This window comes from Brevundimonas sp. (genome assembly GCF_046299535.1).
GTDB lineage: Bacteria > Pseudomonadota > Alphaproteobacteria > Caulobacterales > Caulobacteraceae > Brevundimonas.
Genome location: NZ_JBKBIB010000010.1, coordinates 115,079 through 168,035 on the forward strand (window position 1 = coordinate 115,079; position 52,957 = coordinate 168,035).

The following is a 52,957-nucleotide window of genomic DNA, read 5'->3' on the forward strand; positions in this document are numbered from 1 at the left end:
GGGATCGGGAAGTCGGCGGCCGCAAACGCCCCGCCGGGCGGCGTCTGCTGGAACATCAGCTCATAGACCCCGTCGGCCGGGCGACCGTCCGCAAGGGCCGAGATGTCCTCGCCGACCAGCCGCCGCACCGCCAGATCCAGATAATCCAGATCCCGCGCGTGCTTCATCAGCCGCCAGATGTGGCAGCCGTCCAGACGCGGGGCGATCTCGATGATCTTCGGTCCCTCCGGCGTGGCCTTCATCTGGAAATAGAGCGTGCCGTCGCGCACGCCGAGGGATGCGACCACCGCCTCAACCAGTTCGGCGCCCTGATCCACCACCGCCTGATCCACCGCCACCGGCGGGATCAGATGCCCGCGGGGCACCCCCACCAGATGCTCGCCGTGCACCAGTCGTTCCGAGCATTCGTTGACCACCACCCGGCCGTCGGCGACCAGCACATTGTAGGAAATCTCCACCCCCTCCAGCCACGCCTCGACGATGGCCGTGCCCGTGGGCGACAGGTCCAGGGCGCGGCGCACGGCCGCCTCGAAAGCCTCCGGGCCGTCGACCTTGGCCACCCCGCGCTGACCTTGGGAGTCCGCCGGCTTGACCATACAGGGAAAGGCCGACCAGTCGGCGCAGTCCGCAAACGCCTTGACCCGCCGATAGGGCACCACCGACAGATGGCGGGCGTTCAGATGCGCCCGCAACGCCGCCTTGTCGTCCAGCAGGGCGACCAGCGTGTGATCGAAATAGTGCGGCAGGCCCAGCCGCCCGGACGCTTCCACCACCGCCGGGACCGCCAGATCGGACGAGACCGAGTAGACCAGATCGGCGCCGATCGAACGGGCCAATTCGGTCACCCCGTCGCGGTCGTTGATGTCCACCAAAGCAAAGTCGTGCGCCAGCTTCGCCCCCGCTCCGCCCGGCCGATGGGCGCAGGCGGTGACGCGCCAGCCCTGCCCGGCCAGATAGCGGATCAGGTCCGCCTGACCGGCGTTGGCGCCCAGCACCACAGCCGTCCTGCCGCGCATGGCGTCGTCCATCAGTTGAGCGCTCCGATCAGCCGGTCCACGAGGCGCGCACAGCCCAGTCCGTCCACATTGGCCTGTCCCGCCCGCGACATGGCGGTGCGGCGCCCGTCGTCGGCGGCAAGGGCGGCCACATGGGCGGCGATGTCGAGGGGATTCACCTCCGGCGCGCGCCCCAGATAGATCGCCGCGCCCCGGTCCTGCCAGCCCAGACCCTGCCGGATCTGGTTGTCGGCCATGGCGGTGATCAGCATGGGAACGCCCGCCGCCGCCGCCTCGAAGGTGCTGGTGCCGCCGGCGATCACGGCCAGATCTGCGTTCAGATACTCGCCCGCCACGTCCTCGGGGTTGACCGCCAGCACCGCGCGATGCGGCGCGTGTTCCGCAATCCAGTCCGCGATAGCGGCGTTGCCGGGATTGCCCGCGCCCGACATGACCCGGAGCGAAACGTCGCCCGGACCCTTGTCCGTCAGGGCTTCCAGCGCGCGCACCACCATGCCCCGGTCATCGCCGCCGCCGAACGAGATCAGCAGCCGCTTCAACGGGCGATCCGCCTCGCGCGGCGGCAGATTGGCGAAGGCGGGTCTCAGGACGGCGAACTCCGGCCCCAGCAAAAATTCCAATGCGGGGTTTCGCGCCAACGCGCGATAGTGCTCCGGGGTTTCACGCGGACCGCCGTTCGCCACGAAATCGGCCCAGAAGGGCGGCGGATTGGACGCATCGAACTGCTGCAGCCACTTGAGCCCCGCCGCGCGCAGCCGCAGCTGATAGGGCTCGTCCATGCGGTAGTCGTCCATCACAGCCACCCGCGCGCCGATCCGCTCCGCCAGGGCGATGAACGCCGCCGCATCCGCCTCCCCCGTGGTCCAGATCAGGGGCGTCCAGCTCTGGAACAGGGCGTCGTCGCCGGGCAGCCGCCAGCTCTCTTCCGGACCCGCCATGGCGCATGGCACGCCCCGCGCCGTCAGCATGGCGGCCAGGGTCCGGCACCGCGTCAGGTGCCCGGCGCCCACCGACGGCGAGACATTGCAGCGAAACAGGATCATGCGCCGGGCGCCCCGCCCTCTTTCAGCGCACGGAACACCAGCTCGGCCCGGACCCAGTCCTCGGGCGTATCGATGTCGTGGACGCGCCAGCGCGGCAGGATCACCGGCGCCGAGTGGGGCGCGAACACCGGCTGATCGGTCAGGAAGGCCTGGGCCGTCCCCCAGTAGAACTGGCCCGCGTCATGATACGCCTCCTCCAGATCCTGGGACCGGGCGTGGCGGTGCTCGGGCTGCAGCATGTCCACCCCGCCGTCCGGCAGGCGCTTCAGGGCGCGCTGGACCGGATAGGCGAAGGTGGTGACCGAAAAGGCATAGCGGAACCGGTCGTCGGCCAGCAGATCCAGACCCGCCTTCAGATCGGCCGCATCCAGAAACGGCGCCGTGGGATAGATGCAGCAGGCATGCTCGACCGCCGCCCCTGTGATCTCCTGCATCGCGCGGATCGCGTGCGCGATGACCGGCCGCGTCGGGGTGTGATCGTCCGCCAGATCGGCGGGACGGCGAAAGGGCGCGGTCGCCCCGGCCGCCTCGGCCACGCCCGCGATCTCCTCGTCATCGGTGGAGACCACCACATGGTCGAACAGCCCGCTCTCCAGCGCCACGCCGACCGGCCAGGCGATCATGGGCCGTCCGGCGAATTCGCGGATGTTCTTGCGCGGGATGCGTTTGGATCCGCCCCGGGCCGGAATGACCGCGATGCGCATCTCAGGCCCCCAGCGCGCGGACGGCCGCGATCACCTGCGCCACATCCGCATCGGTCATGGCCGGATACAGGGGAATGCTGAGGGTGCGGTCGTAATAGCGCTCCGCATGCGGGAAGTCGCCGGGCCCCGTGCCGTACTGCTCCCGATACCAGGGCTGCAGATGCACCGGAATGTAGTGGACCTGCGTCCCCACCCCGGCCGCCTTCAGCCGGGCCATAACCTCGGCGCGGGTCTGGCGGATGGCGCCGAAATCGATCTGCAGCACAAACAGGTGGTGGCACACCGTCTGGGTCGGCTGCACCGGCAGACCCAGCCAGTTCAGGTCCGACAACCCGGCGTGATAGGCGGCGATGATCTCGCGGCGGCGGCTCGCGAACCGGTCCAGCTTGGCCAGCTGGGTCATGCCCAGCGCCGCCTGCATTTCGGTCATGCGGTAGTTGAAGCCCAGCTGCTGCTGCTCATAGAACCAGGGGCCGGGGTTCCCGGCCATGCGCCCGGGCGCCCGTTCGATGCCGTGGGACCGCAGCAGCGCCATGCGTTCGTAGAGCGCGTCGTCATTGGTGGTGATCGCCCCGCCCTCGCCCGTGGTCATGGTCTTGACCGGGTGGAAGGAGAACACCGTGGCGTCGGAATAGCGGCAGTCGCCCACCCGGCCCCCGTCGGGATACTCCGACCCGATGGCGTGGGAGGCGTCCTCCACCACCTTCAGCCCACGCGCCTTCGCCAGCGCCGCGAACCAGCCCATGTCGGCGGGCAGTCCAGCGAAATGCACCGGCGCGATCAGGGCCGTGTTCTCGGTCAGCGCCGCCTCCACGGCTTCCGGATCGAGGTTGAAGGTGGTCGGGTCCATGTCGGCGAAGCGCGGCTTGATGCCCGCATAGGCCATGGCGTTGGCCGTCGCCACGAAGGTGTTGGGCGTCGTGATCCCCTCGCGGCCTTCCAGCTCCATGGCCGCATACACCACATGCAACGCCGCCGTGGCGCTGGACAGGACCAGACAGTGGCGCGCGCCCACATGGTCCGCCAGTTGCCGCTCGAAGGCCGGCACGCGCGGGCCCTGGGTCAGGAAGTCCGAACGCAGGGTCTCCAGAACAGCGGCTTCGTCGTCCGCCTCGATTGTTTGCCGGCCATAGGGAATCACGGTGCGTTCCTGTTCATTCCGCCAAAGCCAACGCGTAAACACGAAGCCGTGATCGCGAGGTCGCCGATCGCTAACCCGTCGATGGATTGGCGGCAACCCCGCAAACCGGCCAAGGTTGCGTCATGCCGACGACGAAACCTTCCATCAGCCCTGAATGGACCATGAGCCTGCCGCCGCCGCTTCTCATCCTTACAGAAGGCGATCGCCGCCGCGGACTGGGACACCTGGGCCGTTGCCTTGGCTACGCAGCCCACTGGCGCGGGGCGGGTCGGCCGGTTCGCTGGATCGTCGACGGCGATGAGGCTGCGCGCATCGTTCTGGGGACAGAAGCCGTGCAATGGCGGAGATGGCAGGACCAGCCCTTGACCGTCGCAGCTCAAGGTCACGTGGTGATCGTCGATTCCTACGACGCATCGCCGGAGGCTCTGACGCCGCTCGCGGCGTCGGCCGCCCTCGTCATCTGCCTGGATGATCTGGCGCGCGACCACTATCCGCCGGGTCTGGTGGTGCATACCGCCCCGGGCCGCCTGGACCGGTCCGGGCGCGACGCCCGTTGGCTGATCGGCCCTCGCTGGCAGCCCATGCCGCCTGCGTTCTGGGACGTTCCCGATCGCTCCCCTGTTCGACCCCGGATAGGCCGCTCTCTGGTGCTGACCGGGGGTACAGACCTTCGTGGTCTGGGGACGACCCTGGCCGGCGTGATCCGTGGCACCCTGCCGGACTGTCGGGTGGATCTGGTCCTCGGCGCCGGGGCCATGACTGCGCCGGAGACGGATCTGGACGGAGTGACCCTGCACAGGACCCTCGCAGCGGACGCCCTGCGCGATCTGATGCTGGCGTGCGATGTGGCGGTCAGCGCCGCCGGGCAGACCCTGTTCCAGCTGGCCCGCTGCGGAACTCCCGCGATCATGGTCGGCGTGGCCGACAATCAGGCCCGACATCTGCGGGAATGGCCGCGAACCGGCGCCATGACATCCGCCGGCGAATGGAACGCACCGGATCTGGAGGACTGCGTCGCAGCCCATCTGCACGCCCTGGCCTCGCCTCAACTGCGAGAGGCCATGAGCCAGGCCGGGCGCGCTGCGGTCGACGGTCAGGGCGTGGCGCGGCTTGCACGGGAGATCGAGGCGTCGCTCGTCTGAGGGTTACATTTCCATCCGGTTCGTCTTATTGACCCCGCCCACGGCGCCCGGGATGTTTTGGGCATTCCGCCGGTTGGAACAAGGTCCCCCATGCGCATCGCTGTGATCTTTGGAACGCGACCGGAAGCCATCAAGATGGCCCCGGTGGTCCAGGCCCTGCGCGACACCCCCGGGCTGCAGTGCCGGGTATGGTCCACCGGCCAGCACCGCCAGATGCTGGATCAGGTCCTGGGCCTGTTCGACCTGTCCGTGGATGTCGACCTGGCGCTGATGACCCCGGGCCAGAGCCTCAATGGCCTGTTCGCCGCCGCCGTTGCCGGCGTGGATGCGATGCTGCAGGCGGAGCGGCCCGACCTGGTCCTGGTGCACGGCGACACATCCACGGCGGCGGCGGCGGCCACGGCCGCCTTTCATGCCCGGGTCCCTGTCGCGCATGTGGAGGCGGGCCTGCGCAGCGGGCGCATGGACCAGCCCTGGCCCGAAGAGTTCAACCGGCGGTTGGTGGACATGGTCAGCCGACTGATGTTCGCGCCGACGGCCCGCGCGCGGGATAATCTGCTGGCGGAGGGCGTCCCCGCCGGGCGGGTGCTGGTGACCGGCAACACGGTGGTGGACGCCCTGCTGGTGATGGCGGATCGTATCCGCACTCGTCCGGAGGTCCGGGCCCGACTCGATCAGATGTTTTCCTTCCTGGACAGAAGCAAGCGCCTTGTCCTTGTGACCGGTCACCGCCGGGAGAGCTTCGGGGACGGGTTTCGCAACATCTGCGAGGCTCTTGAACGCCTTGGCCGCGACGAAACGATAGAAATCATTTACCCCCTGCACTTGAATCCGAATGTGCGCGGGCCTGTTCGTCAGCTATTGAGCGACTCGTCCAGGGTTCATCTTGTCGAACCCGTCGACTATGAGAGCTTTGTCTATCTCATGGACCGTTGCGACGTCATACTGACCGACTCGGGCGGGGTGCAGGAGGAGGCCCCGTCTCTGGGCAAGACCGTTCTGGTCATGCGAGAGGTGACGGAGCGGCCCGAGGCGGTCGAAGCGGGCGTGTCATATTTAGTTGGCACGGACCCGAACCGGATCGTCTCCGGCGTGTTAGAGGCCGTGGCCCGGCCCCCGCGGGCCGGGAACAACAACCCATACGGCGACGGCCAGGCCAGCCGGCGCATTGTTCAGGGACTGCTGGATGCCGCTGACGATCTACGCTGACTTTCAGGCCGAGTCCCAGGAACGCATCACTGTCGCCGTCGTCGGCCTCGGCTACATCGGCCTGCCCACCGCCGCGGTGATGGCGCGGGCGGGACATCGGGTCATCGGCTACGACATCCAGCCGGACGTGGTCGCCTCTGTGAACGCGGGACGGAGCCATCTGGTCGAGCCCGGTCTTGATCTGCTGCTGGCGGCCGTGACGGCCGGAAAGGCCCTGACGGCGGTGCATGAAGCGCCGCAGGCCGACGCCTATCTGATCACCGTGCCAACCCCCACCAAGACCGGCGACTTCAACCACCCGGATCTGAGCTCGGTGTTCAGCGCCGTGGAGGCGATCGCCCCCCGCCTGGTCAAGGGCTCCATGGTGGTTCTGGAATCCACCTCCCCCGTGGGCACGACCCGGCAGGTGGCCCAGCGGATCGCCGCCCTGCGCCCCGACCTCAAGGTCGCCCTCGGCAGCGGGGACAAGGAAGACGGCGACATCGACGTGGCCTATTCGCCGGAACGGGTCATTCCGGGCCGCACCCTGCGCGAACTGGAAAGCAACGCCCGGGTGGTCGGCGGGGTCACCCCCCGGGCCGCCCGCCGCGCCGCCGCCCTGTACCGGTCCATGACCTCGGGCGAGATTCTGCTGACCGACGATCGCTCGGCCGAATTCGTCAAGCTGGCCGAGAACGCGTTCCGGGACGTGAATATCGCTTACGCCAACGAGCTGTCGCTGGTCTGTGACGAACTGGACCTGAACGTGTGGGAGGTCATCCAGCTGGCCAACCACCACCCCCGGGTGAACATCCTTACGCCCGGGCCGGGCGTTGGAGGCCACTGCATCGCCGTGGACCCCTGGTTCATCGTGGCCCAGGCGCCCGAGGCCGCCCGGCTGATCCGGACGGCGCGTCTGGTCAACGACGGGAAGCCGCGCTTCGTCATCGAGAAAGTCTGTGAAATCATGGATCTGGACCCCAGCCTGCGCCTGGGTTGTCTGGGCATGACGTTCAAGGCGGACGTGGATGATTTCCGTGAGAGCCCCTCCCTGAACATCGCCAAGGCCCTGTCGGCTTTGTATCCGGGCCGGGTCGTCTGTGCGGATCCGTATGCGGACGCCCTGCCGTCCGATCACGGCCTGGCGATCGTGCCCCACGCGGCCGCCCTGGGCGAGCCGGTCGTGCTGGCGCTGGTTCCGCATGCGGAATTCAAGGCGCTGAACCGCCCCGACGCCCATGTGGTGGACGCCTGCGGCTTGTGGGCCTGATCAGACCTTTTCGCTGATCTTGATGGCGGCGCGGCAGCCCGCCTTGATCACCGCGCTCAGCACCGGATAGGCGGGCGCCTCGTGAGCGCCTTCCGCGATGGCGTGGTCGTGGTGGGCCAGCTCCTCGTCGCGGAACTGACGGAACTGGGCCGCCATCTCCGGATCGCGCTCGCCGACCTCGTCCGCCTGATCTGCATAGTGCTCGCCGATCACGCTCTCCACCGCCTCGGTGCAGGCATGGGCGGCCTTCTCCCCCATCAGGGCCGTGCCGACGCCCAGACCATAGGCCGCCAGCCGCCAGACCGGCGTCATCAGGGTCGGCCGCACCTGTTTCTCGGTCAGCAGCGCCTCGAAACGCTTGAGGTGCACATCCTCCTCGCCCTCCATGCGCGCCATGTCGGCGGCGATGCCCGAGCGGCCCGCCGCCTCGAACACCCGCTTCTGGCCGCGATAGATCTGAACCGCGGCCATCTCGCCCGCGTGATCCACCCGCAGCATCTCGGCCAGACGGGCGGCGGTGGCGCCGCGGCCCGGGCGCGGCAGGGGAATGCGTCGGGTCATCAGCGTTTCTCCGGCGTTATCCTGGGCGCCCGCGCGTCCTTGGGACGTTTGGCCGCCATCAGGCTGAACCCGGCCAACCCCGCCGAGAACAGGACGTTCCATCCTGCCATGGACAGGCCCAGGAAGCGCCACGCCACCGCGTCGCACATGACCGGCCGGGTCTCCGGCGCCGTGCCCATGGCGAGGGCGGTCAGCGCGTCCAGATCCACCATGCCGCCCCCCGCGCACAGGGCGGGCAGCGACCACCAGCCCAGTTCCCCGCCGGCGTGGAAGCCGGCCGTGACGGCGCCGGTGGCGAACACGGCGGCCAGCAGGAAGGCGGCGATGCGCGGCGTGCCCCGGCTGGCCCGGCTGAACACGGCCCACAATGTAGCCGGCAGGGCGATGGCCACGGCGGCCCAGAACACCTCGCGCTGCTTGAGGCAGAGGTTGCACGGCGCCAGGCCCCCGTACCGCTCAAAGGCGTGGGCGGCGCCCAGCAAGGCCAGCGACGCCACGAGGGCGAAGGCGGTCCACCAGCGGGTGATCAGGCGATAGGCGCTCAGCATGGCGATGTTCTTAGCCCGGCCCCGCGCCCCCGTCGATGCGCCAGATCAGAGCAGGGCCGCCGCCGCGAACCCCGCCGCCATGAGAGCGGCTCCGATGACCGTGAACGTCAGCAACCGCCGCTCCACCACCGCCAGCATGGCCGGGCCGAACGTCCGGACCACGAAGGCCACCATGAAGAAGCGCGCGCCCCGCGTCAGCACGGACAGCAGGATGAACAGGGGAAAGCTGAACCCGAAGATGCCTGAGGCGATGGTGACCACCTTGTAGGGCAGCGGCGTGAATCCGCCGATGGCCACGGCCCAGACGCCGTGTTCGTTGAACGTCGCCTGGCTGGCCGCGAAGACATCGGCCTTGCCCATGGCGCCCAGCAGCCACAGGCCCACAGGTTCGAGAAAATAGCCGATCATGTAGCCGGCGACCCCCCCCAGCACCGAGCCGAGGGTGCAGATCGCCGCATAGACATAGGCCCGGTCGGGACGGGCCAGCACCATGGGGGCCAGCATCACGTCGGGCGGCACGGGAAAGAAGGCGCTTTCCGCGAAGGACACGGCGGCCAGCGCCGGAACCGCTCGCCGGTGAGCGGCCAGGCGCAGGGTCCAGTGATACAGTTTGCGCAGCATCGACTGGCCCTACCACGCCTTGATTGAGGGCGTCTTACCCGGATCCGGACCCTGATCGGGGCCGCAGCGCTTGGCGACGGGGGCGCGGATGATTAGGTTCCGGGCCAAATCCCTGCGGCGCGCATGCCGACAGGATATCCGCACTTCAGGGAGAAGACCCATGCACGACGCCCCCCAAACCGACGCCGCCAAGGCTCTGGACGCCGAAAATCCGCTGGGCGTGGACGGCTTCGAATTCGTCGAGTTCACCGGCCCGGACCCCAGCGCCATGATCGCGCGGCTGGAACTGATGGGCTTCACCCAGTCCCATGTGCACCCCCGGACTGACGCGGTGCGCCTGAAGCAGGGCGACATCAACATGATCGTCCACCGCTCGCCCAGGGGTCAGGCCAGGGCGTTCGCCGATGACCACGGCCCCTCGGCCAACGGCATGGCCTTCCGCGTGGCCGATGCGAAAGCCGCCTTCGACGGCGCCGTTTCGCGCGGCGCCAAGCCTGCTGAAGGCCACGACGGCGGCGCTCTGGGCGACGGCTACCCTTATGTGCTGCAGGGCATCGGCGGCTCCCTGCTCTATCTCGTCGACAAATACGGCGACGCCGGTTCGCTGTACGACGGCTGGACCGAGATCGAGGGCTGGCAGGATGCCGAGCGCAAGAACAGTGTCGGCCTGTTCAGCCTCGACCACCTGACCCACAATGTGCGTCGCGGCCAGATGCGCACCTGGTCGGGCTTCTACGGCGACGTCTTCGCCTTCGAGGAGCAGAAATATTTCAACATCAAGGGCAAGGCCACCGGTCTGCTGTCCCAGGCCATGATCGCGCCCGACCGCGCCATCCGCATCCCCCTGAACGAGAGCCAGGACGACAACTCCCAGATCGAGGAATTCCTGCGCCGCTACAACGGCGAGGGCATCCAGCACATCGCCCTGCACACCGACAACATTTTCGAGACCGTCGAGGAGATGAAGCGTCGCGGCATCCCCTTCCAGGACACCATCGAGACCTATTTCGACCTGATCGACAAGCGCCTGCCCGGCCACGGCGAGGACGTGGCCCGCATGCGCGAGAACCGCATCCTGATCGACGGCTCGGACGAGGACGGCATCCTGCTGCAGATCTTCACCCAGGACACCTTCGGTCCGATCTTCTTCGAGATCATCCAGCGCAAGGGCAACCAGGCCTTCGGCGAGGGCAATTTCCAGGCCCTGTTCGACTCCATTGAACTGGACCAGATCCGGCGCGGCGTCATCAAGGTGGACGCCTGATCGAGGGCGCGCGGTGATCGAACCGCCCCGCTGGCTCCCATGGCTGGGCCCGCCGCTGGCGGGTCTGGCCGTGCTGGCCGCCTACGCCCTGATGCCCCGCGCCGATCTCTGGCAACTGGTTCTGATCGGGCTTCTGGTCGGCTTCCTGCCGTATCTTGTGGTGCGCATCTGGCGCTGGCGCGCAGGCCGCCACTGACCTCAAATCGTCATGGCCGGGCTCGGAGTGTGGGGATCACCGGACAAGCCCGGTGATGACGGGCAGAGCAATGAAGGACGTCTTCGCATGAAAACCATCGCCTCGGTCGCAACAGCCGCGACCCTCAGCTTCTCCCTCCTGACAGGCGCCGCCCACGCCCAGGAACGCGCGGCATGGTCCCTGGCCATTCACGGCGGCGCGGGGGTGATCGAGCGGGCCGACCTCAGCCCCGAACAGGACGCCGCCTATCGCGCGGCCCTGTCCACGGCACTGGAGGCGGGGGCGGCGGTGCTGCGCAGCGGCGGCTCGGCCCTCGATGCGGTCCAGGCGGCCATCGCGCTGATGGAGGACGATCCCCTGTTCAACGCCGGGCGCGGCGCGGTCTTCACCGCCGCCGGGGCCAATGAGCTGGACGCGGCCGTCATGGACGGGACAGACCTGAACCTGGGCGCCGTGGCGGGCGTCACACGCACCCGCCATCCCGTGGCCCTGGCCCGCGCCGTCATGGAGCAATCCCCCCATGTCATGCTGATCGGTCAGGGCGCGGACGCCTTCGCCGCCGAACAGGGGCTGGAGCAGGTGGACCCGTCCTGGTTCTTCACCGAGCGCCGCTGGCGCGGTCTGGTCAGCGCGCTCGAGGCGCAGGGTCTGCCGGTCCCCGAACGCCCCGCCGGCGCCCCCTCCGCCGGCGCACAGGCCGACCTGCCCGCCCCGCCCCTGAACGAGCGCAAATTCGGCACCGTGGGCGCCGTGGCGCTGGATTCCGAAGGACGGCTGGCGGCGGCCACCTCCACCGGCGGCATGACCGCCAAGCGCTGGGGCCGGGTCGGGGACGTGCCGGTGATCGGCGCGGGCACCTACGCTTCCAACATCGACGGCTGCGCGGTCTCCGCCACCGGCTCTGGCGAGTACTTCATCCGCGCCACGGTCGCGCGGGATATCTGCGCCCGCACGGCGGGCGCCGCCGGCCTCCAGTCCGCTGCGGACGCGGAAATCGCACAGGTGGGTGAACTGGGCGGTGACGGCGGCGTCATCGCTCTGGATATTCAGGGAAATGTGGTCTTCAGCCTCAACACCTCGGGCATGTACCGGGGCGCCGTATCCTCGGCTTCCGAGGCCCGCGTGGCCATCTACGGCGACGAGGATTGACCATGACCCACGCCTCCAGCATCGACATCGCCGAAAAATTCGCCGCCATCCATGAACACTGGCGACCGAAAGTCGCCGCCCGGTTGAACGGTCAGGACATGCGGCTGGTCAAGATCAAGGGCGAGTTCCCCTGGCACAGCCACCCCGAAGCCGACGAGATGTTTCTGGTCTGGCGGGGCGGCTTCCGGATGGAGTTCCGGGACCGGGCTGTCGATCTGGCCGCCGGACAATTCATCGTCGTGCCGCGCGGGGTTGAGCACCGCCCCGTCGCCGATGAGGAGGCGGAGATCATGCTGTTCGAACCGTCCGAAGTCATCAACACGGGCAATGCGCCGGCGTCGGAATTTACGGCCCCTCAAGGCGTCACCATCTGACCCTGAGCCAGCGCGCGACATCCCCCGGCGTCATCGCCCTGAATATCGAAGGGCACGTGGTGAGGAGCAAGCGCCGGATTTATTTCATCCCGCTCCTTCCCGGCGCCTTACAATGGCCGAGGCGCATCAGGGACAAGACTGGCGATTTCGGACAATTCGTACAATTCGGACTCTGTTTTTTCGGCGCTGAATCCGAAATCAGGGTCTGGTTTCGGACAATTCGGACAATTCGGACCCTGTTTTTCGCGCCCGAGTCTGAACCTTCCTCAAGCGCGAGCCGAGCGATATCCTGACGCCATGACCTCCGAACCCCGCGACATCCCCGGCGTCATCGCCCCGCCGCCCATAATCTTCCTGATCTTTCTGGCGGGGGGCTGGACCCTGGGCAACCTGATCGGCGAGCCCTCCCTGGGCCTGCCGGACCCGTGGCGACGCGGCGTCGCCCTTGTACTGATCGCCACAGGCCTGATCGTCGAGGGCGCGGCGGCGGGCCTGTTCCGGCGCGCGGGCACGGCGGTGGAGCCGTGGAAACCGTCCACCGCCCTGGTCACGGGGGGTGTCTACGCCCTGTCCCGCAACCCGATCTATGTGGGCTTCACCATCATCTACGCCGGCCTGGCCATAGGCCTCGACAGCCCGCTGGCGGCGGCCATGATCCTGCCCTGCCTGATCGTCGTCGACCGCTTCGTCATCATCCGTGAGGAGACCTATCTGCAACGCAAGTTCGGCGCCGCCTACAGCGCCTACACGGACAAGGTGCGCCGATGGCTGTGAACGACGACGAGCTCTCGGCCATGGCCATCGAGGAGCTGGACGCCGCCTGCGGCCTGTCCTGGCCCGAGCTGACCCGCATCACCCCCTGGGGGGACAGCTTCACCGGCTTCGCCCCCTCGGGCCGCGAGGTGGAGATCGAACGCCGCTACATCTGGGCCCACGACCCGCCCGGCGCCGTGCGTGTCGAGGTGGAAGTGCGCGATCCCGGCGCCGGCGAGGGCGCCGAGGCCGGCGCGACCCTGACCAGGGACGCCTCGGAGCCCTGAAATCCCCGTTCGACGACCCTTGTTAACCTTTTCGATTGCCACGCCGCGCTGCTTGGCCAAGATGGCGGTCATCAGGGCATCGGGGGAGTCGCGCCATGTATCCGTCGCAGTTCGACACCCCGGCCGCCGCCTATCCGGCGAGCTCCGACCTGTTGCTCAGCGTGCCGCCTGTAATCCTGTTGCTGTTCCTGCTCCTGCTTCTGCTCGCCCTGCTGTGCGGCTGGTACGCCCGTGAGCAGATGGGACCGAAGCAGAAGGATTCCTGCGAGGCCATCTATGACGACGTCCGCAAGGCGGCCGAAGCGGCCCTGAAGGCCTCTCGCGACGAGGTCCACGCCCGGGCGCGCGGCCTGCTCGCCGTCATGGACCGGCGCCTGGGCGGCGTCCTGGCCCTGGCCGACGGCGCGTCAGGCCCGTGCGCAAGCATCCGCGAGGTGCTGGACGGCAAACCGGAGAAGCCGGAGCCGTGTCACGGCCCGGAGCACGACGAGACAGGAGGCGCGCACGCCGCCGAACTGGTCGTGGTCAATACCGGCAAGCTGGTGGTCCACGCGGGCGGCGGCGGCGAAGCGGGCAAGGGCTGTGAGGCCGGTCACGGCGACAGACCCGACGCCGGCGCTCCGGCGAAGGCGCAGCCCGCGAGGCCTGCCCCCGACCGCCGCGCCGAGATCGAGCGCCTGCGCGCGGCTGTTCACGCCTTCGCCGATCACTGGCGCGACAGGGAGACGCGGCTCCGTGAGCTGCGCCGGGCCCGGGCGAACCTGTGCTGATCGGCTTCCCAAGCCCGCCCATGACCGGTAAGCCTGAGTCATGAAACTCGCATCGCTCAAGCACGGCCGTGACGGCCGCCTCGTGGTCGTCTCCAACGACCTGAACTGGTTCACCGACGCCTTCCTGATCGCCCCGACGCTACAGGCGGCGCTGGATGACTGGGACCGCTGTGAACCGCTCCTGCGCGCCCTGGCCGAAAGCCTGGAGCACGAAGCCGTGCCGCGCGGCCGGTTCCACGAGCGCGACGCCGCCGCCCCCCTGCCCCGCGCCTATCAGTGGGCCGACGGCTCGGCCTATGTGAACCACGTGGCGCTGGTGCGTCAGGCGCGCGGCGCCGAGATGCCCGAGAGCTTCTGGACCGACCCTCTGATGTACCAGGGCGGCTCGGACTCCATGCTGGGCGCCCGCGACCCCATTCCGCTGAAGGACGAAGCCTGGGGCTGCGACCTGGAGGCCGAGATCGTGGTGGTCACCGGCGATGTGCCCCAGGGCGTGACGCGCGAAGAGGCCCTGTCCCACATCCGGCTGATCGGTCTGGTCAACGACGTCTCCCTGCGCAACCTGATCCCCGGCGAACTGGCCAAGGGCTTCGGCTTCGTCCAGTCCAAGCCCGCCAGCGCCCTGTCCCCCGTCTTCGTCACCCCCGACGCGCTGGGAGATCGCTGGAAGGACGGCAAGCTGCACGGCGAGGTGACCGTCACCCTGAACGGCCAGCCCTTCGGCAAGGCCGACGCCGGGGTCGACATGACCTTCGACTTCGGAACCCTGATCGCCCATCTGGCCAGGACCCGCACCCTGGTCGCCGGCTCCATCATCGGCTCGGGCACCGTCTCCAACCGGGACGCCGACGGCGGCCCCGGCAAGCCGGTCAGCGACGGCGGCCTGGGCTACTCCTGCATCGCCGAGGTCCGCACCGTCGAGACCATCCTGCGCGGCAAGGCCGAAACGCCCTTCCTCAAGCATGGCGACACCGTCCGCATCGAGATGCTGGACGACGACCGCCGCACCCTCTTCGGCGCCATCGAGCAGGTGGTGGAGACGGTGTGATGCGGAACCGGGCTCTGTCGGCGGCGGCGATTGCGGCGAGCGCTTTCACTACCTGCGCGGCCGTCGCCCAGACCTGGACGCCTGTCGCCGAAGCTCCGCGGAACGTCGTCGCGGTGTCGGCCGAGTGGGCTTCGGGCGTGCAGATGATCGCCCGCTGCACCGGCCGGCGCGATCTGGAGGTTATGATGACGCTGGGCCAGCCTGTGGTTCAGCCCCACGTCGCCATCAACATCGCGATGGGCGACGCTGAGCCCAAAGAACAGCGCTGGCGGCTATCCGAGGACGGCACGATCCTCTTCGCCCGCCAACCGAGCCACCTGTCTCGCAGCCTCCTTCACCACCAAGACGTGGTGATTGAACTGATGCCCGAAGCAGGCCCCCGCCACCGATATGATATCGACGCGCCCTCCGGGACGGAGAACCTGATCGACGTTCTGACCTCTTGCCGGCATCCGACGACCGCACCCTCCGAGGATAGCGTCAGCACGACCAGCCCGGAGTGGCTCAGACGACCTTCCGGGGAAGATCTGGCACGCCTTTATCCGCGTGAAGCGGCTACAAGCCGGACGCCCGGCGAGGCTCGGATGGAGTGCCGGGTATCTGCGAGCGGACACCTGGAGGACTGCATCATCCTGTCCGAAAGCCCCCCGGGGATGGGCTTTGGCGCTGCAACCATCGCCCTTGCGCCGAACTTCCGAATGACCCCCATTCGAGCGAATGGGCATGCTCATAGCGAAGCGCTGATTCAGATGCCTATCGGCTGGCGCATTCAGTGACAGATTCCTTCCCTCAGGGCTTCCGGCCTGATTTTTGCTTCATCCCGCGCTATAAGGCCCAGCTGAACCGGGGGAGCCATTCATGCGTCGATTTCTGGTCTGGAGCGCGCTGGCGCTGGTGATCGGCCTTGGGCTCGCCGGAGGCGGGTACTGGGCCTACTGGAACTTCTACGCGCGGTTCCAGCCGGTGGTGATCCAGCGGGACCAGGCCGAGATCCAGCGCCTGCTGGACGAGGCCTCATGGATTTCAGCGGGCGGCGGCGGCGAGCCGCTCTACATGGTCGCCTGGCGCGACAGCGCGGCGGCCCAGCGGTATGAGCGCGAGGAATTCCCCAAACTGCGGGCGGCCGGGGTCGAGGCCCGGGTGATCGTGTTCGCGCGGCCCGACCGCGAGGGCCTGGCCCAGTCGACGGCGGCGGAACGGGCCACGGTGGCCGAGATCTGGTTGAGCCGGGACTGGTCGCTCTACGAACGCTGGACCGCCACGCCCGCTCGCAACTGGACCGCCGCGGGCATCCCCGGGGCTGACGGCAATCTGGCGCGCGGCGCCGTGGTCCAGGCGGGGCGTGACTTCGTCGATCGCCTGAACGGCCTGCTGCGCGGCCAGGGGGTGGGGGCGGGCTATCCGCTGATCCTGTGGCGCGACCGCGAGGGCTATCTGAAGGCCTGCGCCTGTTCGGATCCCCGCTCGTGGGCCTTCATCCGCGACGATCTGGACGCGCCGGACCAGACCTCCGCCTCCGCTCCGGGCCGCGGGCCCGCCACGGAGGACGATTTCGGCGCCGAGCCGCTGCCCTATCCGGAGCTGGGCGACCTGCCGCGTATTCCGCCCTCCACGGAGCCTTCGACGAACTCCGCTGTCGATGCGCCGCCCCGTGGAGACGTCGGCGAAGAGACCGCGACGCCCCGCCCCGCGCCAGCCCGGCCGACCACCCCGCGCGAGGCGCCGCGCGCCCAGAAGCAGGAAGACGCCACCTTCTTCTAGCCTAGAGGACGCGTCGGCAGATCTCGATGAGGCGCGCGACGTCGCTCTCGTCCTGATAGAGGCCGAAGCCGAAGCGCAGCACATCGTCGCGCACGTCGGTGATGACATCAGCGTCCTGCAGCCGCGCCTTCCACCCCTGGGCGTCCTTGTGGCGGAAGGCCAGAAAGCGCGCCCTCGGCGCTTCGCCCCGCACCGGATTGAGCAGGGCGGCCTCTTTCAACCGACCGCACCGCCCGGCGGCCACGGCGGTGGCGAACTGGACCTGAAGCGTCCGCGCGTGGGCGGCCACATCGGCCGTGGTCAGGCCTTCCCGGTCCAGCATGCGCCGCACGGCGTTGAAGCGGTACAGGGGCGTGGAGTCGAAGGTGGCGCCCCAGAACCGGCCCGCATCAGCGGTGTAGCCCACGCCGCCCGGCGGGCCCTGCAGGTCGCCGAACTCGGCGAACCAGCCCGTCACCACAGGCCGACGGCCAAAGCCCGGCGGCGCGTGCAGGATGCCCGCCCCCTCGCCGGACATGGCGTATTTGTAGCCGCCGGTGACGTAGAACACCCGGTCCGCCACCGCCGACAGGTCCGTCGGGGCGGCCATGAAGCCGTGATAGCCGTCCACCACCACCCACGGGCCTTCGGGATCGGCCAGGGCGGCCAGATCCTCGACCGCCGCGATCATCCAGCCGGTGCGGAAGAACACCTGGCTGACCAGGATCAGGTGGTGGCCGCCGGCCCGCGCGGCCTCAAGGAACCGGTCCGGGAACGTCTCGAAAGGGGCGATGGGCACGCGGGTAACGACCGCCTCGCCCGCCTCCTCCCAGCGCGCGGCCTGACGGCGGAAGGAGTGGAACTCGCCGTCGGTGGACAGGATGCGGACGGGCTTCTTCTCAACCGCCGAGACGAGCCGGATCAGGAAGTCGTGGGTGTTCTGGGCGAACACCACGGTATCGGACGAGGGCAGGTTCAGTTCGCGCGCCACATGGCCCTGCGCCTCGGGCACGACCTCGCCGAAGATCAGCTCCCACTTGCGGTCCGCGTGACGGTTGGCCTCGGCCCAGGCCCGCACCTGGCCGTCGAAACTGGCGTCGGGCCACAGGTGATGGCTGTGGGCTGCAAAGTGCAGTCGTTTCGGATCGGCGCCGAGAGCGCGGGAGAACAGGGGCTTGTAGCTCACGGGACCTCGCGCGGGGAAACAGGCAGGACCCTAGCCCTATCGTTCCGCCCGGCCCCGCTCAAGCCTCACCGAAGGCGCGCCTCCAGGGCGGCCATGCGCAGCTCCATGCGCTTGATCTCGCGCAGGATCGACAGGGTGTTCATCCGCGACCAGATCCATTGCTTGATGGCGATCTGCATCGTCCAGGCCGCCCAGGCGGCGGCGGCCCACAGGATCAGGTCGCGGGTGGAGGCCGCGCCAAGCATCTTCCATACGGCCCACAGGCCGACCGCCGTGGCAATCAGAGCCACCCCGTTGGCGGCGATGGTCATGGCCCGCATGGGGCCGCGAAAGGTTTCGCCGATCTGGGCGAACAGGCCGCGCTCCTTCTCCAGGCTGTTCAGGAAGGCCTCGTCATCGGCTTCAAGGGCGGCGCGCAGGCGATCAATTTCTCGGGTCATCAGGTGTCTCCGGTCAGGGCCGCCTTGAGCCGGCGGCGGGCGTGGAAGATGCGGGACTTGGCCGTGCCCACGGGCACGCCGACAGCGGCCGCGACCTCGGCCAGGGTCAGGCCCTCGCAGAAGTGCAGGACCGCGGCCGTGCGGTGAGCATGATCGAGGCCGGCCAGCGCGCGGACGAGGTCCAGCCCCTCGGCCTCGCCCCTTGGCAGGTCGGGAACCTGATCCACATCGACCGCCGCTTCGGCGTGGCGGCTGTCGCCCGGATGCGGTCGAGGCAGCGCCGGTTCAGGATGCCGAAGGCCCAGGCCGGAAAGGCGGCCGGATCGTTCAGCCGCGTGACGCCGCGAAAGATCGAGGTCCAGGCGTCCTGAACCGCGTCGCGGGCGCGATCCTCGCTGCGCAGGATGCGGCGAGCGGCGCGCAGCAGACGGGGCTGCCAGCGGGCGGCGAGGCGTTCCCCCGCCCGACGGTCGCCGGCCTGGACCAGCACCACCAGCAGTTCGTCATGAACGCGATCAAGTTCGGATATCGGCACGGACGGCCCCCGCTACGCTTTCACGACCATAGTCGCCCGGGCGCGCCGAAAGGTTCACTCACGCGGCCGATATTTCGGATTTCGGCGCCGAAAAAACAGTGTCTGAATTGTCTGAATTGTTGGAATCGCCCCTCCACGCTACGACGCCAGCATCATAGCCCCGCGAAAAGGGCGGGGGCGTGAAAGGGGCCATTTCCTGCGGCCAGCCCTTGCGGGGCAAGGTATCGGGTGCGGAAAAATGGGGGGCGCTGGCGCGGGTGTCGCCCGCTGCTTTCCTCCGCTCATCCGGGCGAAGGGAGGCGAAGACATGACACCTTCCCCCCCGAGGGGGAGAAGGACGAGTCACAACAAGCGAGCGATCAGACCAGGGCGCCGTGGCAGTGCTTGAACTTGCGGCCGGAGCCGCAGGGGCAGTTGGCGTTGCGGCTGGTGCGCTCCCAGCCCGGGGGCAGGGCGTCCACCGGCAGGCGGGCGCGGTCGTCGCCGGTGAGCGCGCCTTCCGGATTCTGCGCGGCCGGGTTCCTCATCTCGTTCTCGCCGGTCAGCGGATTGAGGTGGATCTCCTGGAAATCGCCGACCGGAGGCGGCGGGGCCTCGAAGCGGAACTCCACCGTCATGACCCAGCGGGTCACGTTGTGGCGCAGATTGGTCAGCAGGGTCTCGAACAGGGAGAAGGCTTCAGTCTTGTACTCGTTCAGCGGGTCCCGCTGGCCGTAGCCTCGCAGGCCGATAACGCCGCGCAGATGGTCGAGATGGACCAGATGCTCGCGCCACTGCATGTCGATCATCTGCAGCAGGAACTGGCGTTCCAGCCCGCGCATCTGACCGGCGCCGATCTGGGCCTCGCGCTCCACCGCGCGGGCTTCGGCGGCGGCCTGCAGGCGCTCCTCGATCTCCTCGTTGGACACGCCTTCCTCGGCGGCCCAGGCGCGGACGGGCACGTCCAGACCCAGGAGCCTCGTGACCTCCTCCTCAAGGCCGTCGATGTCCCACTGCTCGGCGTAGGCCTTGGGCGGGATGTGCGTTTCGACCAGGTCCGACACCGTGTCGCGGCGGAACTCGGCCACCATTTCCGACAGATCCTCGGTGTCGAGGAATTCCTGGCGCTGTTCGAACACCGCCTTGCGCTGGTCGTTCACGACGTCGTCGTACTTGAGCAGGTTCTTGCGGATTTCGTAATTGCGCTGCTCGACACGCTTCTGGGCCGTTTCGACCGCCCGGTTCAGCCACGAGTGGCTGATGGCCTCGCCCTCGGCGACCTTGAAGGTCTCCATGATGGAGGCCAGACGGTCGCCGGCGAAGATGCGCAGCAGGTCGTCGTCGGTGGACAGGTAGAATTTGGAGGTGCCGGGGTCGCCCTGACGGCCCGTCCGGCCACGGAGCTGATTGTCGATGCGGCGGCTTTCGTGGCGCTCGGTGCCCAGCACGAACAGGCCGCCGGCCTCCAGCGCCGCCTGCTTGTTCTGTTCGATGTCCGCCTGGAGACGGGCGGATTCGGCGGCCTCCAGCTCGGGCGTGATTTCATTGCCCATGGCGCGCTGTTCCTGGATCCAGCGCGACATGCGCATCTCCAGGTTGCCGCCCAGCTGGATGTCGGTGCCGCGGCCGGCCATGTTGGTGGCGATGGTCACCGCGCCAGGCAGGCCCGCGTCCGCGACGATGAAGGCTTCCTGTTCGTGGTGGCGCGCGTTCAGCACATTGTGCGGCACGCCCTTGCCGCTCTTCACCTCGACGGTGAAGGCGTCGACGCCCAGTTTGTCCAGCAGCTTCGCGCCGGTGGGGTCGGTCTCAAGTTCCGAACGGGTCCAGATCGGCTTGATGCGCCGCCCGCCCGCCAGCTGGCTGGCCTTGTCCAGCGCCTCGGGCTTGAGCCGCCAGACCTCCACTTCCCAGGCGTGGTTCTGCAGCAGTTCCGACAGTTTTTCGGACTTCTCGATGGACACGGTGCCCACCAGGATCGGCTGTCCGGCCGCGTGACGGTCGGCGATGGTCTTCGCCACCGCCAGGAATTTCTCGGCCGAGGTGCGATAGACCTCGTCGTCATGGTCGATGCGCTGGATCGGCCGGTGGGTCGGCACTTCCAGCACGTCCATCTTGTAGATGTCGTGGAACTCGGACGCCTCGGTGGCGGCGGTGCCGGTCATGCCCGCCAGCTTCTCGTACAGACGGAAATAGTTCTGGATCGTCACCGAGGCCAGGGTCTGGTTCTCGGGCTGGATCTTGACGCCTTCCTTGGCCTCGATGGCCTGGTGCAGGCCCTCGGACAGGCGGCGGCCCTGCATGATGCGGCCGTTGAACTCGTCGATCAGCAGGATCTCGCCGCCCTTGACGATATAGTCCTTGTCGCGCTGGTACAGGGTGTTGGCGCGCAGGGCCTGGTTCACATGGTGCACCAGGGTGACGTTGACCGCGTCATAGAGGTCAAGGGAGTCCTCGGCCAGCAGGCCACGTTCCCTGAGGATGTCCTCGACCCGCTCGGAACCGAGCTCGGACAGCAGCGCCTGACGCTGCTTCTCGTCGTGGTCGTAGGTCTCCTTGTCCTTGATCAGTTCCTTAACGATGCCGTCGACGGTCAGGTACAGTTCCGACCGGTCATCGGTGGGCCCCGAGATGATCAGGGGCGTGCGCGCCTCGTCGATGAGGATGGAGTCCACCTCATCGACGATGGCGAAGTGGTGACTGCGCTGGACCATCTCGCGCCGGTCATAGACCAGGTTGTCGCGCAGATAGTCGAAACCGAACTCGTTGTTGGTGCCGTAGGTGATGTCCGCGGCGTAGGACGCCTGGCGCTGGCCCTGGGACAGGCCGTTGACGATGACGCCCACCTCCATGCCCAGGAACCGGTAGACCCGGCCCATCCATTCGGCGTCGCGGCGGGCCAGATAGTCGTTGACGGTGATGACGTGCACGCCCTTGCCTGACAGGGCGTTCAGATAGACCGGGGCAACAGCCACCAGGGTCTTGCCCTCGCCGGTGCGCATCTCGGCGATGCCGCCGTCATGAAGGATCATGCCGCCGGCCAGTTGCACGTCGAACTGGCGTTGACCCAGCACACGCCTCGACGCCTCGCGCGCCACGGCGAAGGCCTCGTTGAGAATCTTGTCCAGACTCTCGCCGCCGGCGATGCGGTCGCGGAAGGCCTGCGTCATCATGCGCAGTTCGTCGTCGCTGAGCGCCTCCATCTTCGGCTCCAGCGCATTGATGCGCTGGACCCTTGCCATGAAGGACTTGACCTGGCGGTCGTTGGAGGAACCGAGAAACTTTTTGGCGAAGCCGAGCATGAAAAATCCGGTCAGGCGGTCGAGCGGGCGCCCGTTCTGTCAGGGCGAGGGCCCAGGGAGGGTCGGCGGACGACGCCATGGCCGTGGGACGAAGAACCTCCGCCGGCCAAGTCCACAAGGGAATTCGAGGCCGCGCGATCCATCGAAAATCCCTCGACTTGGGCGCGGGCGAGACTTAAGCACCGCCCTATCCCCTGTCAACGCGAGGGCTTTTGCGGCACGGTTCCGCAAAAGGCCGGAACGGCCCCGCATCATGGAGCTCGACATGCGCCGAAGCGTCTCACGGAGCCTGTCCGGACTGGCTGTCATGGCCATGATTCTGGTCGTAGCGGCCTGCGGTCGCGGCGGGGGAGACGAGAGCCCGCCCGAGCCGGGCGACCGCGCCGTGGCGCGGGTGGAGGGGGCCGCCATCTGGGCCTCGGACGTCAAGCGCGAAGCGGTGGCCCAGGGCCTGATCGGCGAAGGCGAACCCCTCGACATGACCTCGGATCTGTTCCGGCGGGTGCTGGACGAGGTGATCGACCAGAAGCTTCTTGCGCGGGAGGCGGAACGGCGCGGCCTGGCGGACAGCCCGCTGGCCCAGCGGCGGCTGGAAGCCACCCGCGAGCGCATTCTGGGCGACATGCTGGTGGAAACCACGGTCAACCGCGCCATTTCGGACCAGGCGGTGCAGACCCTTTATCAGGAACAGCTGCGTCTGGCCCGGAACTCCGAGGAAATCCGGCTGCGCCTGATCCTGGCGGCCACGCGGGAGGACGCCGACGCCGTGCGCGGCATGCTGGCCACCGGGGCCAATTTCGAGCAACTGGCCATGGAGCGATCCACGGACGAGGCCACCCGGTTCTCCGGCGGGGACCTGGGCTATTCGACCCTGGACGTCATGCCCGCGACCTATGCCGCAGCCCTCAGGAACGCCGCCGCAGGAGACACCGTCGGCCCGTTCGAGGCGGAGGGCGGCTGGGCCGTCCTGCGGGTCGAGGACCGGCGCCGCGAGACGCCGCCGACCCTTGAACAGGCCCGCCCCCAGATCGTGCGCTACCTGACCTATGAAGAGGTACGCCGCCTGCTGGAGCAGCTTCGCGGCCGCGCCGAGGTGGAGGTGATGCTGACCGGCGATCCCCTGGCCGTGCCCGGCGCGCCCGAAGAGCCGGACTCCGCCCCTCCCGCCGCTGCCCAGGATGGAGAGCCCGCGTGAGCAAGTCGGACAACGGCGTTTCGTCTTCCATAAAAAAGGGCCTGGACCCTCTGGCCACCGCCCTGAAACGGGTCACGCCGGCCAAGCCGACAGCCGGCCGGACGCCCGCGCCCACGGGCAAGCCGGGACTGGCGGTGTCGCCGCTGGCCACGCCTTTCCCGCAGATTCCGCCCATCGCGGGGGTCGAGATCGCCACCGCGCGCGCCGGGTTCTACAAGCATGACCGCCATGACCTGACGGTGTTTCGCTTCGCCGAAGGCACCAGTTGCGCCGGGGTCTTCACCCGGCACCAGGTGGGCTCCGCGCCGGTGGACTGGTGCCGCCGTCATCTGGAAGCCGACAACGGCGGCCAGAACGTGCGCGCCCTGGTCGTCAACGCCGGCTGCGCCAACGCCTTCACCGGAAAGGCCGGCGGCGATGCGGCCCGGCGCACGGCCTCGGCGGCGTCCAAGCGCTTCGACTGTCGTCAGCGGGACGTGATGCTGGCCTCCACCGGCGTGATCGGCGTCCTGCTGGATGATCGAAAGATCGCCGCACGCATGGCGGATATCGAGGCGGGGCTGACGGCGGACGGCTGGGAGGCCGCGGGCCAGGCGATCATGACCACCGACACCTTCCCCAAGGGCGCGTTCGCGGAGGCGAAGATCGAGGGGGTGACGGTGCGCATCGCCGGCATCGCCAAGGGCTCGGGCATGATCGCCCCGGACATGGCCACCATGCTGGCCTTCATCGTCACCGACGCGGACATTCATCCGAACGTGCTGCGCGCCCTGCTGAACCTGCATGTGCGCACCACCTTCAACAGCGTGACCGTGGACGGGGACACCTCCACCAACGACACCTGCCTGCTGTTCGCCACGGGAGCCTCGGGCGCCCCGCGCATCGGGCGGGTGGGCGACCGGCGGCTGGCGGATTTCAGCCGGGCGCTGGACGCGGTGATGCTGGATCTGGCCCACCAGTTGGTGCGCGACGGCGAGGGCGCGACCAAATTCGTCAAGGTGACGGTGGAGAACGCCCGCTCGCCGGGCTCGGCCCGCAAGCTGGCCCGCTCCATCGCCGACAGCCCGCTGGTCAAGACCGCCATCGCGGGCCAGGACGCCAACTGGGGCCGCGTGGTGATGGCCGTGGGCAAGACCGACGAGCCGGTGGACCGCGACCGCCTGTCGATCCGCTTCGGGCCCCACTGGGCCGCCCGGGACGGGGCTCCGGCGTCCGACTACGACGAGGCGACCATGAGCGCCTACATGAAGAAGCCGGAGCTGGAGATCACCGTCGACGTGGGCTCTGGCCGGGCTTCGGCCACCGTCTGGACCTGCGATCTGACCAAGGGCTACATCGAGATCAACGGCGATTACCGCTCGTGACCACCCCTCTGCCGACCCTCCTCGTCGTCGCCGCCGCCCTGATCGACGCAGACGGGCGCGTGCTGATCGCCCAGCGGCCCGAAGGCAAGCAGATGGCGGGGCTGTGGGAGTTTCCCGGCGGCAAGGTGGAGCCGGGCGAGCGGCCCGAACAGGCCCTGATCCGCGAACTGCGCGAGGAGCTCGGCGTCGAGACGAAGGAAGCCTGCCTGGCCCCGTTCGTTTTCGCCAGCCACGCTTACGATTCACTTCACCTGTTGATGCCACTGTATCTGTGCAGACGCTGGGAGGGCGTGGTGACGCGCCATGAGCACGCCGCCCTGGCGTGGGTCAGGCCGAACCGCATGTCGGACTATCCCATGCCCCCCGCCGACGCACCGCTGGTCGCGTATCTGCGCGACCTCCTGTGACCTGAACCGCGGAGGGCGGCATGAAACGGTTTGTGCGTCGGCTGGCCTCGGACGAGCGCGGAGCCACGGCCATTGAATACGGCCTGATCTGCGCCCTGATTTTTCTGGTCATCATCGGGGCGGTGACCCTGTTCGGCGAAAACGCCACCGGGGTGTTCATAGGGGCGGCCAACGCCGTGTCCGGCGCGGCCTCGGGGGGCTAGCCGCCCGCCCCTCGCTGGAAGCTCTCCACCAGCGATCCGGCCACCAGCCGCCAGCCGTCCACCAGCACGAAGAAGATCAGCTTGAACGGCAGGCTGATGATCACCGGCGGCAGCATCATCATGCCCATGGACATCAGCACGCTGGCCACCACCAGGTCGATGACCAGGAAGGGTACGAACAGCAGGAAGCCGATCTCGAACGCCCGCTTGAGTTCCGAGATCATGAAGGCGGGCGTGACCACGCGCAGCGGCAGATCCTGCACATTCTCCGGCGGATCGATGCGCGACATGCGCGTGAACAGCTCCAGATCACGCGGCCCCACCTGGTCCAGCATGAAGGCCTTGACCGGTTCGGACGCCGCGTCGAACGCCTGGGGCAGCTCCATCTGCTGGTCCATGAGGGGCCGGATCCCGGAGTCGTAGGCCGCCTGCCAGGTGGGCGCCATGACGATGGCCGACAGGAACAGGGCCAGGGACACCAGAACCGCATTGGGCGGCGACTGCTGCATGCCCAGGGCGGTGCGGAGCAGCGACAGCACAACGACGATGCGGATGAAACTGGTGGTCATGATGACGATGGACGGCGCCAGCGAAAGGACCGTGATCAGGCCCACCAGCTGGACCACGCGCTCGGTTAGGCCGGCGCCGGTGCCCAGATCGATATTGATGGCCGATCCCGACTGCGCCGCCTCCTGGGCGATGGCCGCCACGGGCAGGATCAGGCCCAGGGTCAGGCTGACCAGGGTGACGATCAGCGACAGGCGCAGGGCGCGCTTCAGTTCGGCGCGGGTGGGGAGACAGACGACCTTTTGCCGGCCCGGCCCGGGAAGGGCGGCCATCGTGCGCGAGCTCCTCACGACCCGCCGCCCTTCCCGCGCGGCTCGATCAGTTCCTTGCCTTCACCCAGCAGGATCAGGCGCTCCTCGTCATCGACCCGGATCAGGACCAGACGGCGGGCGGGATCCAGGACCAGAGTCTCGACCACCTTCATGCGTCGCTCGCCGCGCGGCCCCTGAAACCGCTCCATCAGGCCCGGCGCGTAGCGCCGAATGGCGTAGGCCGCCAGGCCGATCAGCCCCAGGGTGATGGCCAGGCCCAGCATGGCGCGCGCGAAATCGAGAAAACCCATGGAGAGACCGGCCCCGCCCGGCCACATGCCGGATTCGGGCTTCAGCATTAAGGATCGTGGTTAATGACCGGTTGAGGAAACCCCCTGTTAACCATGGACCCGGCATTTTTGGCCCAGTAGCCATTGTGGCGGGACTCCCATGCGCCTGGACGACATTCCCCTGTTTGACGCCATTCGCGGCCGGCTTGGCTGGCTGGAAGAGCGCCAGCGGATCATCGCCCAGAACGTGGCCAACTCCGACACGCCGGGCTTCGCCGCCCGTGATCTGCGCGCGCCGGACGATTTCGCCCACGCCCTGGCCCGCCAGACGCAAGGGGTGGGCATGATGCGCACCAGCGCCGCCCACATCGCGCTGGAGCCCCAACGCGCGGCGCGCTTCGCCTCCATGACCTCGCCGGATTCGGAAACGACCCTGGACGGCAATTCCGTGGTGGTGGAGGAGCAGATGCTGCGGATGGCCGAAAGCCGGATGGCCCACGACGCGGCTATCGGATTCTACCAGAAGTCCATGAACATGCTTCGCATGGCGGCCAGAAAGCCCGGTGCGGGCTAGGAGATGACCAATGCCTGATCCCGTTCCGCCCCGGAACCCGACCATGAACATCGCGGCCTCGGCGTTGCGCGCCCAGCAGTCGCGCATGCGCATCATCGCCGAGAACATCGCCAACGCCCAGTCCACCGCCCTGGTGGCGGGCGGCGAGCCCTACCGCCGCCAGATGCCCGTGTTCCAGACGCAGGCCCTGGACGGCGGGACCGGCGTCCGGCTGGCCCAGGTGCGGCCGGACATGGGAGAATTCCGCATGGAGCATGACCCCTCGCACCCGGCCGCGAACGCCGAGGGCTATGTCATGCGGCCCAATGTGGACTCCCTGATCGAGGCCATGGACATGCGCGAGGCGCAGCGGGCGTACGAGGCCAATCTGAACGTCATCGAGACGGCGCGGGCCATGGACACCCGCACTCTCGACCTGCTGAAGCGATAGGAGGCCTGAGCCATGAACCCCATGATGGCGATGCGAGCCTACGCAGCCGCGCAAGGGACGGCCGCGCCTTCCGCTCCCGGCGGAAACGTCTCCCCGGCGGGCGGTTCGGAATTCTCGAACCTGCTGCAATCGGTCATGGGCGACACGGTCCAGCAGACCCGGGCCGCCGAAACCCAGATGTCGTCAGCGGTCCAGGGCCGCGCCGAGCTGATCGACGTGGTCACGGCCGTCACCTCGGCCGAGGCCTCGCTGGAAACCGTCATGGCCGTGCGCGACCAGGTCATCAGCGCCTATCAGGAAATCATGCGCATGCCGATCTGAGGCCCCCGCCTCATCGGCGCGGCGGCCCGCTCCGGCACCACTGCGACGCCACCCATTTGACCCCCCGGGTGGGCGGCAGGCCCGCGTGGCGGGTGCGCGTGTCGACGCGGCCGTCCGGCAAGGTGTTCGCCCACATCAGGGCGTCGCCGCGCGCACCCCTGTGCCGCAGCCCCGTGCTCTCGAAGGCCGTTTCACCGCCGCCGTAGTCTTCGTTCAGATAGACCAGAACCGTCGCGATGCGCTGGCCCTTTCGGGCCATATCCTCGGCAAGGCCCGGCTGGACGGGCGTCAGATAGTCCACGTGCCAGTCGAAGGTTTCGCCTGTGTCGTAGCGCAGCACCTGTAACGGCTCCAGACCATGAGCCGGCAGCCCCGTCGCCCGGATGACCCGCTCGCGCAGAAGAACCATGACCATATCCAGCGCCCACAGGTCGAAGGCGCACGCGCTGTTCGTGCGCACGCCCTCGCGCCGCCCCTCCCCTGTGGCCGGATCATAGACCTCGGCGGGTCCGAGCCGGTCCGCCGCCCTCCGGATGATCCAGTCGCAGGCCTCAGCGGGAAGGAAGCCGGGGATCGACAGCACATGAGGCCCCTGTGAGATGGTTACGGGTCGCGGCGGGGCCAGCCACGATGCAAGATCGACTTTCGGCGCGGCCTGATCCCAGGCCGCCGCGTCGGCTCGCTCCGCCGCGTGACGCGCGGCCTCCGGCGCGAGGACGGCGAGCTGGCCGCGGGCCGATCCGGATCCCAACGCCGCGGCGCGGGCCAGTTGTTCCAGGGACAGGGACCAGTCCGGCGCCATGCGAAAGCCCACCGCCGCCAGCACTGCGAGCCGAAGGGCGGATTCGGCGTCGCCGTCGTCTGACGCCAGGCGCAGTTCAGCGGGATCGGGCGGAAGGGTGGGATCGATCATGAACATGCTTTAGCGCGGGGCGCCCGCGACGCCAAAATCTCTCAAAGGCTCGCCAAGTCGCGCGAAGGTCGTCTAGACATTCGGCCGCGGCGCGCGTGCCGCGAAGCTGCCCGTTGGACATTTCACATGAAGCGCATCCTGTTGGCGAGCGTCGCCGCACTGGCCATCGGTTGTCCGTCATTCGCGCAGGAGCCATCGCCCGCCCCGGCGCCCGAGCCCGTTCCCGCCGATCAGCCGCAGGACAGGGACAGCCCCGAACAGCAGGAGCAGGAGCCGCGCCCCGTCGAGCAGGAACTGGCGCAGCAGGAAGCCCTGGGATCGGGTCCCACCGAACCGCCGCCCGGCGCCGATGAAACGGACGAGACCTGGGACGTGAACAATCCCATGGGCCCGGCCCGCGACATTCCCATTGACGTCACCCAGGGCACCTGGATGTCGGTGGACGTCAGCCCGGACGGAACCGAGATCGTCTTCGACATGCTGGGCGACCTCTATGTCATGCCCATCGGCGGGGGACAGGCGACCAATCTGACCTCCGGCGTGGCGTGGGACATGCATCCGCGCTGGTCGCCGGACGGACGCTCCATCGCCTTCACCTCGGACCGGGGCGGCGGCGACAACATCTGGACCATCGACCGGACCAGCGGCGAAACCACCCAGATCACGCGCGAGACCTTCCGCCTGCTGAGCCAGCCCGACTGGACGCCGGACGGACAGTTCATCGTGGCGCGCAAGCACTTCACCTCCGCCCGCTCGCTGGGCGCCGGCGAGATGTGGCTGTACCACCGCTCCGGCAGCGGGTCCGGTGTTCAGCTGACCGAGCGCCGCACGCAACAGAAGGACTCGGGCGAGCCTGTCTTCTCGCCCGACGGGCGCTACCTGTACTTCAGCGACGACGCCACGCCGGGCGGGACGTTCGAATACAGCAAGGACCCCAACGGCCAGATCTATGTGATCCAGCGTCTGGACCGGGAGACCGGCGAGGTGGCGCCCTACGTGACCGGACCGGGCGGCGCGATCCGCCCCACGCCCTCGCCCGACGGCCGCTGGCTCGCCTTCATCCGGCGGATCCGGTACCAGTCGACCCTGTATCTGATGGACATCGAGTCCGGCCGCGAAATCCCCATCTACAGCGGCCTCGACCGCGACCTGCAGGAGACCTGGGCCATCCACGGGGTCTATCCGGGCATCAGCTGGACCCCGGACAGCGGCGCCATCGTCTTCTGGGCCGGCGGCGACATCCGGCGTATCGACGTGGCCAGCCGTCAGGTCACGGACATTCCGTTCCGCGTCACCGACACCCGGCGGGTGCAGGACGCCCTGCGCCGCCCGGTGGAAGTGGCGCCGGAGCAGTTCGACGTGCGCATGGTCCGCTGGGCCACCACCTCGCCGGACGGCCGCCGCGCGGTGTTCGAAGCGCTGGGCCAGCTGTGGGTGCGTGACCTGCCGACGGGGCAGGCGCGCCGCCTGACCCGCCAGAACGATCATTTCGAGCTGTATCCGTCCTGGTCCCGCGACGGGCGCTCCATCGTCTACACCACCTGGAGCGACGACGAGCTGGGGACCATCCGCGTGGTTCCGGCCTCGGGCGGAAACGGACGCGTCGTCAGTCAGGGACCGGGGCACTATGTGGAGCCGACCTTCTCGCCGGACGGCCGCACCATCGTCTACCGGACGGTGTCAGGCGGCGGTTTGCGCTCGGGCCTCTACAGCCGTGACACCGGCATCTACGCCATGCCTGCGGGCGGCGGGGCTCCGACCCTGGTCGTCGCTTCGGGTTCGCAACCCCAGTTCGGCGCCGCCAGCGACCGTCTGTTCTTCACGGCCCCGGGCGCGGAGGGCGTGCGCGCGTTCCGCTCCATCGACCTGGACGGCTCTGACGAGCGCACCCACCTGACCAGCCAGTACGCGGCCGAGTTCTCCATCTCGCCCGATCAGAACTGGATCGCCTGGACCGAGCGCTTCAACCCCTATGTGGCCCCCTTCATCGGCACGGGCCGGGGCGTGTCGCTCAGCGCCGGCGGCGGGGCCCTGCCCCAGACGCGGGTCACGCGCGACGCGGGCGAGTGGCTGCACTGGTCCGGCGATTCCAGCCGCCTGCAGTGGTCCCTGGGGCCCGAGCTGTTCTCACGCAATCTCAACGAGGCCTTCGCCTTCGTGGACGGCGCGCCGGAGGCCCTGCCCGAGCCGCCCCAGCGCGGGATCAATCTGGGCTTCAGCCACCCGACGGCGGCGCCCGACGGCGTGCTGGCCCTGACCGGCGCCCGACTGATCACCATGAACGGCGACGAGGTGATCGAGAACGGGACCATCGTCATCGACGGCAACCGGATCGCCGCGGTCGGCCCTGCCGGCTCGGTCACGGTCCCGGCCGGCGCGCGGACGGTGGATGCGTCCGGCGCCACCATCATCCCCGGCCTCATCGACGGCCACTGGCACGGTTCAATGGGGGCCAACGAGATCATCCCGCAGCAGAGCTGGGTGAACTATGCCTCCCTGGCCTTCGGGGTCACGACGATCCACGACCCGTCCAACGACACCAGCGAGATCTTCGCCCACAGCGAACTGGCGCGGGCGGGCAGGGTGCTGGGACCGCGCATCTTCTCCACCGGCACGATCCTGTACGGGGCGGCCACGCCCTTCACGGCGGTGGTGGAGGATCTGGATGACGCCCGGTCCACCCTGCGCCGGATGCAGGCGGCGGGCGCCTTCAGCGTCAAGAGCTACAACCAGCCGCGCCGGGACCAGCGCCAGCAGATCATCCAGGCCGCGCGCGAACTGGACATGATGGTGGTGCCCGAGGGCGGTTCGCTGTTCCAGCACAACATGACCATGATCGTGGACGGTCACACCACCATCGAACACGCCATTCCGCTGGCCCGCCTGTATGACGACGTGCACCAGCTGTGGAGCCAGACGGGCGTGGCCTACAATCCGACCCTGACCGTGGCCTACGGCGGCAACTGGGGCGAAAACTACTGGTATCAGGAAAGCGAGGTGTGGCGGAACGAGCGCCTGCTGCGCTTCGTGCCCCGCCGCATCGTGGACGCCCGCTCGCGCCGCCCCGTGCACGTGCCGGAAAACGAACTGAACCACATCTCGGTCGCCCGGGAGGCCGCGCGCCTGGCCGAACTGGGCGTGCCGGTCCTGCTGGGCCCGCACGGCCAGCGCGAGGGTCTGGGCGCCCACTGGGAGATGTGGATGCTGGAGCAGGGCGGCATGAGCCCGCACCAGGCGCTGCAGGCCGGCACCATCCAGGGCGCCCGCGCCCTGGGTATGGACCGGGACATCGGATCACTGGAGCCCGGCAAGCTGGCCGATCTGGTGGTGCTGTCCGCGAACCCGCTGGAGAACCTGCGGAACTCCACCTCGATCCGCTACACCGTGATCAACGGCCGCATCTTCGACGACAACATGGATGAAGTGGGCGGCCAGCCCCGTCGCCCGTTCTGGTTCGAGGGCGAGGACGGCGAGACCCTGGCCCCGGACGAGACCATCGGCCACGTCCACGGGCACGACCACGGCGAGCACTGACCCGGAAGCCCTCTTCCCCCGAGGGGCAAGAGGGTCCGCTTCTAGCCCCGCGCCAGCCGCATGAATTCCTCGCGGGTGCGGGGGTCGTCGCGGACCACGCCGATCAGGTGGCTGGTGGTCAGGCTGGCGCCGGGCACATCGACGCCCCGCATGGTCATGCAGCTGTGCTCGGCCTCGATGACCACCCCGACGCCCTCGGGACGCAGCACCTCATGGATGGTGCGGGCGATCTCGGCGGTCATCTTCTCCTGGATCTGCAGGCGCCGCGCGAAGCCGCGCACCACCCGGGCCAGTTTGGAGATGCCCACCACCCGGTCGGTGGGCAGATAGCCCACGTGCGCCTTGCCCACCACGGGCAGCATGTGGTGCTCGCAGAAGCTGACAAAGCGGATGTCCTTGAGGACCACCAGTTCGTCATAGCCGCCCACCTCCTGGAAGGTGCGCTCCAGATATTCGCGCGGATCGACCTCGTAGCCGGCGAACAGTTCGCGGTAGCTGCGCGCCACGCGTGCGGGGGTGTCGAGCAGCCCTTCGCGGGCGGGATCGTCCCCGGCCCAGCGGATCAGGGTGCGCACGGCGGCTTCGGCTTCGGTCTGGGAGACGGGAGCAGTTTCGTCAGTCATGGGGCGACCCTTAGCTGATCGTGTCTGGGAGGGTCCATTCGTGCGGACGTTTTCGATACGGATTCCTGCGAGAAACGGATGCGCACGGTCGATCCTAACCCGCTGTTAACCATGACCCCGGCATTTTCTGCCCGGTGTATTGTCGACGGACGGGGCTGAGCGCGTGACGGGGACCGAGGTGATGGATGTGGGGCGCGACGCCCTGTGGCTGACCATCCAGCTGGCCTCCCCCATCCTGATCGTGGGCCTGATCGTGGGCGTCACCATCGGCCTGTTCCAGGCCCTGACGCAGATTCAGGAAGCCACCCTGATCTTCGCCCCCAAGATCATCGCCATCTTCGTCTCCCTGCTGCTGCTGCTGCCGCTGATGGGCGCCCTGATGGGCGGGTTCTTCCAGCAGATCACCGAACGCATCGCGGGCATGTAGCAGGCATGGAGCCTTACGCAGCCGCCGATCAGGTCTGGGCCGGCGGACTGATCTTCGCCCGGGTCGGCGCCCTGTTGATGATGATTCCAGGCATCGGCGAGGCCTATGTGCCGCCCCGCATCCGCCTGTCCCTGGCCCTGCTGGTGTCCATCGCCCTTGCGCCCGTGGTGGTGGGCTACCTGCCGCCCCTGCCCGCCAATGTGAGCGGGGTCGCCGGCTGGGTGATCCGCGAGGTCGCCACCGGGCTGATGATCGGGGCCCTGTTGCGGATGATGCTGTCGGCGCTGGCCGTGGCGGGAGAGACGGTGTCCATGCAGATCACCCTGGGTTTCGCCCAGACCGCCAATCCGCTCCAGGCGCAGCCCGGCTCGACGCTGGCCGCCTTCCTGACGCTGTTCGGCGTGACCCTGATTTTCGCCACCGACACCCACCACCTGTTCATCGCCGGGCTTGCGGGCAGCTACGAGGTGATCCCTCCCCTCAGCCCCCTGTTGCTGGAGGATTTCGCCACCATGGCGGTGCGCACCGTCGGCGACAGCTTCCTGCTGGGAGTTCAACTGGCGGCCCCGGTCCTGGTCTTCGCCCTGATCTTCAACCTCGCCTCGGGGCTGGTGGGACGGGTCATGCCCCAGTTCCAGATTTTCTTCGCCACGGCGCCGCTCAGCGTCATCCTGGGCCTGTCGGTCTTCACCCTCAGCCTGGGCGTGATCGGCACGGTGTTCATCGAACGCTTCCGCACCATGGCCGCCGGCTTCGCCGGAGGCGCGGGTGGCTGAGGAAAAGGAGCAGGACTCCAAGACAGAAGAGGCGACCCCGCGAAAGCTCGATGAGGCGCGCAAAAAGGGCGACGTCGCCAAGACCCCGGACCTGGCCAGTTGGTTGTCCCTGCTCGGCGCCTCGGCGGTGATCCTGATCGGGGGCGGCTGGTTCACCACCCACCTGGCGCAGGAACTGATGCCCTTCATCGCCGCCCCTCACGCCATGGTCGGCGCCTTTCAGGCCGGGGCCGGGGTCGAGATCGGCGCCCGCGCCGTGTGGGCGACGGCGCCCCTGCTCGGCGCCCTGGCCCTGGGGACCATCGTCGGCGGCGCGGGCGGCAACCTGATCCAGTCCGGGTTCCTGTTCACCGGGGAAAAGCTCAAGCCCAAGCTGGAGAAGATCTCGCCGCTGAAGGGGGCCAAGCGCATTTTCGGGCCGGACGGCCTGATGAACTTTTTCAAGACGTTCCTGAAGCTTGTCGCCACGGTCGCCATCGCATGGGTCGTGCTGCGGCCCCACACCCGCGAGCTGGAGGCGCTGGCGGCCATGAGTCCGGCGGCCATTCTGCCCATGGCCCGGGATCTGGCGGTGGCCATTCTGGGAGCGACCCTGGTTTTTCTGGGCGTAACCGCCCTCGCCGACTGGATGTGGCAGCGCCACCGCTTCGCCCGGCGCATGCGCATGACCCGCGAGGAACTGAAGGACGACTACAAGCAGGTCGAGGGCGACCCGCACGTCAAGGCGAAGCTGAAGCAGATTCGCGCCCAGAAGGGCCGCCAGCGGATGATGCAGAATGTGCCGGACGCCACGGTGATCGTGACCAACCCGACCCACTATTCCGTGGCGCTGAAATACGACCCCGGCAAGGATGCGGCGCCGCTCTGCGTGGCCAAGGGCGTCGACGCCCTTGCCCTCAAGATCCGGGAAGTCGCCCGCGACCACAAGGTGCCCATCATCGAGGACGTGCCCCTGGCGCGCGCCCTTTACGCCACCGTGGAGGTGGACGAGGTCATTCCCCGGGAACACTTCGAGGCGGCCGCACGGGTGATCGGCTTCGTCCTCAACGGCCGCAAGCGCCGATGACGTGCAAACAGCGTATGCTGAACGTCTTCGAATCAGAGGCGAGGCTCTGAAATGGACGCCCTGAACCGGGATATCCCCACCCGCATGCGCATCGACCCCTGGCTGGTCACCGCGGCGGCCTGCTTCGTCATCGCCGTGGCGGCCGCGGCGTATCCGGCGTTTCGTCATGATCCCTGGAGTGCGCCCGGGCTGATCCTGATCGTGACCCTGGCCGCCGTGGCGCTTATGGGCGTGATGGCGTTCAGCCGGGCGGACACGGGCGTAAGCCGACGCGCGACGGGCGACGCCGCGGTGGATCTTCTGGACGCCATGGCCGAGCCGGCGGCTTTGGTCTGGAGCGGGGGCCGGGTTCTGGCCTTCAACGCCGCCTGGACCGAAGCGGGCGGCTCGACCGCCGCCCTGCCCTCCGGACGCTCCGCCAGTTCGCTTTACATGGCCTTCGCCCAGGCGCGGCGCGGCGAACCCGGCCGGGCGACACTGAGGATCGGCGAACGCGACGTTGAGGTGCTGATCGGCGCGGCGGGCGACGGGCGTTTTCTGGTGCGCCAGGCGCCCGAGGGCGTCCTGATCCCCCGCGACCCCGCCCAGCCGCCCCGGGCGCCCCTGATGGACATCGGCGACGGCAGGGCCATGGCGGCCGGCGCCCCCTTCGGCTCGGCGGTTCTGGCCGGAGAGGATCTCTTCACAGGCAAGGTCGAGGAAGCCAACCCCGCCCTGGCCGTCCTGACCGGCCCGGCCGCCGCGCGCGACGCCGCCTTCGGACAGCTGTTCCTGCCACAGGGCGTCGCCGAGGCCCGCGAACGCATCGCCCAGGGCTCGTCCGGGCCCATCGAACTGATCGCCAAGGCGTTTCCGGACCGCAGCCTGCATCTTTATGTGGCGCCCGAGGGAGACAAGCGCCGCATCTGGCTTTTTGACGTCACCGCCCAGAAATCCACCGAGATGCAGCTGGCCCAGGCCCAGAAGATGCAGGCGGTGGGTCAACTGGCCGGCGGGGTTGCCCACGACTTCAACAACATCCTGACGGCCATGCGCCTTCAGACCGACGCCCTGCTGGAGCGGCATCCGGTAGGGGATCCGTCGTATGACGGTCTGAACGCCATCCGTCAGACGGTGTCGCGGGCCGCCAGTCTGGTGTCCAAGCTGCTGGCCTTCTCGCGCAAGGAGACGGTCAAGCGCGAGCGGCTGGACCTGGGCGAGCTGGTGGCGGATTTCGCGGTTCTGCTACGCCGGTTGCTGCACGAGGACGTGCGGCTTGAGACCGACTACGGTCGGGACCTGCCCGCCGTCACCGCCGACCGGGGGCAACTTGAGCGCGCGGTCATGAACCTGGCGGTCAACGCCCGCGACGCCATGCGGGGGGTGGTGGAGCCGGGCGCCGGGGTGGTCACCATCCGCACCCAGCGCCTGACCGCCGATCAGGCGCGGGACCTGGGCTGGCCTGCCGCGCCCGAAGGCGACGTGGCCCTGATCGAGGTGGCCGACACCGGCCCCGGAGTGCCCCCGCAACTGCTGGACAAGATCTTCGAGCCCTTTTTCACCACAAAGCCCGTGGGCGAGGGCACCGGCATGGGTCTGGCCACCATCTACGGCATCATGCAGCAGGCTGGCGGCCATGTGGCCGTGCAGAACCTCGAAGGCCCCGATGGAACGATTGCGGGCGCCGCGTTCCGCATGTTCATGCCGGCCGCAGGCGAGCAGGAGCTGGCCGAGGCGATCCATGAACCCAAGCCCCGGAAAGCTGCGCCCCGCGATCTGTCCGGCGCGGGACGCATCCTGTTCGTGGAGGACGAATCCGCCGTCCGGCTGATCGCGGCCAAGCTGCTGCGCCAGCGCGGTTACGAGGTCATCGAGGCGGCCGACGGCGAGGAGGCCCTTCTGCTGGCCGAGGAGCACGCGGGCCAGATCGACATGCTGATCTCCGACGTGGTCATGCCCGGCATGGACGGACCGACCCTGCTCAAGAAGGCGCGTGTCTATCTGGGCGACGCGCCGGTCATGTTCATCTCGGGATATGCCGAAAGCGACTTCTCGGACCTGCTGACCGACGAGGCCAATGTCTCGTTCCTGCCCAAGCCGCTGGATATCAAGACCCTGGCCGAGCGCGTCAAGCAGGAGCTGTACGCGACCTGACCCTCTGGACGGTCACGCAGCGCCGGTGCGTTCCCGGAAATTCTGTTTCATGGCGGCGACCCAGCCGTTGAAGGTGTCGGCGCCCGCCGCCAGGGCGGCGAAATCCGATGCGCTCTGGCCTGATCCCTGGCCGGCCAGGGCGATGCGCAAGGCGCCGGACGAGCGAGCGCCTTCGATGAAGCGCCCGTAGCGTTCGGAGAGGCGACTCAGCGGCGCGGCCTCCCGTGCGAGGCTGTAGCCGACCCCGGCGCGGATCAACCGGGTTTCTTCCGTCGCGGTCAATGGCGTGGCGGTGTCGCGCCACCGCTCGCCCAGAAGCGCCTCATAGCTCGCGGCGGCCGCGCCGTAGTCCAGGCGGCGCCATTGCAGATCGGCGCGCACCTCGCGCGCGGGGACGCTCTGATCCGATCCGAGGATCTCCAGCGCGTGGTCATAGCGGCCCAGCTCCATCAGGGCACGCGCCTCAACCGCCCTGCGCTCGGCGTTCAGCGCGGCGGGCAACAGGGTCGTGCGAGTGGCCCATATGGCGCGCAGGGCCTGTTCCGGCTGACGGTTCATCAGATAAACGGCCGCAAGGTCAGTGGCGATCTGGGCCTGGGCCACGCCATCCAGACGGTTGTCCACCTGGTGCTGCAGCAGTTCCGCAGCCGGAGCCAGCAGATCCACATCGATCAGGCGCCGGGCCAGACGGCGCACCATGTCGTCGCCGTCGGCGCCGACGGGCGTCAGTTCGCGGAAATCATAGAACAGGGCCAGGGCCTGGACCGGCTGCAGGCCGTCGGCGGCGCCCTCCAGAAACAGGCTGCGGAACGCCTGGGACAGATCCTGCTGCAGTTCGGCGGACTGGGGCAGGGCCGAAAAGCGGGTTCCGGCGCCGCGCAGGGCGTCCAGCGCTTCCCGGTAGCGCCCCTGGGACAGGTAGATGCCGCCGAGCGAACGGATCACCTCCAGCTCCACCGCGTCCCCGCGCCAGCGCCAGCGCAGGGGTTCCAGTTCAGCGGCCGCCCGCGTGGGCGTCAGGTCTCCGGACGCCATGCGCAGGCGGATCGCGCCCAGATGTGCGGGGGTGGACAGCCCCTCCAGCGGCGCGCGGGCGACGGCCTGGTAAACCGCCAGGGCGCGGTCGGTCTGGCCCTCCAGCTCGAACATACGCGCCTGGATCAGTCGGGCGGCCAGCTGGTCTGAGGCGGGCGGGTTCTGGCTGAACACATAGGCCAGCAGGGACCGGGCGGCGGCCATGTCGCCCGTCTCCAGCGCCGCCAGGGCGTGGGCGGTTCCGAACCGGGCGCGCCACGCGGGCGGGAACTGGTCAATGGCTCGGGCGCCTTGCGCAAACGACTGGCGCGCCGTGGTCCAGTCGGACTGCTGCGCCGCGATATAGCCGCGCCAGACGGCGGCGGACGGATCGTTGGCCAAGGCGGAGCCGGAGAAATCCGCCAGCGCCTCGTTCTGACGGCCGATGGCCGCGCGGGCGGCGCCGCGAAGGCCACGCACTTCCGGCTCGCTGGCCATGGCGGGGGCGTTCGCGACCAAGGCGTTCAGGGCGCCGATAGCCTCATGGTGCAGGCCCGTACCGATCAGGAACCGGGTCAGGGCCAGACGGGCCTCGACCGGGGCGCGCGGATTGTCCTCGGCCTCAGCGGCCTCGCGGACGGCGTCGGCCTGAAGCTGGCGACGCCGGGCGCCGAACTCGGCCTCTCCCGTGTCGGCCCAGGTGGACAGGATCAGGGCGGCGTAGGGCGCGCGGCGCGGCGCCCCGGCCTGGGCGGCGGCTTGCAGGCTGTCTGTGGGCGGCGACAGGCTGAGGCCCGAGGGCCGCGTCATGCGCACCAGATCCCCCTGGACCGAAACGCGCAGGTCGTCCGTGGCGGTTTCAACAGCCAGACCCTGAGCGGTCGGCAACAGGGTCAGATCGACCAGGCGGCGACGCGATCCCATGCCCTTGGCCGGCGCCAGGGCCGTGACGGCGGCGAAGCGATCGCCCACCAGCGGGTCCGTCAGCCAGACCGCGCGCCCGGCCCCGGCCAGTTCGGCCAGCAGGGCGGTAGGCCCGGCATCCTCATCGCGGCTGAGAAGGACTCCGCCCGGCGCCCCGGCCGGGCCGCCCACGGTCACGGTCCAGGCCGCGCCCTGGCCGGCGGCGCTGACGGACAGGTTTTCGGGCGCCGCGATCCTTAGCGCCACATAGTCTGGCCCGGCGGCCCAGCGCACGCCCGTGGCCGGCCCCAGATCACGCACCGCCTCATTGCTCAGATCCAGACGGGCGGCTTGATCGAACACGACCCACACCGCTTCACCCCGTCGGAACACAGCGGCTCCCACAGGAGCCGCCCAGTCGAAGCGCAACTGCAACCGCTCAGGGCTCGCGGAGACCGAAACCGGGACCACGCCTGACGCCGGAACGGACGGGGACGCCGCGGCCGCCGGCGACTGGCCGGGCGCGTAGAGATTGATGAAGACGGCGCCGTCGGCGCTGCCGGTAACCGCCTGGGCCCCCTCCGCCAGATAGATCACCACCTCGGCGCCGCCCTGGACGCCGCGGGTCTCGACGCGTTCCACGCCTGGAGGCGGATCGACCCGCAGGCGTGCGATGTCCGGCGCGGCGGTCGAGCCCACGCGGATGATAACCTGGCGATTCTCGCGGCGGATGCGGGCGCGGGAACCGATCACCCCGGCGAACTCCACGCGGGTGAAGCTGTCGTTGGCGCCGATGCGCACGACTACAGGGTCCAGCGAGGCGTCCTGCGCGACGCCCGGAGCCATCGGGGCGAACGCCATCGTCCCCATGGCCGTCAGGGCCACGGTGGTCTTCAGCAATCCCTTGCGCACGGCCTGTCCCGACATCGGGCCATGGTGGGCGAAAAGCCCTTTAGTCGCGGTTAACGGATGGTGACCGCCAGAGCGCGGATCAGGCCCTGGTTTCGGGGGTCAGGTCGGGCCAGTCAGCCATGGTGCCCGTGCTTTTCGGCGGATTTTCAGAGCCGGTGAAAACCCCCTGAAAGCGGGCCCCGGGCTTGAGGAAGATGATAACGTCCTCATACTCGTAGAGCGCCACGCGGTCAGAGCTGTTGGACAGGCGCACGGCCATAGTGGAAATCGGCGTGTTCAGGTCGTCGGCCATGGAATTATCCTTGCTGTTGAAAACGCTCAGGACCGGGGGGTGCGACCTGATCGCGGAGCGCCTCGTTCATGGCCTCGCAAGCGCGGCGCAGGGCCCGGCGATGCTTCATGTAATGGCTTTCGCCGCGCATTCCGCCATAGATTTCGCCGGTCGTGACAATGCAGCTGCCGGCGGCGATCTCATCGATCAGCACATAACGGGTCGAGGTGAACTGCCACCCGCGCTTTTCGGCCCAGACCAGCTTGGAATAGGGAACCCAGTCGCCCAAGCGGGCCTGAACCCGGCGCTCGCCCACGCCCTCGATGCGCTCGACCAGGCTGAGGGTCGCGCCGAAGCCGAGCGTACCGCGCGCCTCCACAAAAACGGGGTTCCACGCCGACCATCCCTCCAGATCCGACAGGACGTCCCACAGGGCGTCTGAAGGGGCGGGCACGCCGATCTTGTTCTCGACACGAAAATCCATGGGCGGGCTTTTACAGCATCATGGGGCGGGAGGAAGGCGTCACGACAGGTTCTGTTTGCCCTCGGGGCCGGGCTGGGAGGCGGGGCCTTCGACGGGACGGCGGGTGCGGCCGGAGGGGGCGGCCTTCAGGGGCGTGCTGACGAAACACAGGATCAGGGCGGCGGCCAGCAGCACGGCGTTGCCGATAAAGGGCCCCGGCTCGGCCAGCTCATACAGGGCCACCCCGATGACGGGCGGGGCCAGGAAGCTGAGACCCGCCAGCGACATGATGAGGCCCGCGATGGCCCCCTGCTCGTGGGGCTCGACCGCCAGGGACGACCCGGCGGTGAAGCCCGGCCGGGCGAAGCCGGCGCCCATGGACACCACCGCATAGCCCACCACCACCCCGAAGAAGCCCGGCGCGGCGATGCTCATCAGATTGCCCACAAGGGCCATGGCGGCGCCCCAGCGCATCAGCTCGCGCGGCTGCATCTTGAGCATGGGAATCAGGCCCCACTGGACCATCAGGGTGGCGGCGGCACCGGAGAGCATGGCCACGCCGATGAAGGACTGGGCCTCGCGGCCGGGCAGGCCCATTTCGTCGATGACGTGAAAGCCCAGCACGGCGATGTTCACCGCCTGGGCCCCGGTGACCAGCAGGCCGTAGATCAGGAAGTCGCGCACGCGCGAATCCTTCCAGAGGCCCTTGCCGGTCGGATCCCCGGGCTTGACCGGATGACGGACCACGTCGCCGCTCGGCAGGCGCTTCCACAGCAGGATCAGCACCACCAGTCCCATGAAGGCGAAGGCGTACATGGGGCCGGCCAGACCCACGAAGGGCAGCACGAAAAAGGGAGCCAGGGCAGGGCCGATGACTGTGCCGAGTCCCTGGGCCGAAGCCAGCATGGACATGGCGCGGGTCCGCGCACGCCGCGAGGTGCGGTCCGCCACATAGGCTTGGGCGGCGATGGGGGCGGCGGAGCCGAACAGGCCGTAGATGGCCCGCGCGACGGCCATCAGCACGAAGGCTGTCGGCGCCGAGAGCCAGTGCACCAGCCCCAGGGTCGCTGCGATGCCGAACCCCAGCATGGAGACGATGAAGCCGGCCAGGCCGATCATCATCACCCGCTTGCGGCCCCACCGATCGGACAGACGGGCCCAATAGGGCGAGGCCACGGTCCACAGCAGGGCGGACAGGGCGAAGGCGAACGCCACCAGGGTGTCGGCCAGACCAAACTCGCGCCCGATGGCCGGCAGCACCGACTGCAGCGCCATGTTGCCGGCGCCCGCCGTGAGGGTGACCGCGAACAGCAGGCCGAACGCTTCGGATTTCAGCTTCATGGGCGTCGCCCCTGCGGCCCTTGCGCCATCCATCCGCCCACGCCCATGATCGGGGGACTGAACAGGAGGGACGGGAATGCGCGGACGTTGCGGATCATGGACGGCTGGAATGCTGGCGGGTGCGGCGCTGTGCGCCCTTTCGGTTCCTGCCTACGCCCAGTCGCCGATCTCCGCCAGTGAGGTGCGCGAACAGGCCGACGCGATCCAGCCGCAGGTGGTGGAATGGCGCCGGCATCTTCACGCCAATCCTGAGCTGGGATTCGCCGAGCATGAGACGGCCGAGTATGTGGCCGAACACCTGCGCAGCCTCGGGCTGGAGGTTCGCACGGGCGTGGCGGCCACGGGGGTGATCGCGATCCTGCGCGGCGGCGCCGGCGACGGGCCGGTGGTGGCGCTGCGGGCCGACATGGACGCCCTGCCGGTGCGCGAGGCCACGGGCCTGCCCTTCGCTTCGACCGCCACGGGCGAGTATCAGGGCGCGACCGTGCCGGTGGCCCATGCCTGCGGCCACGACGCTCATATGGCCATGCTGATGGGCGCGGCCCAGATCCTGGCCGGCATGAAGGACCAGCTGGCGGGAACCATCGTCTTCGTGTTCCAGCCCGCCGAGGAAGGGGCGCCTCCGGGCGAGCCCATGGGCGGCGCGGCGCGCATCCTGGCCGAGGGCGGTCTGGATGACCCGAGACCCGAGGCTATCTTCGGACTGCATGTGACGCCGGGCGAGGCGGGGACCCTGCGCTACCGGCCCCGCGGGTTCATGGCGGCGTCGGACCGCGTCGACATCACTCTGACCGGGGTCCAGACCCACGGCGCCTGGCCATGGCGCGGCGTGGACGTCATCGCGGCGTCGGCCGGCATCATCACCACCATCAACACCCTGACCGCCCGCACGGTGGACCCGACCACCACGCCCACGGTGTTCACTATCGCCACCATGAACGCCGGGGTGCGCTACAACATCATCCCCGACAGCGCGGCCCTGAGCGGCACCCTGCGCACCTTCGATGTGGCCCAGCGTGATGATCTGGTGGAGCGCGCCACCGCGGCGGTTGAGCACGTCGCCCACGCCCACGGCGCCGAGGCGGAGATGACCGTGTTCCAGAACGCGGCCCTGGTGTTCAACGACCCGGACCTGTCCGCCTGGCTGGCGCCCGTGCTGGAGGAGGTGGTCGGCGCCGAGGCGCTGGACGCCGCCACCCCGCCCACCACCATCGCCGAGGATTTCTCGTACTATCAGCAGCAGATTCCGGGCGTGTTCTATCATCTGGGCGCCACGCCCGACGGCGTGGATCCGGACGACTCGCCGCCCAACCACTCGCCCCTGTTCGACGTCAACGAGGCGGTCCTGCCCGTGGGTGTGACCACCCATGTGCTGAGTGCGGTGCGGTTCCTCGAGCGGGGCGCGGGAGACCGCTGATCCCCGCGGATCAGCCCTCCAGAACCTCCAGTACGGCCTTGCCATAGCGATCCAGCTTGCCCTGCCCCACCCCGGACACCCGCGACAGGGCGTCCAGCGAGCCGGGCTCGGTCATGGCGATCTCCAGCAGGGTGCGGTCCTGGAAGATCACATAGGGCGGCACGTGCTGTTCGGCGGCGCGGTCGCGGCGCCAGGCGCGCAGCCTCTCGAACCGCTCGCGGACATCGGCGGGCAGGGTCTCCAGCACCGCCGCGCGGCTCTGACGGCCGCTCTGACGCGGGTTGCCCGAGCGGGTGGTGGGATCGTGCCGCATGGGGACGCGGGCTACCTCCACCGTGCGCTCGCCGCGATAGACCGCGCGCACCGCCTCGGGATCGCCCAGACGCAGCAGGGGCTTGCCCTCGTTGGGGTCTTCTTCCAACAGGCCCTCGAACAGCAGGTGGTCAATGACCTCGCGCCAGCCGGTGGGCGAGATATCGGCGCCCACGCTCCAGGTGGACAGGGCGGTCTCCCAGCCCTGCACATCCTTGGTCCGGCCGGTCAGGTGATCGATGACTCGGCCCCGTCCGAAGCGCTGGTCCAGCCGCTGGACCGCCGCCAGCGCCTTTTGCGCCGGCACGGTGGCGTCATGGGTCTGGGGCGGATCGAGACAGACGTCGCAATGACCGCAGGGCTTGGCGTCGGTCTCGCCGAAATAGCGGCGCACCGCCTGGGGCCGGCAGGCGGCGCCGTCCAGCATGGCGAACAGCTGGCGCACCTTGCGCACCTGCACCTGCTTGACCGTCTCGTCCATGGGCCGGCCGTCGAGGCGGCGCAGGGCCCAGGCGATGTCGGAGGGGCCGTACAGGGTCACGCCCTCGGCCGGTTCGCCGTCGCGGCCCGCCCGGCCGATCTCCTGCCAGTAGGCCTCGAGGCTGCCGGGCGGATCGGCGTGGATGACGAAGCGGACGTCCGGCTTGTCCACCCCCATGCCGAAGGCGATGGTGGCCACCATCACCGCCCCGTCCTCGGCCAGAAACCGTTCCAGCCGCTTGTCGCGCTCGGCCGGCGCCATGCCGGCGTGATAGGCGATGGCGTGCACCCCGGTCTGTCTCAGCTGGTCCGCCAGCCGCTCGCAGCCGTCCCGCGAGCCGCAATAGACCACCCCCGACTTGCCGCCCCGCTCGCCCACCAGCTCCACCACCCGCGCGTCAGTGCGGGCGCGCGAGCCGTTGATCTTGCGCTCGGCGATCAGCTGCAGATTGGGCCGGTCGAAACTGTCCACGAAGACGGCGGCGTCCGAAAGCCGCAGGGAGGCCAGGATGTCGTCGCGGGTCCGCGCATCGGCGGTGGCGGTGACGGCGATGCGCGGCACGCCGGGGAACATCCCGGCCAGCCGGCCCAGATCGCGGTAGTCAGGGCGGAAGTCATGACCCCACTGGGACACGCAGTGCGCCTCGTCGATGGCGATCAGGGCCAGCGGCAGGCTGGCCAGCCGGTCGATCATGTGCGGCTGGGCCAGACCTTCGGGCGAGACATAGAGCAGGTCCAGCTCGCCCGCCCGCGCCGCATCCCAGATGGCCGAGCGGTCCGTCAGCGACACGCCGGAATCCAGCCGTGCTGCGCGCACGCCCTGCTGCTTCAGCGCCTCCACCTGATCGGTCATCAAAGCGATCAGGGGCGAGACCACAAGGCCCAGGCCGGGCCGCAGCATGGCGGGGATCTGGTAGCAGACGCTCTTGCCGCCGCCGGTGGGCAGCACCGCCAGCACGTCGCGCCCGGCCAGAACCTGCTCCACCACCGACGCCTGCAGCCCGCGAAAATCCGCGTGGCCCCAAACCCGTTCCAGAGTCTCGCGGGCGCGCGCCATGTCGGGCGCGGCGGCGGGCAGGGGCGATTCGGCGAGCATGGTGCGCTTGTGCCCGATGCGGACTGGGGTGTCACGGCGGCGGGATGGATCATCCCCATCGCTTCGCAGGCGGCGACGGAGCGGCTATAGCGCCGCCATGACCAGCATTCTCTACGGCCGCCCCCCGGCGGTGTTCGATCCCCCCGCCGACGCCGTCCAGACCTCGCCCCTGATCCCCGGCTCAGCCGATCTGGCGGAGGTTGCCGCCGGATCGCTGGACGCCGCAACCGTCCTCGCGCCCCCCGGCGTGCTGGAGCGGCGGTACGTGCTGGCGCTGGCCCTGAAGGCGCTGAAGCCCGGCGGACGGCTGGACGTGATGGCCCCCAAGCTCAAGGGCGGGTCCCGGCTGGCCAAGGAGCTGCGCGAGTTCGGGCTGGAGCCCATCGAGAGCGCCAAGGCCCACCACCGGCGCTGCGAGCTGGTTCGGCCCGAAGCGGTGACGGGACTGGACGCCGCCATCGAGGCGGGGGCGGCGCGCCTTGTGCCGGACCTGGACGCCTGGTCCCAGCCGGGCGTGTTCGGATGGGACCGCATCGACGGCGGCACGGCCCTGCTGGCCGCCAGCCTGCCGCCCCTGAAGGGCGCGGGGGCGGATCTGGGCTGCGGCTTCGGCGCCCTGTCCACCGTGGCGCTGGCCTCGCCCGCCGTCACCAGCCTGGACATGATTGATCTGGACCGGCGGGCGGTTGAGTGCGCGCGGCGCAATGTGGAGGACCCGCGTGTCCGTCTGCACTGGGCCGACGCTCGCACGGCGACGCTGACGGACCTGAACTTCGTGGTCATGAACCCGCCGTTCCACGACGGCGGGGCCGAGGACAAGGCGCTGGGTCAGGCCTTCATAAGAGAGGCCTCGGCCATGCTGAAAAAGGGCGGCGTGCTGTGGATGGTGGCCAATCGGCACCTGCCCTATGAGGCCGAACTGAAGGCCGCCTTCGCGCGGGTTCGCCCCGTGGCGGACAAGGGCGGCTACAAGGTCTTCGAGGCGGTCAAGTGAGCAAGATCCCCACCTCCCGGATTGATAAACTTCTGTCCAACATGGGCTATGGCTCGCGCACCGAGATCGGGCGGCTGGCGCAGGCGGGCGGCGTCGTGCTGGACGGCGTGGACGTGGCCGATGTGTCGAAACGCATCCCGGTGACGGCTGACCTGTCGCAGCGCATGGAGATCGATGGCGCGCCGCTGGACCCGCCGCCCGGGCTGGTGCTCCTGCTGCACAAACCCCTCGGCATGACCTGTTCGCACAAGGAGGACGGGGCGCTGGTGTACGACATCCTGCCGGACCGCTGGCGGCGCCGCGACCCGGCCCTGTCCACCATCGGGCGGCTGGACAAGGAGACCTCGGGCCTGCTGCTGCTCACCGACGACGGGGACTTCCTGCACCGGGTGATCTCGCCCCGGCGTCATGTGGCCAAGGTCTATCGCGCGAACCTGGCCCGGCCGCTGGTCGGGACCGAGGGCGCCCTGTTCGCCTCGGGCGAGCTGATGCTGGAGGGCGAGGCGAAGCCGCTGGCGCCCGCCGATCTGGACGTGATCTCGCCCGCCGAGGCGCTGCTGACGGTGACCGAAGGCCGCTATCATCAGGTGCGGCGCATGTTCGCCGCCGTGGGCAACCATGTGGAGGCCCTGCACCGCGAGCGGGTGGGCGGGCTGACCCTGCCGGACGACCTGGCGCCGGGCCAGTGGCGTTTGTTGACCCCGGACGAGGCGTCGCGGGTGTTCGACTGACGCTTGCCGCTCCGCCAAGCTCGCGTATCAATGCCCCATGACTGAAGAACAACCGGAGCGGCGGCGGGGGCGGCCTCTTCTGATCCTGGCCCTGATCATCCTGCTGCTGCCTTTGGGCGGGGTGCTGATGCACGCCGTGGCGCCGCCGCCCACCACCCTGTTGATGCTGACGCGGGTGATCGAGGGCGAAGGGGTCGACTATCGCTGGCGCTCCCTGAACCACATCTCGCCCCATCTGGTGCGGGCGGTGATCGCGGCCGAGGATTCCCGCTTCTGTTCGCACCGGGGCTTCGACATGGAGGCCATCGAACAGGCGCTGGAACGCAACCGGCGCGGCGGGGCGGTGCGTGGCGGATCGACCATCAGCCAGCAGACCGCCAAGAACGTCTTCCTGTGGCCCCAGCGTAGCTGGCTGCGCAAGGGGCTCGAGGCCGGCTACACCGTGATGATCGAAACCGTCTGGCCCAAGCGGCGGATCGTCGAGGTCTACCTGAATGTGGCCGAGTGGGGGCCGGGCGTCTACGGCGCCGAGGCCGCCGCCCGGTACTGGTTCCGCAAGTCCGCCGCCGACCTGAGCGCGTCAGAGGCCGCCCGGCTGGCGGCCATCCTGCCCAGCCCGCGCCGCTATCAGGCCGCGAGTCCCGGTCCCTATGTGCGTCGTCGGGCCGGTCAGGTTCAGGCCGCCATGGGCACCGTGCGGAGCGACGGGCTGGCGAACTGCGTTCTGGACTGAGGCGCCGCCCGTCGAGGCTTGACGGAATGAACGGCGGCGCTTCCCATGCGCGCCATCAAAGGGCCGGCTCAGGGTCCACTGTAGGAGAATGTCCATGAAACGCCTGCTGATGGCCGCCACGGCCGCCTGCGCCCTCGCCGCCGGGGGGCTGGCCGTTCAGGCCCAGACCGCCCCCGCCGACCGCTTCCCCGCCACGCCGGAAGGGGCGCGGGCCTTCGTGCTGGACGCCGAGGACCGCCTGACCGACATCGCCGAATACGCCGCGCGCGTGGCCTGGGTGCGCAACACCTACATCATCCACGACACCATGTGGCTGGAGGCTCGCGCCAACACCGAATACACCGAGCTGGGAGTCGAGCTGGCCAATGCGGCCGCCCATTTCAACGAGGTGGACGCCGATCCCGAAACCCGTCGCAAGCTGGACATCCTGCGCCAGGGCCTGACCATGCCCGCCCCCAATCGCCCCGGCGCCGCCGCCGAACTGGCCGAGATCGCCACCCGCCTGGACTCCACCTACGCCACAGGCCGGTTCGAGTACGAAGGCCGCCAGCTGACACTGAACGACGCCGAGGAGATCATCGCCGAGTCCCGTGATCCGGCCGTGACCCGCGCCATGTACGAGGGCTGGCGCACCATCTCGCCCGGCATGGCCGGGGACTACGCCCGGCTGGTGGAGGTCGCCAATGAGGGCGCCCGCGAACTGGGCTACGCCGACACCGGCGCCATGTGGCGCTCGGGCTATGACATGGATCCGGACGCCTTCGCCGCCGAGACCGATCGCCTGTGGGCCCAGGTCCAGCCGTTCTACGAGAACCTGCACTGCTATGTGCGCGCCCGCCTGAACGAGCGTTACGGCGACGAGGTCCAGCCGGCCACCGGCCCCATCCGCGCCGACCTTCTGGGCAACATGTGGTCCCAGCAGTGGAGCAATATCTACGACGTGGTGGCCCCCACGACCCTGCCGGAATCCAGTGTCGATCTGACCCAGCTTCTGCTGGCGGCGAATTACGACGCCGAGCAGATCGCCCGGGTTTCCGAGCAATTCTACACCTCCATCGGCATGGATCCCCTGCCCGGGACCTTCTGGGAGCGGTCGCAGATCACGCGGCCCGAGGGACGCGAGGTGGTGTGCCACGCCTCGGCCTGGAACCTGGACAATGTGGACGACCTGCGCATCAAGATGTGCACGCGGGTCAACGCCGAAGACTTCCAGACCATGCACCACGAGCTGGGGCACAATTTCTATCAGCGCGCCTACAACCAGCAGCCGTTCCTGTTCCGCAACGGCGCCAACGACGGCTTCCACGAGGCGATCGGCGATTTCGCCGCCCTGTCGGCGGCCACCCCCACCTATCTGAACCAGATCGGCCTTCTGGACACGGTTCCGGGCGAGGAGGAGGACATCACCTTCCTGCTGCGCATGGCCATGGACAAGATCGCCTTCCTGCCGTTCGGCCTGATGGTCGATCGCTGGCGCTGGGACGTGCAGTCGGGCGCGACGACGCCGGCGCAATACAACGACGCCTGGTCGGCCAACATGCTGCGCTATCAGGGTCTGGTCCCGCCCGGCCCGCGCCCGGAGAACGCCTTCGATCCCGGCGCCAAATACCATGTGCCCGGCAATGTGCCGTACACGCGCTACTTCCTGGCCCATATCTACCAGTTCCAGTTCCACCGCGCGGCCTGCGAGATCGCGGGCTGGGACGGGCCGCTGCACCGCTGCTCGGTCTACGGGAACGAGGAAGTGGGCCGGCGCTTCAACGCCATGATGGAGATGGGCATGTCCCGGCCCTGGCCCGAGGCGATGCAGGCCTTCACGGGCTCGCCCGAGAATGACGCCACGGCGGTGGCCCAATATTTCGCGCCGCTGGATGCCTGGCTGACCGAACAGAACCGGGGCCAGGACTGCGGCTGGGAGGCCTGACCGACCGTTCCGCCCGCGATCATCCCGCGATCATCCCGCGGGCGGAACCGCTGCAGGAGGCCATTAACCCCTCCCGTTGGGACATTTCTTTACCCGGCCTGTTCATGCTTGCGCCCGACACGCGGACATGAGGTCCGCCAGGGATGCGAGGGTTCCGGCGCATGGCGACGCGGCTGGGCGGCTTTTTGGGTTTCATGCGGGGCTTCGCCCGCGCCCGCAGCGGCGGCGTGGCGATGATGTTCGCCCTCAGCCTGCCGGTGCTGACCATGGCGGCTCTGGTGGGTGTCGATGTGCACCGCATCTCGACCGTGCGCGCCAATCTCCAGGACGCCCTTGACGCCGCCGCCCTTGCCGCCGCCCGTTCCCCCCACATGGACGATGCGGGGGTCACCACCGTCGGCATGGCCGCCCTGCGCGCCAATCTTCAGGCCTATCCCCAGATCACCCTTCGTGAGGACCTCACCACCTTCCGGCTGACGGAGCAGGGAATGGTGATCGCCGCCTCCAGGGTGGATGTGGACACCCTGGTGGCCAATATCGTCCTGCCGCCCTACGGACAGGTTCTGGACGACCGTGTGCAGGTGGGCGTGGGGTCCGAGGTGCTGCGCTCCTCCACCAATCTCGAGGTCGCCCTGGTTCTGGACATCACCGGATCCATGGCCGGCAGCCGGATGACGACCTTGCGTGAATCCGCCACCGAACTGGTGGAGCTGGTCGTCCAGACCCAGCAGACGCCCTTCTATTCCAAGGCGGCGATCATTCCCTATTCCATGGGCGTGAATCTGGGCTCCATGGCCAACGCCGCCCGCGGAACGCCCCCGCCGGCCCGGAATATATCGAACGCCGTCTGGTCCACGGGCGCGACCCGCAACATGACGTCGATCTCCAGGGCCAACAGCCGAATCACGGTCACCTCAAGCGGCCACGGATTCGTCACCGGCGATTTCGTCTATGTGTGGAACGCCAGCGGCATGACCCAGATCAATGATCAGGCGTTCCGGGTCCGGCGCGTGGACAACGACAGGTTCCGGCTGCAGAATTCCGCTGGCCAGGACATCAACCCCCAGTCTTACGGCGACTACACCGGCAACGGCCGGGTGGTGAAATGCCAACGCAGCGACTGCGCCGTCACCATCACCTCCAACAATCACCAGTTCCTGAATGGCGGACAGGTCCGCATCCTGAATGTGAACGGCCTGAACACCCTGAACAACAAGACCTATGTCGTGATCGACCGGACGGCCAACACCTTCGTTCTGTCCGGCTCGGACCCGCGCGGCCAGGCCTATTCGTCCAGCGGCACGGCCGTTTGCGCGGACTACGGCTGTCAGTATTTCACCTACACGGGCCGCTACGGGGCGGAACGAACCGGCGAACTCAGCACCTGCGTCAGCGAGCGGACGGGGGCGGACGCCTACACCGACCGGTCGCCCGCCGAGGCGCGCGTCGGGGCCAATTATCCGATCCCGGGCAACAACTGCCCCTCTAGCGCCCTGGTCCCCCTGACCAGCGACCGTAGCTACCTGACCCAGCAGATCAGCCAGCTCAGGGACGGCGGCTCCACCGCTGGCCAGATCGGCCTGGCCTGGGGATGGTATGCGGTTTCGCCCAACTTCAACGGTCTGTGGCCCAGCGCCATGAACCAGGCCGCGCCCTACGGCGCCGCAGACCTGCTGAAGGTCGTGGTGATGATGACTGACGGCGAGTTCAATACGCCTTACTGCAATGGGGTCATCGCCCAGAACGCCGGCGCGGGCAGCGGCGACACCAACTGGCACATCCGCTGCAACGCCCAGAACGGCGATCCCTTCCAGCAGGCCGTGCGGCTATGCGGGGCCATGAAGGCCCAAGGCATCATGATCTATACGGTGGGACTGGACGTGGCCAATGTGCGCGACACTACGCCCAATGTGGTGGACACGGCCCGCGAGGTCATCGAACAGTGCGCCACCAGCCCGGACCATGTGTATCTGCCCAGCGACAACACCGACCTGCGCGACGCCTTCCGGGCAATCGCCCGCAGCATCTCGGACCTTCGCATAGCGCGCTGACCGCCGACCCGCGTTAGATTCCGGCTTTGCTTGCCCTTGCCCAAAGCCTTGCTGTAGTCAGGGGCGGCGATCGTGGCGGGCGCCCTTCCGGCGGACATGTGTTGGAATGGCGCCACAGTTGTCGCAATCGTGGCTTAAAATTGGAACCGCGTTGCAGATGGCTCGTTCGTTTGGCTCGAGCACCACGCAATGCGTCGGGGTTTGGGCAAACTTTTTCAGACGATGAGGACAAACATGAAGTTGAAGCTTCTAGCCGGCGTTGCGGCGGCAGGGCTCTTCGCAGCGACCAGCGTGTCGGCGGAGCCGGATGGTTGGTACGGCGCGATCGACGCCGGCGGTCACTGGATGGAGAACGACATCAATGCTCGTTCCGACGCCGGTCCCGCATGGAATTGGGAGGTCAACGACGGCTGGGCGGCGTTCGCGCGTCTCGGCTATCGCCTGAACCCCAACTGGCGTGTGGAACTGGAAGGCGGTCATCGCTCCGGCGACATCGGACGCGTTCGTCGCCCCAACGACGCGGTTCCGTCCGGCCTGTGCAACCTGACGCCGGCCACCGGCCCGTGCCACTCCCCCGAGGGTGACATCGAGTCCAACACCCTGTTCATGAACGTCCTGTACGACTTCGGCTCGCCGGATTGGGCGTTCCGTCCGTTCGTGGGTCTGGGCGTCGGCGCCAACCGCGTGTCCATCGACACCATCGGCAGCCTGCGCGGCGATCGCGGCGCGACCCTGTCGGCCGACGACTCCACCACCGAGATGGCCTTCCAGGCCCTGGCCGGCTTCGCGTGGGCCGTGGGCGAGCGCGCCAACATCGACCTGACCTACCGTTACCTGACCGGCGACACCGGCTGGGACACGACCACGGTCGGCGCCCCGCAACTGGGCCGCTTTGAAGGCGACTACGACTTCAGCCACACGGTGACCGTGGGTCTGCGCTATGCGTTCGGTCCGGTCGCGGCGCCTCCGCCGCCTCCCCCCCCA

The 52,957-nt window shown here is 68.8% G+C and carries 52 protein-coding genes and 1 pseudogene (1 of these 53 only partly in view); 32 read left to right on the plus strand and 21 right to left on the minus strand.

What is annotated here, in order from left to right:
- The 4 genes in view from ACK4FB_RS10070 to pseC are tightly spaced (at most 1 nt apart) and all read right to left on the minus strand, a layout consistent with a single transcriptional unit that may run on beyond the window.
- A protein-coding gene (locus ACK4FB_RS10070) for an ATP-grasp domain-containing protein (RefSeq protein WP_409751387.1) crosses the window boundary here: on the minus strand, positions 1 to 1,028 show its 5' portion. The gene continues 109 nt to the left of window position 1, outside the view; 1,028 of the gene's 1,137 nt are visible here — the first part of the coding sequence; it begins with the start codon at positions 1,026 to 1,028; its stop codon lies off the left edge, out of view.
- Positions 1,028 to 2,059 (minus strand): PseG/SpsG family protein, encoded by a 1,032-nt coding sequence (locus tag ACK4FB_RS10075; RefSeq protein WP_409751390.1) that lies wholly within the window; start codon positions 2,057 to 2,059, stop codon positions 1,028 to 1,030. The genes ACK4FB_RS10070 and ACK4FB_RS10075 overlap by 1 nt, the downstream gene beginning before the upstream one ends.
- Positions 2,056 to 2,763 carry a pseudaminic acid cytidylyltransferase gene (pseF, locus tag ACK4FB_RS10080; protein ID WP_409751393.1) on the minus strand — a complete coding sequence of 236 codons (708 nt, stop codon included), beginning with the start codon at positions 2,761 to 2,763 and terminating at the stop codon, positions 2,056 to 2,058. Before pseF ends, ACK4FB_RS10075 begins: the two co-directional genes overlap by 4 nt.
- A gap of 1 nt (position 2,764) precedes the next feature.
- Complete coding sequence (gene pseC, locus ACK4FB_RS10085; protein WP_409751396.1) at positions 2,765 to 3,904, minus strand: UDP-4-amino-4,6-dideoxy-N-acetyl-beta-L-altrosamine transaminase; 1,140 nt, start codon at positions 3,902 to 3,904, stop codon at positions 2,765 to 2,767.
- Positions 3,905 to 4,026: 122 nt separating this feature from the next.
- On the opposite strand from pseC, the gene ACK4FB_RS10090 reads away from it, so the two are divergent.
- The 3 genes from ACK4FB_RS10090 to wecC all read left to right on the plus strand — a co-directional run bounded on the left by ACK4FB_RS10090 (position 4,027) and on the right by wecC (position 7,504).
- Complete coding sequence (locus tag ACK4FB_RS10090; protein WP_409751399.1) at positions 4,027 to 5,046, plus strand: hypothetical protein; 1,020 nt, start codon at positions 4,027 to 4,029, stop codon at positions 5,044 to 5,046.
- Between the two features lie 90 nt (positions 5,047 to 5,136).
- On the plus strand, positions 5,137 to 6,255 hold the full coding sequence (wecB, locus tag ACK4FB_RS10095; RefSeq protein ID WP_409751402.1) for a non-hydrolyzing UDP-N-acetylglucosamine 2-epimerase: 1,119 nt from the start codon (positions 5,137 to 5,139) through the stop codon (positions 6,253 to 6,255).
- A complete protein-coding gene (gene wecC, locus ACK4FB_RS10100) occupies positions 6,233 to 7,504 on the plus strand; it encodes a UDP-N-acetyl-D-mannosamine dehydrogenase (protein WP_409751405.1) in 1,272 nt (423 codons plus the stop codon). Before wecB ends, wecC begins: the two co-directional genes overlap by 23 nt.
- Here the strand turns inward: wecC and ACK4FB_RS10105 are convergent, their stop codons facing one another.
- The 3 genes from ACK4FB_RS10105 to ACK4FB_RS10115 are packed head-to-tail and all read right to left on the minus strand — an operon-like array spanning position 7,505 to position 9,234.
- Complete coding sequence (locus ACK4FB_RS10105) at positions 7,505 to 8,065, minus strand: demethoxyubiquinone hydroxylase family protein (RefSeq protein WP_409751408.1); 561 nt, start codon at positions 8,063 to 8,065, stop codon at positions 7,505 to 7,507.
- Positions 8,065 to 8,613, minus strand: coding sequence for a disulfide bond formation protein B (locus ACK4FB_RS10110; protein WP_409751411.1), 549 nt, complete (start codon positions 8,611 to 8,613; stop codon positions 8,065 to 8,067). The genes ACK4FB_RS10105 and ACK4FB_RS10110 overlap by 1 nt, the downstream gene beginning before the upstream one ends.
- 45 nt (positions 8,614 to 8,658) lie before the next feature.
- Positions 8,659 to 9,234 carry a YqaA family protein gene (locus tag ACK4FB_RS10115; RefSeq protein WP_409751414.1) on the minus strand — a complete coding sequence of 192 codons (576 nt, stop codon included), beginning with the start codon at positions 9,232 to 9,234 and terminating at the stop codon, positions 8,659 to 8,661.
- A 160-nt stretch (positions 9,235 to 9,394) separates the two neighbouring features.
- Here ACK4FB_RS10115 and hppD point away from each other — a divergent pair, with 160 nt between their 5' ends.
- The 10 genes from hppD (at position 9,395) to ACK4FB_RS10165 (ending at position 16,836) form a co-directional block, all read left to right on the plus strand.
- On the plus strand, positions 9,395 to 10,498 hold the full coding sequence (hppD, locus tag ACK4FB_RS10120) for a 4-hydroxyphenylpyruvate dioxygenase (RefSeq protein WP_409751417.1): 1,104 nt from the start codon (positions 9,395 to 9,397) through the stop codon (positions 10,496 to 10,498).
- Positions 10,499 to 10,511: 13 nt separating this feature from the next.
- The gene (locus tag ACK4FB_RS10125) at positions 10,512 to 10,694 is read left to right on the plus strand and encodes a hypothetical protein (protein ID WP_409751420.1); all 183 of its coding nucleotides are present in this window, start codon (positions 10,512 to 10,514) and stop codon (positions 10,692 to 10,694) included.
- 87 nt (positions 10,695 to 10,781) lie between these two features.
- Entirely contained in the window at positions 10,782 to 11,843 is a 1,062-nt protein-coding gene (locus tag ACK4FB_RS10130; protein ID WP_409751422.1) for an isoaspartyl peptidase/L-asparaginase family protein, read from the plus strand.
- Between the two features lie 2 nt (positions 11,844 to 11,845).
- The gene (locus tag ACK4FB_RS10135; protein WP_409751425.1) at positions 11,846 to 12,217 is read left to right on the plus strand and encodes a cupin domain-containing protein; all 372 of its coding nucleotides are present in this window, start codon (positions 11,846 to 11,848) and stop codon (positions 12,215 to 12,217) included.
- A 297-nt stretch (positions 12,218 to 12,514) separates the two neighbouring features.
- Entirely contained in the window at positions 12,515 to 12,991 is a 477-nt protein-coding gene (locus ACK4FB_RS10140) for a methyltransferase family protein (RefSeq protein WP_409751428.1), read from the plus strand.
- Entirely contained in the window at positions 12,982 to 13,257 is a 276-nt protein-coding gene (locus ACK4FB_RS10145; RefSeq protein WP_409751431.1) for a hypothetical protein, read from the plus strand. The genes ACK4FB_RS10140 and ACK4FB_RS10145 overlap by 10 nt, the downstream gene beginning before the upstream one ends.
- Positions 13,258 to 13,352: 95 nt before the next feature.
- A complete protein-coding gene (locus ACK4FB_RS10150) occupies positions 13,353 to 14,027 on the plus strand; it encodes a hypothetical protein (RefSeq protein ID WP_409751434.1) in 675 nt (224 codons plus the stop codon).
- Positions 14,028 to 14,067: 40 nt separating this feature from the next.
- Positions 14,068 to 15,075 carry a fumarylacetoacetate hydrolase family protein gene (locus tag ACK4FB_RS10155; RefSeq protein ID WP_409751437.1) on the plus strand — a complete coding sequence of 336 codons (1,008 nt, stop codon included), beginning with the start codon at positions 14,068 to 14,070 and terminating at the stop codon, positions 15,073 to 15,075.
- A complete protein-coding gene (locus ACK4FB_RS10160) occupies positions 15,075 to 15,851 on the plus strand; it encodes a TonB family protein (protein ID WP_409751439.1) in 777 nt (258 codons plus the stop codon). Before ACK4FB_RS10155 ends, ACK4FB_RS10160 begins: the two co-directional genes overlap by 1 nt.
- Before the next feature lie 82 nt (positions 15,852 to 15,933).
- Entirely contained in the window at positions 15,934 to 16,836 is a 903-nt protein-coding gene (locus ACK4FB_RS10165; protein ID WP_409751442.1) for a hypothetical protein, read from the plus strand.
- 1 nt (position 16,837) lies between these two features.
- Here ACK4FB_RS10165 and ACK4FB_RS10170 read toward each other — a convergent pair whose 3' ends face one another.
- From ACK4FB_RS10170 to secA, 5 genes and pseudogenes are all read right to left on the minus strand, one after another.
- Positions 16,838 to 18,001, minus strand: coding sequence for an aminotransferase class V-fold PLP-dependent enzyme (locus ACK4FB_RS10170; RefSeq protein ID WP_409751444.1), 1,164 nt, complete (start codon positions 17,999 to 18,001; stop codon positions 16,838 to 16,840).
- A 65-nt stretch (positions 18,002 to 18,066) separates the two neighbouring features.
- Complete coding sequence (locus tag ACK4FB_RS10175; protein WP_409751447.1) at positions 18,067 to 18,441, minus strand: DUF6768 family protein; 375 nt, start codon at positions 18,439 to 18,441, stop codon at positions 18,067 to 18,069.
- Positions 18,441 to 18,668 (minus strand): RNA polymerase sigma factor, encoded by a 228-nt coding sequence (locus tag ACK4FB_RS10180; protein ID WP_409751450.1) that lies wholly within the window; start codon positions 18,666 to 18,668, stop codon positions 18,441 to 18,443. Before ACK4FB_RS10180 ends, ACK4FB_RS10175 begins: the two co-directional genes overlap by 1 nt.
- A gap of 35 nt (positions 18,669 to 18,703) precedes the next feature.
- Positions 18,704 to 18,976: pseudogene (locus ACK4FB_RS10185) on the minus strand (RNA polymerase sigma factor); the annotation flags it as partial.
- A gap of 359 nt (positions 18,977 to 19,335) precedes the next feature.
- Positions 19,336 to 22,257, minus strand: a complete 2,922-nt coding sequence (gene secA, locus ACK4FB_RS10190; protein ID WP_409751453.1) for a preprotein translocase subunit SecA — start codon at positions 22,255 to 22,257, stop codon at positions 19,336 to 19,338.
- A gap of 265 nt (positions 22,258 to 22,522) precedes the next feature.
- Between secA and ACK4FB_RS10195 the strand changes: the two genes are divergently transcribed.
- Genes ACK4FB_RS10195 through ACK4FB_RS10210 form a run of 4 tightly spaced genes read left to right on the plus strand, consistent with a single transcriptional unit; the run spans position 22,523 to position 25,426 of the window.
- Positions 22,523 to 23,452, plus strand: a complete 930-nt coding sequence (locus ACK4FB_RS10195; protein WP_409751456.1) for a peptidyl-prolyl cis-trans isomerase — start codon at positions 22,523 to 22,525, stop codon at positions 23,450 to 23,452.
- A complete protein-coding gene (argJ, locus tag ACK4FB_RS10200; protein WP_409751459.1) occupies positions 23,449 to 24,816 on the plus strand; it encodes a bifunctional glutamate N-acetyltransferase/amino-acid acetyltransferase ArgJ in 1,368 nt (455 codons plus the stop codon). Before ACK4FB_RS10195 ends, argJ begins: the two co-directional genes overlap by 4 nt.
- A gap of 8 nt (positions 24,817 to 24,824) precedes the next feature.
- On the plus strand, positions 24,825 to 25,223 hold the full coding sequence (locus ACK4FB_RS10205) for a (deoxy)nucleoside triphosphate pyrophosphohydrolase (protein ID WP_409751549.1): 399 nt from the start codon (positions 24,825 to 24,827) through the stop codon (positions 25,221 to 25,223).
- Between the two features lie 20 nt (positions 25,224 to 25,243).
- The gene (locus ACK4FB_RS10210; protein ID WP_409751462.1) at positions 25,244 to 25,426 is read left to right on the plus strand and encodes a Flp family type IVb pilin; all 183 of its coding nucleotides are present in this window, start codon (positions 25,244 to 25,246) and stop codon (positions 25,424 to 25,426) included.
- Here the strand turns inward: ACK4FB_RS10210 and fliP are convergent.
- Both fliP and ACK4FB_RS10220 read right to left on the minus strand, forming a co-directional pair.
- Positions 25,423 to 26,265 (minus strand): flagellar type III secretion system pore protein FliP, encoded by an 843-nt coding sequence (gene fliP / locus ACK4FB_RS10215; protein WP_409751465.1) that lies wholly within the window; start codon positions 26,263 to 26,265, stop codon positions 25,423 to 25,425. The genes ACK4FB_RS10210 and fliP overlap by 4 nt on opposite strands.
- A 14-nt stretch (positions 26,266 to 26,279) precedes the next feature.
- Positions 26,280 to 26,555, minus strand: a complete 276-nt coding sequence (locus tag ACK4FB_RS10220; protein ID WP_409751552.1) for a FliO/MopB family protein — start codon at positions 26,553 to 26,555, stop codon at positions 26,280 to 26,282.
- Between the two features lie 139 nt (positions 26,556 to 26,694).
- Between ACK4FB_RS10220 and flgB the strand changes: the two genes are divergently transcribed.
- The 3 genes from flgB to ACK4FB_RS10235 are packed head-to-tail and all read left to right on the plus strand — an operon-like array spanning position 26,695 to position 27,859.
- The gene (gene flgB, locus ACK4FB_RS10225) at positions 26,695 to 27,108 is read left to right on the plus strand and encodes a flagellar basal body rod protein FlgB (protein ID WP_409751467.1); all 414 of its coding nucleotides are present in this window, start codon (positions 26,695 to 26,697) and stop codon (positions 27,106 to 27,108) included.
- A 10-nt stretch (positions 27,109 to 27,118) separates the two neighbouring features.
- Positions 27,119 to 27,538, plus strand: a complete 420-nt coding sequence (gene flgC / locus ACK4FB_RS10230; protein WP_409751470.1) for a flagellar basal body rod protein FlgC — start codon at positions 27,119 to 27,121, stop codon at positions 27,536 to 27,538.
- A gap of 12 nt (positions 27,539 to 27,550) precedes the next feature.
- On the plus strand, positions 27,551 to 27,859 hold the full coding sequence (locus tag ACK4FB_RS10235) for a flagellar hook-basal body complex protein FliE (protein WP_409751473.1): 309 nt from the start codon (positions 27,551 to 27,553) through the stop codon (positions 27,857 to 27,859).
- A 10-nt stretch (positions 27,860 to 27,869) separates the two neighbouring features.
- Here ACK4FB_RS10235 and ACK4FB_RS10240 read toward each other — a convergent pair whose 3' ends face one another.
- On the minus strand, positions 27,870 to 28,772 hold the full coding sequence (locus ACK4FB_RS10240; RefSeq protein WP_409751476.1) for a 2OG-Fe(II) oxygenase: 903 nt from the start codon (positions 28,770 to 28,772) through the stop codon (positions 27,870 to 27,872).
- Between the two features lie 126 nt (positions 28,773 to 28,898).
- Here ACK4FB_RS10240 and ACK4FB_RS10245 point away from each other — a divergent pair, with 126 nt between their 5' ends.
- Positions 28,899 to 32,306, plus strand: a complete 3,408-nt coding sequence (locus tag ACK4FB_RS10245; RefSeq protein WP_409751479.1) for an amidohydrolase family protein — start codon at positions 28,899 to 28,901, stop codon at positions 32,304 to 32,306.
- Positions 32,307 to 32,347: 41 nt separating this feature from the next.
- Here the strand turns inward: ACK4FB_RS10245 and folE are convergent, their stop codons facing one another.
- Complete coding sequence (gene folE, locus ACK4FB_RS10250) at positions 32,348 to 32,929, minus strand: GTP cyclohydrolase I FolE (RefSeq protein WP_292106531.1); 582 nt, start codon at positions 32,927 to 32,929, stop codon at positions 32,348 to 32,350.
- 163 nt (positions 32,930 to 33,092) lie between these two features.
- Here folE and fliQ point away from each other — a divergent pair, with 163 nt between their 5' ends.
- The 4 genes from fliQ to cckA are packed head-to-tail and all read left to right on the plus strand — an operon-like array spanning position 33,093 to position 37,331.
- Positions 33,093 to 33,356, plus strand: a complete 264-nt coding sequence (gene fliQ / locus ACK4FB_RS10255) for a flagellar biosynthesis protein FliQ (RefSeq protein ID WP_409693014.1) — start codon at positions 33,093 to 33,095, stop codon at positions 33,354 to 33,356.
- Between the two features lie 5 nt (positions 33,357 to 33,361).
- Complete coding sequence (fliR, locus tag ACK4FB_RS10260) at positions 33,362 to 34,132, plus strand: flagellar biosynthetic protein FliR (RefSeq protein ID WP_409751483.1); 771 nt, start codon at positions 33,362 to 33,364, stop codon at positions 34,130 to 34,132.
- Entirely contained in the window at positions 34,125 to 35,198 is a 1,074-nt protein-coding gene (gene flhB, locus ACK4FB_RS10265) for a flagellar biosynthesis protein FlhB (RefSeq protein ID WP_409751486.1), read from the plus strand. Before fliR ends, flhB begins: the two co-directional genes overlap by 8 nt.
- Before the next feature lie 51 nt (positions 35,199 to 35,249).
- The gene (gene cckA / locus ACK4FB_RS10270) at positions 35,250 to 37,331 is read left to right on the plus strand and encodes a cell cycle histidine kinase CckA (RefSeq protein WP_409751489.1); all 2,082 of its coding nucleotides are present in this window, start codon (positions 35,250 to 35,252) and stop codon (positions 37,329 to 37,331) included.
- Positions 37,332 to 37,343: 12 nt separating this feature from the next.
- Here the strand turns inward: cckA and ACK4FB_RS10275 are convergent, their stop codons facing one another.
- The 4 genes from ACK4FB_RS10275 to ACK4FB_RS10290 form a co-directional block, all read right to left on the minus strand.
- Positions 37,344 to 40,160 carry a hypothetical protein gene (locus ACK4FB_RS10275; protein ID WP_409751492.1) on the minus strand — a complete coding sequence of 939 codons (2,817 nt, stop codon included), beginning with the start codon at positions 40,158 to 40,160 and terminating at the stop codon, positions 37,344 to 37,346.
- Positions 40,161 to 40,239: 79 nt separating this feature from the next.
- Positions 40,240 to 40,452 (minus strand): hypothetical protein, encoded by a 213-nt coding sequence (locus tag ACK4FB_RS10280; RefSeq protein WP_409751495.1) that lies wholly within the window; start codon positions 40,450 to 40,452, stop codon positions 40,240 to 40,242.
- A 4-nt stretch (positions 40,453 to 40,456) separates the two neighbouring features.
- Positions 40,457 to 40,915 carry an SRPBCC family protein gene (locus ACK4FB_RS10285; RefSeq protein ID WP_409751498.1) on the minus strand — a complete coding sequence of 153 codons (459 nt, stop codon included), beginning with the start codon at positions 40,913 to 40,915 and terminating at the stop codon, positions 40,457 to 40,459.
- 39 nt (positions 40,916 to 40,954) lie between these two features.
- Entirely contained in the window at positions 40,955 to 42,235 is a 1,281-nt protein-coding gene (locus ACK4FB_RS10290; RefSeq protein ID WP_409751501.1) for an MFS transporter, read from the minus strand.
- Positions 42,236 to 42,344: 109 nt separating this feature from the next.
- On the opposite strand from ACK4FB_RS10290, the gene ACK4FB_RS10295 reads away from it, so the two are divergent.
- On the plus strand, positions 42,345 to 43,652 hold the full coding sequence (locus ACK4FB_RS10295) for an amidohydrolase (protein ID WP_409751504.1): 1,308 nt from the start codon (positions 42,345 to 42,347) through the stop codon (positions 43,650 to 43,652).
- Between the two features lie 10 nt (positions 43,653 to 43,662).
- Here the strand turns inward: ACK4FB_RS10295 and recQ are convergent, their stop codons facing one another.
- The gene (gene recQ, locus ACK4FB_RS10300; RefSeq protein ID WP_409751506.1) at positions 43,663 to 45,540 is read right to left on the minus strand and encodes a DNA helicase RecQ; all 1,878 of its coding nucleotides are present in this window, start codon (positions 45,538 to 45,540) and stop codon (positions 43,663 to 43,665) included.
- A gap of 97 nt (positions 45,541 to 45,637) precedes the next feature.
- Between recQ and ACK4FB_RS10305 the strand changes: the two genes are divergently transcribed.
- The 6 genes from ACK4FB_RS10305 to ACK4FB_RS10330 all read left to right on the plus strand — a co-directional run.
- Entirely contained in the window at positions 45,638 to 46,534 is an 897-nt protein-coding gene (locus ACK4FB_RS10305) for a class I SAM-dependent methyltransferase (protein WP_409751509.1), read from the plus strand.
- Positions 46,531 to 47,265: a pseudouridine synthase gene (locus tag ACK4FB_RS10310; protein ID WP_409751512.1), complete on the plus strand. Its 735-nt coding sequence runs from the start codon at positions 46,531 to 46,533 to the stop codon at positions 47,263 to 47,265. Before ACK4FB_RS10305 ends, ACK4FB_RS10310 begins: the two co-directional genes overlap by 4 nt.
- Positions 47,266 to 47,302: 37 nt before the next feature.
- Positions 47,303 to 47,998 carry a monofunctional biosynthetic peptidoglycan transglycosylase gene (gene mtgA, locus ACK4FB_RS10315; RefSeq protein WP_409751515.1) on the plus strand — a complete coding sequence of 232 codons (696 nt, stop codon included), beginning with the start codon at positions 47,303 to 47,305 and terminating at the stop codon, positions 47,996 to 47,998.
- A gap of 94 nt (positions 47,999 to 48,092) precedes the next feature.
- Positions 48,093 to 49,922: a M2 family metallopeptidase gene (locus ACK4FB_RS10320; RefSeq protein WP_409751517.1), complete on the plus strand. Its 1,830-nt coding sequence runs from the start codon at positions 48,093 to 48,095 to the stop codon at positions 49,920 to 49,922.
- Positions 49,923 to 50,083: 161 nt separating this feature from the next.
- Positions 50,084 to 51,973 carry a pilus assembly protein TadG-related protein gene (locus ACK4FB_RS10325; RefSeq protein ID WP_409751519.1) on the plus strand — a complete coding sequence of 630 codons (1,890 nt, stop codon included), beginning with the start codon at positions 50,084 to 50,086 and terminating at the stop codon, positions 51,971 to 51,973.
- A 234-nt stretch (positions 51,974 to 52,207) separates the two neighbouring features.
- On the plus strand, positions 52,208 to 52,957 hold a 750-nt coding region (locus ACK4FB_RS10330; protein WP_409751522.1), incomplete at its 3' end, for an outer membrane protein.

Bases quoted from the DNA above. Each gene is read 5' to 3' on its own strand.
- ACK4FB_RS10235 (WP_409751473.1), top strand. From the start codon at position 27,551: ATGAACCCCATGATGGCGATGCGAGCCTACGCAGCCGCGCAAGGGACG.
- ACK4FB_RS10145 (WP_409751431.1), top strand. From the start codon at position 12,982: ATGGCTGTGAACGACGACGAGCTCTCGGCCATGGCCATCGAGGAGCTG.
- flgC (WP_409751470.1), top strand. From the start codon at position 27,119: ATGCCTGATCCCGTTCCGCCCCGGAACCCGACCATGAACATCGCGGCC.
- ACK4FB_RS10285 (WP_409751498.1), bottom strand. From the start codon at position 40,915: ATGGATTTTCGTGTCGAGAACAAGATCGGCGTGCCCGCCCCTTCAGAC.
- wecC (WP_409751405.1), top strand. From the start codon at position 6,233: ATGCCGCTGACGATCTACGCTGACTTTCAGGCCGAGTCCCAGGAACGC.
- ACK4FB_RS10075 (WP_409751390.1), bottom strand. From the start codon at position 2,059: ATGATCCTGTTTCGCTGCAATGTCTCGCCGTCGGTGGGCGCCGGGCAC.
- fliR (WP_409751483.1), top strand. From the start codon at position 33,362: ATGGAGCCTTACGCAGCCGCCGATCAGGTCTGGGCCGGCGGACTGATC.
- ACK4FB_RS10295 (WP_409751504.1), top strand. From the start codon at position 42,345: ATGCTGGCGGGTGCGGCGCTGTGCGCCCTTTCGGTTCCTGCCTACGCC.
- ACK4FB_RS10110 (WP_409751411.1), bottom strand. From the start codon at position 8,613: ATGCTGAGCGCCTATCGCCTGATCACCCGCTGGTGGACCGCCTTCGCC.
- ACK4FB_RS10135 (WP_409751425.1), top strand. From the start codon at position 11,846: ATGACCCACGCCTCCAGCATCGACATCGCCGAAAAATTCGCCGCCATC.
- ACK4FB_RS10290 (WP_409751501.1), bottom strand. From the start codon at position 42,235: ATGAAGCTGAAATCCGAAGCGTTCGGCCTGCTGTTCGCGGTCACCCTC.
- ACK4FB_RS10220 (WP_409751552.1), bottom strand. From the start codon at position 26,555: ATGGGTTTTCTCGATTTCGCGCGCGCCATGCTGGGCCTGGCCATCACC.
- hppD (WP_409751417.1), top strand. From the start codon at position 9,395: ATGCACGACGCCCCCCAAACCGACGCCGCCAAGGCTCTGGACGCCGAA.
- ACK4FB_RS10165 (WP_409751442.1), top strand. From the start codon at position 15,934: ATGCGTCGATTTCTGGTCTGGAGCGCGCTGGCGCTGGTGATCGGCCTT.
- ACK4FB_RS10305 (WP_409751509.1), top strand. From the start codon at position 45,638: ATGACCAGCATTCTCTACGGCCGCCCCCCGGCGGTGTTCGATCCCCCC.
- ACK4FB_RS10280 (WP_409751495.1), bottom strand. From the start codon at position 40,452: ATGGCCGACGACCTGAACACGCCGATTTCCACTATGGCCGTGCGCCTG.
- pseF (WP_409751393.1), bottom strand. From the start codon at position 2,763: ATGCGCATCGCGGTCATTCCGGCCCGGGGCGGATCCAAACGCATCCCG.
- ACK4FB_RS10210 (WP_409751462.1), top strand. From the start codon at position 25,244: ATGAAACGGTTTGTGCGTCGGCTGGCCTCGGACGAGCGCGGAGCCACG.
- ACK4FB_RS10195 (WP_409751456.1), top strand. From the start codon at position 22,523: ATGCGCCGAAGCGTCTCACGGAGCCTGTCCGGACTGGCTGTCATGGCC.
- ACK4FB_RS10325 (WP_409751519.1), top strand. From the start codon at position 50,084: ATGGCGACGCGGCTGGGCGGCTTTTTGGGTTTCATGCGGGGCTTCGCC.
- ACK4FB_RS10140 (WP_409751428.1), top strand. From the start codon at position 12,515: ATGACCTCCGAACCCCGCGACATCCCCGGCGTCATCGCCCCGCCGCCC.
- ACK4FB_RS10160 (WP_409751439.1), top strand. From the start codon at position 15,075: ATGCGGAACCGGGCTCTGTCGGCGGCGGCGATTGCGGCGAGCGCTTTC.
- ACK4FB_RS10155 (WP_409751437.1), top strand. From the start codon at position 14,068: ATGAAACTCGCATCGCTCAAGCACGGCCGTGACGGCCGCCTCGTGGTC.
- flgB (WP_409751467.1), top strand. From the start codon at position 26,695: ATGCGCCTGGACGACATTCCCCTGTTTGACGCCATTCGCGGCCGGCTT.
- wecB (WP_409751402.1), top strand. From the start codon at position 5,137: ATGCGCATCGCTGTGATCTTTGGAACGCGACCGGAAGCCATCAAGATG.
- mtgA (WP_409751515.1), top strand. From the start codon at position 47,303: ATGACTGAAGAACAACCGGAGCGGCGGCGGGGGCGGCCTCTTCTGATC.
- recQ (WP_409751506.1), bottom strand. From the start codon at position 45,540: ATGCTCGCCGAATCGCCCCTGCCCGCCGCCGCGCCCGACATGGCGCGC.
- ACK4FB_RS10240 (WP_409751476.1), bottom strand. From the start codon at position 28,772: ATGATCGATCCCACCCTTCCGCCCGATCCCGCTGAACTGCGCCTGGCG.
- secA (WP_409751453.1), bottom strand. From the start codon at position 22,257: ATGCTCGGCTTCGCCAAAAAGTTTCTCGGTTCCTCCAACGACCGCCAG.
- cckA (WP_409751489.1), top strand. From the start codon at position 35,250: ATGGACGCCCTGAACCGGGATATCCCCACCCGCATGCGCATCGACCCC.
- ACK4FB_RS10175 (WP_409751447.1), bottom strand. From the start codon at position 18,441: ATGACCCGAGAAATTGATCGCCTGCGCGCCGCCCTTGAAGCCGATGAC.
- ACK4FB_RS10150 (WP_409751434.1), top strand. From the start codon at position 13,353: ATGTATCCGTCGCAGTTCGACACCCCGGCCGCCGCCTATCCGGCGAGC.
- folE (WP_292106531.1), bottom strand. From the start codon at position 32,929: ATGACTGACGAAACTGCTCCCGTCTCCCAGACCGAAGCCGAAGCCGCC.
- ACK4FB_RS10105 (WP_409751408.1), bottom strand. From the start codon at position 8,065: ATGACCCGACGCATTCCCCTGCCGCGCCCGGGCCGCGGCGCCACCGCC.
- ACK4FB_RS10320 (WP_409751517.1), top strand. From the start codon at position 48,093: ATGAAACGCCTGCTGATGGCCGCCACGGCCGCCTGCGCCCTCGCCGCC.
- ACK4FB_RS10115 (WP_409751414.1), bottom strand. From the start codon at position 9,234: ATGCTGCGCAAACTGTATCACTGGACCCTGCGCCTGGCCGCTCACCGG.
- ACK4FB_RS10090 (WP_409751399.1), top strand. From the start codon at position 4,027: ATGCCGACGACGAAACCTTCCATCAGCCCTGAATGGACCATGAGCCTG.
- ACK4FB_RS10245 (WP_409751479.1), top strand. From the start codon at position 28,899: ATGAAGCGCATCCTGTTGGCGAGCGTCGCCGCACTGGCCATCGGTTGT.
- fliP (WP_409751465.1), bottom strand. From the start codon at position 26,265: ATGGCCGCCCTTCCCGGGCCGGGCCGGCAAAAGGTCGTCTGTCTCCCC.
- ACK4FB_RS10130 (WP_409751422.1), top strand. From the start codon at position 10,782: ATGAAAACCATCGCCTCGGTCGCAACAGCCGCGACCCTCAGCTTCTCC.